Consider the following 57671-nt stretch of genomic DNA (forward strand, 5'->3'; position numbering starts at 1 on the left):
GTGATGTCCTTGTCGACCAAACCTGCGGTGTATGCATGCAGTTATCACAGTATGGAGCCTTGGTTGGGATTGCCAAAGTCAGCCATCGTTAGCCAGTTTAAACTGAGTAATGGCCAAGTGTTGGCGGCAGTGAATGTGCACGGAATCAACTTTACAGTGGAGACACTTGAGTATCAGCAGCAGTTGCAACAGCTAACCGATGGGCTTACTGGGCATACAGGCCCTATTATTTTTGCCGGTGATTTTAACACTTGGTCTGAGGAGCGCTTAGCAGCCTTGTATCAAACAGTAGATAGTTTGGGTATGCAAGAGGCCAAGTTTTCGCCGGACGGCCGCTCAAAGTTGGTGAATGGCCGAATTCTCGACCACGTTTTTTATAGAGGGTTGAATCTAAAGCATGCTAGTGCAACCTACACTGACGCATCAGATCACAACCCGATGTTATTGACTTTTCAACTGACCAATAAATAGATGGCCCATACTGTATAGGTGCCAACCCATGGCAAGCCGCTGACCACAATAGCGGCGCTGCGCGAGATGGGTGTCCAGCATGACAATGCCGTGAAGCCCAGCACAATAAACCATGGCATCAGCAGTGGGAAAGATTGAGCGTAACCAAACCAAGAATGGTTGACTGGCAACTTTAACAATCCATTTAAAGAACCCAAATCTGCGGCGTAATTCACTACCCAGCCATTGTTGAGTAACAAGCTCACATAGCTAGCAATGTCTGCCAGAATCAAGGGCAAAGTGACTAGGGTAGAAGCGGCAAACCAGTTCCAATATCCCTTGGGTTGTTGATAATTTTTTGTTGCCAACAAAAACCAAAAAGCCAACAAAGCAATGGTTGTGATTCTGCCGAGCAGATCATTAATGATCTCCGTTGCCATTAAGGTATTGCTCTCAAGCGCCGCTAAGTTGTCTGCGCTGATAAACTCAGTGAGTTGCGATTTGAGCCAAGCAAAATCCACAGTATCAAAGTACGCACCCCAAAATAAAAAAGGCGTTACTAACAATACAATAAAGCTTTGCCAACCCCACATCGGCTTTTCATGCAGTGCCCAAAATGCACTGGCTGGTGCTTTAAACACATCCAGCAGCATGGTCAAAGGGTTGGATGATGGAACGATCATACGCTTACCTTAGTCACATCAACGTACAACTTAAGCTTTTGACCGGGTTGAAGGTATTTCCTCTTGTTTAAGTCATTCCACTTAACGATGTCGGCACTGCGTACTTTAAACTTACTGGCAATTCCGCTGATGGTATCGCCACTGCGCACTTTATACACCACGGTGCGAATGATGGCGCCTTCGCTTCCGTCTTTCCAAATTACCAGCTTTTGTCCGATACGCAGTGTGTCACGAGGGCTCATGCCATTCCATTTTGCCAGTGTTGTATGAGACACCTTGTGCTTGCGAGCGATGCTCCAAAAACTATCACCAGATTTCACGGTATGAGTTTGTTTGAAGCGCCCCTTTGGCGTTTGCTGAAGGGTTTCAAGTCGATTGGCCGCACTTAGTGCGTATTCTTGCTCTGATTTAACGCTAGTCGGAATCAGTAATTGCTGTCCGAGCCTAATCATAGTACTAGACAGGTTGTTAGCGGTTTTAATAACGCCAGTTGTGGTGTGATATTTTTTAGCAAGTGTGCTCAGGGTGTCGCCTGACTTCACTTTGTGACGAACTAACTTAACCCCTTTACCACGGTTTTTCTCCAAGTTGCGACTAAAGGTATCTACAACATCAACTGGTAGCAATAATTGATGAGGACCTTCAGGAGCTGTCGACCATTGATTGTAGGCTGGGTTCAGGCTTTGCAATTGTTTAACGGAAATGCCGGCGTAATTTGCCGCGATTGCGATGTCTAATTGCTCTTTCGGGTCGACCAACTCCACAACGGGTTTATTGGCTACGGCTGGGATAGCTAACCCATACTGTTCTTGGTTGGCAACGATATCTGCCAACGCTAAGAGTTTTGGAACATAGCTACTGGTTTCTTTTGGTAAATCCAGTGAGAAAAAGTCGATGGGTTTACCGCGTTTTTCATTGGCTTTTATAGCTCGCGAAACTCGGCCTCCACCGCTGTTGTATGCTGCGATGGCGTGCAACCAGTTACCATCAAAACGACGGTTCAAGCTCTCTAAATAGTCAAGCGCCGCTTCGGTTGCAGCGGCGACATCACGTCTACCGTCGTACCAGAAGTTTTGTTCTAAGCCATACATTTTTGCGGTGCCAGAGACAAACTGCCACAGGCCAGCTGCGCTACCGTGTGAATAGGCGAACGGGTCGAAGGAGCTTTCTACCACGGGCAATAACGCCAACTCTAGTGGCAACCCACGTTTTTCCACACTTTCAGTAATCAGGAAAAGGAAAGGTTGAGCACGTTCGGCCACTACCTCTAAGTGTCTTGGATGAGTGAGGTACCAATTACGATAGTAATCGACACGTTTATGGCGTGGTACGTCCATCTCTAGCTGCATGCCAATGCGCTGCCAAACATCGTTTTGTGATTGTGGTGTGGCTTCAGGCAATTTTAGGGGCGGCTTCACTTCTGCCTTTGTTGAAGCGGCATTCACAGTGCTTTCTGTTGTTTTCGCGGAGGGTTTAGTATCAGCGGTGTTAGCGGCACTTTTTTGTGGGGCACTATCTTGAGGTGTTGGTACAGTTTGGGTGGTTTGGCATCCAACAAGCATCAAAGCGAGTGCGCCACCAATAATCAGTCGCATTAAATCAACCCTTTAGTAAAACGGCATGAGATAATACTTGCCCAGCCCTTGTAGTGACAAGTGTTGACGCCTCAAAAATCGTTTTTCCATTGACGAAGTGCACTGAAGACTGACAGCGAATCGGTACTGGACGTTAAGTGCGACACGGCTTTAACAACCTCAGGTAAATCGGTTCGCAAAAATGGGTTGATGGTTTTTTCAAGTCCAATAGTCGTGGGTAACGTCGGTTGGTTTTGAGCACGCAGGCGGTTGACTTCATCGCGATAAAAGCCAAGTTCTTGATTTTCAGGCTCTACTGCCATTGCAAATGCCACATTTGCTGATGTGTATTCGTGAGTACAGTAGACTTGGGTTTCCAGTGGTAATGCGGCCAAAAGGTTGAGAGCTTGATGCATTTGCTCCATCGTGCCTTCAAATACGCGACCACAACCCGCCGAAAACAAAGTATCTCCGCAAAAGACTTTACCATCACCGACATAGCCAATGTGATCAAGAGTATGTCCTGCAAGTCCAACGACTAAGAAGGTTTCTCCGAGAACTTTTAGTTGTTCACCATCTTCTAGAGGGTGACTAATGGATTGAAAACGGGATTCTTTCGGGCCATAGATAGGCGTGTTGGGGAAGTGCGCTAATAATTCCGCAACACCACCGGTGTGGTCCGCGTGATGATGTGTGATCAGCACACCTAACAGGTGCAAATCGTGCTGCTCAAGGTAACGCAATACTGGGTTAGCATCACCCGGATCAACAACAAAACACTGCTGTTCAGAGTTTTGAATTAGCCAGATGTAATTGTCTTGAAATGCAGGTATGCTTTTGATTGTTAGCATGGTCTTTCTCCAATAACCGCTCACTTGATGATAGATGGTTAAGCAAGCGTAAGACGCTAGGTCTGGTTAGTTTGTTCCATCACAATCTGAAAATGTGACATTGGCAATAAGGTGGCGCATGAAACCGGCACGCAACGACAAAGAGTTGCAGCAACCTCATTCTTGGACCCAATTGAAGCGCGGTCAGTGGGTACGTGAATCCATTCAAACTCGTCTGGACGAATGGTGCCCCAAGCTATTTGGCTATCATTTGCTTAAAATGGGGGGGCTAAGTTGTGAACTCAATAGTTGCTTGTGCAATATTGCTCATCAAGTCAATTTAGATATCCAAAATCCTCTTCATAACGTCATTGCCGATGGCTATGACCTGCCTTTTCTCGACAAAAGCCTTGATGTAGCGATTTTGAGTCACCAGTTAGATTACTGTAACGATCCGCATAGAATGTTGCGAGAAGTAGATCGTGTATTGATTGACGATGGTTATTTGATTTTGACCGGCTATAACCCAATAAGCTGTACCGGTTTAACCAGTTTTCTTCCTTGGCGTAAAAACAACCTGCCTTGGAGTGGGCGCATGTTTACTCCACACCGGATTAAAGATTGGCTAGGGTTGTTAAATTACCAAGTTATCGAAATGGACAGCTACGCCATTTTCCCTGGTCGTGGAGCGCTCTGTTCATGGTTAGAGAATTCCGTTGGGGAGTGGTTGTCGCCTTTCGGCAGTTTGTATTTCATCGTTGCTCGCAAGCGCACCTATCCATTAAAACCGATCAAGCCCCATTGGAAGTTAAAACGAAAACTGAGCCCTATTAGCGCGAACTATCGGGTTGGACATAGAGTCAATCACAGGCACTGATTGAGGTTAGCTTGGTTGATAGCCAGTATCTTTAAGGGTTGGGTTTTCTGCCGCGGCTCTTGCGAGATCGTCACACATTTCATTTTCGCGATGGCCCGCATGACCTTTTACCCACTTCCACTCGATTGTGTGGCGAGTGGTTTCTTGATCTAGCGCTTTCCAAAGATCAGCATTTTTTACAGGCTTTTTGTCTGCTGTTTTCCAATCGCGCTTTTTCCAGTTGTGGATCCACTGAGTAATACCTTGTCTGACATATTGGCTGTCTGTGGTCAGTACCACTTGGCAAGGCTCCTTGAGAGTTTGCAGAGCAACGATAGTCGCCATCATTTCCATTCGGTTGTTGGTGGTTAGCGTATAACCGGCCGCTAGTGTTCTTTCATTTTGCTTGTAACGCAAAACAATGCCATAGCCTCCTGGGCCTGGGTTACCGAGGCAAGAGCCATCTGTGAAAATTTCCACTAGTTTGGTCATGATTTGGTACTATGTGTCAATCGAAAGGGCCTTTTAGTCTGACACAGTTGAGCTTATGAATACCAGTAGCAATTCCTCCTCTAACTCTGCACATGATCGAATCGTAGTACTCGATACTGAAACGACCGGTATGAATCAAGACGGCGGTCCACATTACTTGGGGCACAGGATCATTGAAATTGGTGCGGTGGAAATCATTAACCGCAAGCTTACTGGTCGTCATTTTCACGTTTATCTCAAACCCGATCGTGCCATTCAGTCAGAAGCGGTGGAAGTCCACGGTATTACCGATGAATTCTTGCTAGATAAACCTACCTATGATCAAGTGCATCAAGAGTTTGTTGATTTTATCTCTGGGGCTGAATTGGTCGCGCACAATGCGCCGTTTGATGTGGGCTTTATGGATTACGAGTTTGAAAAGCTTAATCCGTCGCTCGGCAAAACAGACTCCCTTTGCAAAGTCACCGATACCTTGGCGATGGCCAAGAAGATCTTCCCAGGTAAACGAAACAACCTCGACGTGTTGTGTGACCGTTATGGTATTGATAACTCGCACCGTACCTTGCACGGCGCTTTGCTCGATGCGGAGATTCTAGCCGACGTTTACTTGCTGATGACGGGGGGACAAACGTCATTGCAGTTTAACGCCGGCAGCAATTCTGACGGCGAAGTGGGAGGTGAGTCTATAAAACGACTCGCCACAGGGCGAAAAAGCCTAAAGGTTTTGAAGGCAACCGCCGATGAAATAGAAGCGCACCAAGGGCGATTAGATATCGTAGAAAAAAGTGGTACGTGTTTGTGGCGTAACCAATAATTATTAAGTCGACAGACCCCAATATTCGGAGAGTTCAGTTGAGAGCGTTTTTAGTTGTCTTGAGCATCTTATTTTCCAGCATAGCGTTGGCTCAAAAAGAGTCGACCATTTCTTTGTTGGACAATCGCTTTCGAGTTGACCCCACCATAGAGCAAGTCACCTTTGTTATCTATCGAGAAGAGCGCTCTCGACCAGTTGTGTTAGTGCGCCCGGATGGAAAAAAGTACTACTCAACCAAAAATCCCGACAATGTACGTTGGTATCAAGAGCCAACAATGGATATTGTGTCGATTGAAAATCCAATGCCCGGCCCTTGGCAAGCGGTGGGTAAAGTTACGCCGCAGAACAAGATTCGTTTGATCTCCAATTTGCAACTAACCACCGATGCTATGCCCGAGCGCTTGTTCACCAGTGAGGTGATTAAGTTTAGCGCTAGATTGACCTCGGATGGTGAGCCTTTGGTATTACGCGACTTTCTTGACCGAGTAAAGCTCACGATTACGTTTACCAAATATTTAGAAAACGAAGCGTCCATCGCCCCTGAAGCAAGGCCCATCCCACAGAGTATGGGAGTGTTTTCCGATGACGGTCGCGAACTTGATGAAATTGCGGGAGACGGCGTGTTTACTGTGTCCGTGCCTATTGACGTTCAACCCGGAAAATATCGTGTCAGGGTGACTTCTGGGAATGGAATTTTTTTACGTGCTCAAGAGCAAGAAGTCTTGGTCTATCCGTTGCCACTACAAGCGACATTTATTCAATCACGAACTGATGGCCAGCCTCACAATATCGTTTTTACTGGCGAACAGGGCATGATTGCTCCTGGGTCTATTGCTGGCAAAGTACAACATGTTTCTCCCGGTGATAAGGCATTAACTTTAACAAGTTCATCCAGTGAGAAGTCCATGAGTGCGCAAATCGATATTCCATACGATGGTACCTTGGGTGAGTACTCGTGGAGTGGTACAGGTTACGCCACCGAACTGGGCTCACAACGTCCGCTTATATTCCCAATTACCATGCAAACCTATAGCGTGGTTGAAGAATTAGATATTGAAGAAAGTCGCCGACTGCGCGAAGAAGAGCGGATGAAGCAACAGCGAATGATGGAAGAGCTTCAGATGCTAAAAATGCGCGAAGAAGCAAGGCAATTTAACATTATGCTAATCATTGTCGGGAATGTTGTTGCGCTTGTAGTGGGCTTTCTAATTTGGTTTATTCGCCGAAAACTTCAGGCGCGCAAGGCGGCAATCCCTGAGATGCAGCTGGATATGCCAGACTCTTAACCTACCGCTTCAAAGGGGTGACGAACAGCTCGTTCTATAATCTACATGAACAAAGTTCACCCACATTTGAGCTGGTATCAGCGACTTTTCTCTGAGCTCAGCATAAAACTACTGTTCTAGTACAATTCTTTGGCTTCAAGTGTCGACAGTCTCTTTGGTTTGAGTAAACTCTACTCCGTACCCACAAAATAATGATGAGAACAGGCTATGTACCAAGAACTGATCAAAAGTGAATTGACTGAAGCGGCACAGGTGTTGAACACGTTTTTGAGTGATGACAACAACATCGCGCAAATTGAGGCAGCAGCCAAGCTGATTGCCGACTCATTTAAACAAGGTGGTAAGGTCCTATCATGTGGTAATGGCGGTTCTCATTGCGATGCAATGCACTTTGCTGAAGAGTTAACGGGGCGCTATCGAGAAAATCGACCGGGTTATCCTGGAATCGCGATTTCAGATCCAAGCCACCTATCTTGTGTGAGCAATGACTTCGGTTACGAATTCGTTTTTTCTCGTTATGTTGAAGCGGTTGGTGCGAAAGGCGATGTATTATTCGGCCTATCTACGTCAGGTAATTCAGGCAATATTCTTAATGCGATTGAAGCGGCAAAAGCGAAAGGAATGAAAACCATTGCGTTGACTGGCAAAGACGGCGGAAAGATGGCTGGACTTGCGGATATCGAAATTCGTGTTCCACACTTTGGATATGCCGATCGCATTCAAGAGATTCATATTAAGATTATTCATATTGTTATTCAGTTGATTGAAAAAGAGATGGCGGCAGCCGACTAAACTGAGAATACTGAGGCAGGATTGGTCCTGTCTCATTCTATGTAGGAGAACAGTGGTTTCATGTGTGAATTGCTCGGAATGAGCGCCAATGTGCCAACCGATATTTGCTTTAGTTTTACCGGCTTGATTCAGCGTGGTGGAAACACGGGGCCGCATCGAGACGGCTGGGGGATTACGTTTTACGAAGGCAAAGGCTTTCGCACGTTTAAAGATCCCAACCCAAGCTGCAAATCCAAAATTGCTGAGTTAGTACAAAATTACCCCATAAAAAGTTGTGCGGTCATTAGTCATATTCGACAAGCCAATCGGGGCGGGGTAAATCTTGAAAATACTCACCCTTTTACCAGAGAGCTGTGGGGCCGCTATTGGACCTTTGCTCATAATGGTCAGTTAACCGACTACAAGGAACTGGTCACCGGTCGTCATCGTCCCGTTGGGCAAACCGACAGTGAATTGGCGTTTTGCTGGTTACTCAAACAAATGGAAGATAAGTATCCTGAGCCGCCTCAAGATATGACCAGTGTTTTTCGTTTTGTAGCCAAGTGCTGTGATCAATTGAGAGAGAAAGGCGTTTTTAACATGCTGCTCTCAGATGGTGAGTATGTGATGACATACTGTACCAATCACTTGTACTGGATCACCCGCCGAGCTCCCTTTGGTAAAGCGGCTTTAATCGATGAAGATGTGGAGATCAATTTCCAAGAAGAGACCACGCCTAATGACATTGTCTCTGTAATTGCAACTCAGCCTTTAACGGGCAACGAAACTTGGCATCGGATGAAGCCAGGGGAGTTTGGTATTTTCCACTTTGGCGAGTTGACGGATGGCAATGCATCAGAGTTGGACCACGTGCCATTTGCTCCGAAAAAAGTAGAGAGTCAAGCGCCGACAGAACCACTTGAGTAGCATGTATAAGTTTCTGATTTATAAGGTTTGTGAAGTGTGTCTAAAGTTCTAATCGAAGATTAGATAGCTCTCAAAACTACACTAAAAGTTTATATAAAAGCCGTTGAATAAGTTTAATTATTCAATGGCTTTTTATTTTTTAGGTAATACGTTATGAGATTTTTTATTCTGGCAATTTTGCTAACAACCAGTTCATTATGTTATTCAGATGGTAAAGAGGAGGCGTTAGCGAATTTAGTTCCATACTATCAGTTTAAGGGGCAACCCGAGCAAACCCACCCACTTGCCGACAGAATGGAATACTTCGATGTTCCAGGCATCAACATCACTTTGTTTGACCGTGGAGAAATTCTTTGGACTCACAGCCAAGGAATTAAAAATCAACAGCAGCAGCCAGTAGAAAAGGATACGGTCTTCCAAGTGGCATCAATGAGCAAACCAGTCGTTGGTTTATTGGTCTTAAAAGCGGTAGAGGAAGGGAAAGTTACCTTAGACCAAGATATCCGTCCATTACTGATTCCTGAGCTTCAAGCCAAAACCACTTATTCAGTGACCCTGAGACAATTACTTAGTCACACTGGTGGTTTCCCAATGCAAGGTTCACCTGAGTTTGATCCTGATGAAACGCTCCCTACCTTAGGTCAGTTTGCTCAGAGTGAACAAGGGAGTACGTATTTCGCTCAAAACAAACCGGACGGAACGTTTAACTATTCCAATGCGGGATTTGCATTGGTGCAATCTGTCTTAGAAACCTTATATAAACAACCATTGCATGAATTGGCCAAGCAAAGGCTCTGGCAACCGTTGAAGTTGAAAAACATGACCTTCCAACAGGAATCAGTCGATGAGTTAGGAATGGATTTGGCACATGGTCATCGATACGGTAGCTGGCTTCCTGAACAATGGAAAAGCTACCCTACTGAGGCCTCAGCAGGATTGTGGACCAGTACTCCTGATTTTGCCGCGTTGTTACTGGCGCTTCACAAGTCGCTTAAATCCGACAGTTTCGATTTCATGCGAGCGGAAACAGTTAGATCTATGTATGAGCCCACACAACCATTTTTTGGGTTGGCCATCTACCGTTATGCTGATCAACAGGGCGAGTACCTGTTCCATGGAGGGATCAATAAAGGATTTGAATCTCATTTTGTCCTGTACCCTGAGTTAGGAAGTGGTGCGGTGATCACGACCAATGGGCAAAGTGGTGATGGATTGGCACTGGAGATCATGCGCGCGCTTTCCAGAAGTTATCAGTGGCCAAATTATCAGATTTACAAAACAGAAGTATTAGACAGTAGTGGCGAGGATCTTTCACCTTACGTTGGACGTTATCATTATAGTGATGACTTCTATGCGGACATCACGGCCAAAAATGGACATCTGTATGTTCATGGTAAAGGTCAGCTTAAGTTTCCGTTGTACAAAATAGAGACTCATCGCTTTAAGGCCATTAATTTCAATTCAGAATTTGTATTTGAATTGGATACTAAGACCGAAAACATGGTTGCCTTACGCCAGATTTCTCCCTTTTCAAACGATAGGGCGGTAAAGGAGTAGCCAATAAAAAAGGCTGGCAAATACTGCCAGCCTTTCGGTTTGTTGATATAGCGGATTGAAATTACGCGAACTGCGCTTTTAGGTGTTCAACAATATCGCCCATTGCAACTGGTGTTTTCTCTCCAGTACGACGGTTTTTGTATTCGAAGTTACCTTCGTCCATGCTACGGTCACCAATGACTACAGCATGAGGAATACCAATAAGCTCCATGTCAGAGAACATAACACCAGGGCGTTCTTTACGGTCATCAAACAATACTTCGACTCCTGCCGCAGTGAGTTCTTGATAGAGCTTCTCAGCCGCTTCTTTGACTCGCTCAGATTTATGCATGTTCATTGGCACGATAGCTACTTGGAACGGAGCAATAGCATCTGGCCAGATAATGCCGTACTTGTCGTGGTTTTGCTCAATGGCTGCCGCTACAACACGAGTGACACCAATTCCGTAGCAGCCCATTTCTAGAATGACATTTTTGCCATCAGCACCAAGCACACCACAATTCATTTTTTCTGAATAGGCGTTGCCTAGCTGGAAGATATGACCAACTTCGATACCACGCTTAAGCATGATGGTACCTTTGCCACATGGGCTTGGGTCACCTTCAACTACATTGCGCAAATCTTCCACTTGGCCAAGTGCAACGTCGCGGCCCCAGTTAATGCCAAAGTAGTGTTTGCCATCCTCATTGGCGCCTGCGCCAAAGTCGCTCATTACGGCCACAGAGCGATCAACGATAAATGGCAGTTCAAGGCCTACTGGACCAAGTGAACCCGGACCGGCACCGATAAGCTTGCGAATTTCTTCTTCAGTGGCCATTTCTAATGGAGCAGCCACTTGTGGCAAGTTTTCCGCTTTCACTTCATTAAGCTCGTGATCACCGCGTACAATTAATGCAATGATTGGCGCATCAACGGCTTCAGAAGCCTTAACAAACAAAGTTTTCACTGTCTTTTCGATAGCGATGTCAAACTGTTCTACCAACTCAGCAATGGTTTTAGCGTTTGGTGTATCAACCAATGACATGTCGTGAGTAGGCGCTTCTGACACTTGAGCAGGAGCTAGGGCTTCCGCTTTTTCAATGTTGGCAGCGTAGTCAGATTCGGTTGAGAACGCGATTAGGTCTTCACCACTTTCCGCTAATACGTGGAATTCTTGTGAGCCACTGCCGCCAATTGCACCACTGTCAGCAAGCACCGGACGGTAATCCAAACCCATGCGATCAAAAGCGCGACAGTATGCGTCGTGCATAGAGTCGTACGATTTTTGCAAGCCAGCTTTATCGATGTCGAAGCTGTAGGCATCCATCATAGAGAATTCACGTGAACGCATTACACCAAAACGCGGGCGTCGCTCATCGCGGAACTTGGTCTGAATTTGGTACAGATTCAACGGCAATTGTTTATAAGAGTTCACTTCGTTGCGAACTAATGCAGTAATCACTTCTTCTGCGGTTGGACTTAAAACAAACGGACGATCGTGGCGATCGGTAAAGCGCAGTAGCTCAGGTCCCATTTTTTCAGAGCGACCGGTCTCTTCCCAAAGCTCAAAGGGCTGTACCACGGGCATGATGGTTTCAATCGCGCCTGCATTGTCGATTTCTTGACGAACGATGTTTTCAACTTTGCGAAGAACTCGTAGTCCGTTTGGTAGCCAAGTGTACAAACCTGAAGCTAGTTTGCGGATCATGCCTGCACGCAGCATAAGCTGGTGGCTTACGATTTCTGCGTCGTTTGGAGTCTCCTTCAGCGTTGAAAGAAGATAGTTACTGGTACGCATTGAGTGTATCCGTTTGTTATCTATTAAGGCCTGTTGGCCTTAAAGTGGAGTAAAAATGTGTTAGCCGTTGATAATACCAGTCAATCTCTATTCTCTGAAGTACTCGGTAGAGATTACTTGCACTGAATTGTCGATAACTTGAAATTTGAATTCCAAGTCGAAGAGCCGAGTGGCGTATATTTTGTCGTCTGGCTTCGATTTTTTGTAAGCTGGGCGAGGGTCCATCGAGAGAACTTGACTCACAACTTTTTGAATATGGGCGCAATTTTGATGCTGAGATAATCCCAGCAAAGCTGCCTCGGTCCATTCGACGTGCTTGTGGTCTATCGATTCTTTGTCAAAGGGGGCCGTTGCATTGGTAATGCTATCGCTATAAGGGAGATAAGGTTTTATATCAACGATAGGGGTTCCGGATACAAGATCACAGCTACCGATGTCAATGTACGCATTACCATCAATCAAACTTGTTCCTTTTAGCTCAACCGCCGACATACCAATGCCATTGGGACGAAATGTTGAACGAGTCGCAAACACACCTAACCTTTGGTTGCCACCTAAACGCGGTGGTCGAACTGTTGGTTTCCAGCCTGCAGCCAAATTTTGGTCAAACAAAAACAGCAGCCAAATATGTGAGTATTGTTCCAATCCTCGAACTGAATCTGGAGTATTCGCGGTACCCGTGAGCTTGATTCTTGCTGTAGCTGATTCCACCAAGCGTGGTTGGCGAGGTACAGAAAATTTGTCTTGGTAAGGTGTCTCAATAATCCCAATGGGCTCAATGGAATACATAGTGATGGCGTTTGATTGGGTTTGAACGCAGTTTACCTCTGTTTAAACAAAATTCCATATTCCTCTTGTTACGCGTTTATTCGATCTTTAAATGCAAATAAGAAAGTGTCTCATTCAAAAATCTTCTTGCAATGAATAATTGATATCAATTATCATTTGTTATGTTATAACATTATGGAGTTACAGATATGAAATCGGGCATTCATCCTGAGTACCGTAAAGTCGTTTTTCACGATACTAGTGTTGATGAGTACTTCGTTATTGGCTCGACGCTGCAAACGGATCGCACCATTGAGTTTGAAGGTAAGACGTACCCTTATATGACAGTGGAAGTTTCTTCCAAGTCACACCCGTACTACACAGGTAAACAGCGTGTGATTCAGAAAGAAGGTCGAGTGGCTAAATTTAACAGCCGTTTTGCTGCATTCAATAAAGAAGAAGCGTAAGCCAGCGAAAGGCTAGAAAGGAAAAAAACATGAAAGTGGTTAAGTCATTAAAAAGTGCAAAATCAAGACACCCTGATTGCCAAATTGTTAAGCGCCGTGGTCGTCTTTACGTGATTTGCAAAACAAACCCAAGATTTAAAGCGGTACAGAAGTAATTGAATATTGCTAACACCTTTTGGCTAGATGAAAAAACCTGCTTTACAGCAGGTTTTTTTTCGCTTGTGCCAAATAACGGTCTAGGTGATTAGCGAATTCTCGTCGTTCAGTTTGGGAGAGTGGTGGCGGTCCTCCAGTTTCAAAACCACTGGAGCGCATGGTATCCATGAAATCACGCATCGATAACTTACTTTTGATGGTTTGCGGGTCAAACTTCTCACCGCGAGAACTCAGAGCTTGCCCACCTTTAGTGATGATCTCGTCTACCAGTGGAATATCAGAGGTGATCACCAAATCGTTCTTTTCTACCTGTTGAACAATCCAGTTATCTGCGACATCAAATCCGCTAGAAACCTGAACAAAGCGCAAATTATTTCGTTTCGGTAGAGGGATGGAATGATTAGCCACAAAGGTAATCATGATCCCGGTTCGCTCTGCGGCTTTAACCAAAACTTCGCGAATTACTTTAGGGCACGCATCGGCATCAACCCAAATTGTCATCACTTACCTTCCTTTTGGTGTTGCGCAAGTTGCAGCTCTAGAGCTTCGACTCGCTTAGCCAAGGTTAGAACGGTTTGTTCCAACTCATCGATCTTAGTGTTTTCTACCGTTGTACTTTGCGCAATTTCGACTTTAGGAACCGTATTTGAGGTCTTCCAACGTTTGATTGTTGTAATTAGCGCAGGCATAGGAACCTTAGATGAAAGGCGGGCTTTCACTAACGCCACTGTCGGCTCTTTGCCTTCTTTCGCCAGCGTTTCAAGTATCGATTGTAACTCTTCAGTCATGTCCTTGGTGAGCATAATTTGTCCAGTATCTACGGTGTCTTAGGGTATTGTAAGAGATCTGCCATTCTGGGTGTAAGTAGATTCTTTTTATAATGACGGTCGAATAAACCCTAACGTTATAACTTCATGTTATGCATAAATAAATCCGAATGGGTAAAATGTGTTCAATCGATTACATCGCTCAATAGCCGATATTTTTTATCAGGCAAGGAGTAAAGTGAAGGTGTTGTTTGGGAAGGGCAACGGAGTATCACGGATTCGATACTCGAACGCACTAAGGAAAGCGGCATAAGGATAGGTTCACTAGGATGTGAATCAAGGACACCACTCAAGGATGGGTGATGATAAAAGCTCGGATAGCTTTTCTTCAGGACGAACAAGGACACCGCTAGGACGGCGAAGATAGGATTGGTAGCAGGAATCTACCCAGTCATGGAAGAGGCAGGGAGCACCAGTCAGCAAGGAAACTGAAAAGTCGTATTTGGCCCCGATTGTTATCGGGGCTTTCTTTTATCTGAATTTGTCCAGAGCATTTATTCCACCCGGTGAGCGGGTAATGAGACATCGTACAGATAATGACCTTTCATTAAAATTTCACCGACGTAGCAGTCATCTCCCAGTGACGAGAATTCAAACTCGTAAACACTGTGCCAATTCCATTTTCCCTGTTTGTCCTTCAGACGATGACCTTTAAACGCGATACTCAGCAACTGCAAGTTGAGCTGCTGACATTTTTGTTTCGCACGATATTGAGCTAATTCGGCTTGCTTCCGATGTTGCCAAAACAAGAAGCCAGCGAATGCCAGTCCTAGTATTGCAAATAGATTTCCTATCATTGTTTATTCCCTATCACTGACTATTGAACACCACTTTTAGCCGTAGTTTGCAATTGTAATAGCGCTTGTGCCAATTCAGGGGATGGACTGGTGTGCAGTAAAGGAAGCAACACCAGTCGTAATTCTGGGAGCATCACCAGATCGGCAAACACCTGATTAAAAAGAGCTTGATTGTTGGTTTGTGCCAGTCGCAACAAAAACAGCTGTGCTGAAGACTGATCGGCCAATAAATGCCAACAACGTCCTGCAATGGCAATCAACATTTCTTGATGAGACAGAGAAGGGCTGTTTAGGATCTGTTTTAACACAGGTTGAGCGACGGCTTTTTCCGCACCAGCGAGTGCTCTCATGTAAGCAGCAAGCAAGAAAATATCACTGTCTTTTTGCTCAATGATATCGGTCGCGAGTTCGGCTAAACGAACGGCTAACTTTTCTGGCAGACCAACATGCTCTAGGGCCCCAAGAAGGGCATAAAGTGGTTCATTTGGTAGTTGGCTGACCGCCTTGCGCATCAAGGTACCGTTGTTTTCGTTTGCCAAGCGGGCACAGATATCGGTAATGCCTTGCAGTCCGACACTTTGCCAATTGTTCCAGCCGATACCACCAGAGAAATAGTGTTGAGCATGTTCATAGTAGGCACTGGCTGGTAGGTTGAGCTGACCGCGGATCAAGCTGTGTAGCATCGCCATTTTATCTTCGCTGGGTTTGAACGTGTATGGGTTGTTGGCCAGTTTTTGTTCCGTTTCTTCATCCATTTCCTTGGACAAACGTGAACCCATGGCTTCCAATACATATTTGATAAAGTTACTGGTATCAGCTGGCTTGATCAGACCGCGTTCATCTAACTCAAATTTAAGAAACCAAATCCAAGGTTGTTGGTCTTGGTTCCAATAGACTACCGCTAAGTGGGCCTTACGTTGGCTAGGAAACGGGTAGGCTTGTTTACCTTGTTCAATATTCTCAAAGTCTCGAGCCTCAATTGGGCAAATTCGACGTCCTAAATCGAATACCTGGTAATTATTTTCACTGTGAGTAAGCAGTGCGGTTAGCGTTTTAAGAGCTTCCATTTTTCCGAGTTCCGAGAGGTTTTAAAAATAAAGTGGTATTCTACCCACCTTTTTACCGCTGTGGATAACAAAAGCGTGAATAAGCGTAACTCAATGGTCATAACTCAGCTTCAAGCGTTACGAATGGCGTTGTCGGAAGCCAACCTCTGGAGCCCTACTAAACCTGAAAGTGCGGCGTTGCGTAGCGGTGTCCCTTTTGCCGCCGATGCATTACAGCCAGAGCAGTGGTTGCAATGGGTGTTCATTCCTAAGTTTAGCGAAATCATTGAATCTGATTCGCCTTTGCCACTTGGGTTTGAAATGACGCCTTATTTCGATGAGGTTTGGAAAGAGCAGCAGAATGTAAGCCAAGTTCTATCTATTATCAAAGAGATCGATACCCTGTGTCAGAAGTAGAATCCCCATCCGATTTTGAATTGGAAATAGTTTATCAAGATCAATGGCTGGTAGCGGTAAACAAACCGGCAGGCATGTTGGTTCACCGCAGTTGGTTAGACAAACATGAAACTCGCTTTGTCATGCAGACGCTGAGAGACCAAATAGGACAACACGTTTTCCCCGTTCATCGTTTAGATAGACCGACTTCAGGTGTGTTGTTATTTGCGCTTTCTAGTGAAGTTGCCTCGCAGTGCATGCCGATCTTTGCCGAACACAACATTGAAAAGACATACCACGCGATTGTACGAGGGTGGATTACGGAAGCCGCTCGCTTAGACTATGCGCTGAGTGTTGAGCATGACAAAATTGCCGACAAGTTTGCGACTCAGGAAAAAGAGGCGCAGTCTGCAATTACCGATTATCGTTCTTTGGAAAAGGTAGAAGTGCCACACTCAACCGGAAGGTACCCAACCAGCCGTTACAGTTTGATTGAACTCAAGCCACTGACGGGACGAAAACACCAACTTAGGCGGCATATGCACCACCTAAGTCACCCGATTATCGGTGATACTAGCCACGGAGATGGTCGTCATAATCGCTTGTATCGAGAGCACTACGACATTCATCGATTATTGCTGCACGCGACGAGTCTAGCGTTTAAGCATCCGGTGACCAATGACGCGATCAAGATTGAAGCGGGTTTTGATGAAAATTGGTTACGGCTTTTTGAAAGCTTTCATTGGTCAGCTCCCAAATAAACCCAATCCAGAAAAAGAAGCCCGAACCTTGGTTCGGGCTTCTTGTTTGTTGGCGTGCGCTTTTAGTGAGCGTGAACTTCTTCCCAGGCCATAGTCCAATACAAACCTACACCGGGTTCAAATTGGTTCGACCCCGCAGAGTACTGCACACAGTAGCCGTTGTTTGGCCAAGGCTTACACTGATAGTTTTTACCGTTTTTGGGTTGGAAAACCACCGTGCCTGCTTTATAGCTTGTTAGGCTGTCAGGGAAGGTGTATTCCGCACTACCTGGGTTACCTCCTGGGTTGTCACCACCACCCGGCTCCCCTGGATTGGTATCTTGGTTGAAGATGTTTAGGTGAAAGCCTTTTTGAGCTTGAGAGCCGTTCTCCGCCAAGTGACTTACTGTCAAGTTGTAGTGGCCGGCTTTGGCATTTGGATACGGCAATTCAAAAGCGGTGTGTCCCACCTCAACTTGTTTTTCCAACTTGGCAACAGTATGAGTACCTTGATTGAGCGTCACGGTTACTTTTGCTGCCATATCGGTATCAAAATTAAACGCAAAGTTAACCGCGTCATTTTCGACAAAGTATCGATGCCCAATGCCCGTGATAGAAACATTGGCGGCGGGAGGCGGCGCTATTTTATAGCCAATTTCTACGCGCTCTATGCCAGAACCTGACTGAGCGTAGATTTCATTTTTACCGGAAATCGGTTGAACCTGATTGTCTTTATCCAGTAGTCCCGCTTGCATCCAAGATTGGCTTTGATTGATTTTTTCCGCAAGTAGCTTAGGCCAGGTGTTTTTGTCTCCTTGCTGAGCCGTTTCAATCAAAAGCTCTACAGCGAGTGACGTGATTTCACCTGAGCCACTAAATACGCGAGCAATCGCTTTGTCGCCGACGGCCAAGTCATGACTGGCATGGATGTCACCCACATCATTCCATTGCACGTCCCCGGCATTGCCATTATCGATCATCACATCGATAACATTGTAAAAACTCATTGGCGTATCGCCGACATCCCACACCCCCATCACAATGTGGTAACCGCTGCGATCAGCAGGAACATTACACAAATGAGTCAAGGTACGTGGTGGCTGTCTAAAGTTGCCTGAATAGCTACAAAATGGCACAGACTCAAACTGCGCGCGAGTGAGCGGTTGGTTGGGGTTCCAATCTTTTTTGGTGATGAAATAGCGCCAATCGCGAGTTGAGTGAGCGGCAGTAAAAGTCCAAGTAAACTCGTTGGCGCCTGATTTTATAGGGCGTTTAGTCCAGCGGTTTACCGTCTGTGCATCCAGAGGCGAGAATACGCGCAACCCCGCGCTCGCTAATTGGCCGTCAGCTGGGCCCGTTTCAGGGTAGCGATCTACCCCTTCTAAACTTTGAGGTTCATAAACGACAGAACCACAACTGGTATTTTCGCCTTTGCGACACAGAAAACCACGCGATTCAGGTTTGCTGATGTAACCGTGGGCATAGGTGGTGGTTGAGAAACTTGAAAGTGTACCTGCGGCAATAATTGGTAAGCAGGTGAGAATGGCTTTTTTCATACGGGTCCTTGTTATCTTGATAATCGACAACTGTACGGACAAGACCTGAGGTGAGACATGGCAAGAGGCCCATTGTTTCTATTGCAACCCCGCTGTCATAGCTATGCCGTAGACCGGTGGCTTTGCGTCCTGCACTTTCGAACAGTTTGCCGATGTGAATTGAAATAAACACTGATACACAAGACGTTTTGAATTGTGTGAGCTGCAGTGATTCAAATCTTAAAAGCAGGGCGACTATATATGCGATTTGGTAATGAAAGAAAGGCTTTATCGGTACGTTGGGTTATAAAATGGAGCAATGTTCCAGTTTTGTTTTAAGCTATTGTAAATATTGTAAATAAATATCAATTTAGCTCGCAAAAATCGTTGGCTTAAAAGATACGTTTTGTGTCTCTAATTCAAAAAGGTTGTTTTACATTGTCCTTTTCCAGCGGCTTTAGCGTCGTACATTGCTTGATCAGCTGCTTTTTTTAACACTTCTAATCTAGTGTCTGGGTTTGTTGTGAATGCTATACCAATCGATGCGGAAACATTGAAATTATCACCGCTTAGCGAATTTAGTGATTTGATTTTAAGAATAATATTTTCAGCGGTATAAATGGATTTCTCTAGTGTCGTTTGGCAAACAGCGACAAGAAATTCATCACCACCCAATCTGCAGCTCCATCCAGTTTCTTTGCATTGCGTATGGATTACATTGGCAACCGCTTTTAAGCACTCGTCACCTATGTCGTGCCCCTTAGAGTCATTAAGCTGTTTAAATCCATCGAGGTCGATAAACAAAAGTGATACTGGTGAAGAGGGTGTGCACATTCTGCTGCGAAACGCTCTGAAGTTCATCATATTAGTTAATTCATCATGCTCAGCTTGATGCATTAACTGTTTTTTTTGTTGTTGAAGTTTCAAAAGCGATAGGCGCAAGCGTTCTCGGTAGCTAATGAGCGTGTAGCCTGTTATCCAAACACATAATGTTAGACAAAAGCCATAAACCAACCAGTGTTTGTATGAGTATAGTAAGGCATCAACATTAACCTGATAGCTTAGCTTTCCATCGATAAACAAATAGGCAATAAAAGCAATGCTGCAAGGGACTGTAGCTAGAACATAGAGGAAAACCCTAGGAGAACTGAACAGTGCCAGTATGAATATAGCTATTGGCAGAAAGTAAACAGAACCAGCCAATGGGCCTAAAGTAAGAAAACCTGCCAAGAAGATCAAAATATTAACGCTGAAAAGCGAAATTGCACAATACTTGATTGAAAGCTTGGATGAAGATATTGCTAGCGTTATCAAACAGAGAACCAACGCCAGTTGTATAGCGTCACGGTTTGACCATCCGAGTTCTTCAGTTCTTAAAACAGATAAAGCCAAAGTGATCAGAGACAACGACGCTTCGAGCCAACAAATCAGATGAATAATCTTTCTGTTTAGTAGTGAGTCAGTGTCTAAGGTCATAGATTATCCACGTTATAAGCGACCAATATTCAAAGTGGAGGTTGGTCAATGTCTTACTAATGAGAATTCGATCTTAACATTTTGTTTTGATATAGATAATGATTGAATCGTAAGTAAATGATTATAAAATTTGTGACCAGCGTCTTGTCTAGCAGTATAGCTGAAAGACCTAAGGAGATTGGCTCAAGGATTGAACTCATTGTTTTTGGAAATACTATGACTGTTAAATTCCTAGCTGTTTCATTTCTCACCGTATCTATTGTAGGTTGCACGGGCCTCAAGTATTCAAACGTTAAACTATCGGAAGCCGATAAGTTAACTTTGTGTGATATGTCTTACAATAGTGAAGAGGCATCCAACCAATATCGAGCTCGCTTGGAGTTAGAGATGCGAGGCGAAAATTGGCAATCAGGCGATTGTCAGTATTTTGCTAGAGATGAAAAAACGAGAAGAGCCCAAACCGGTATGCCAGTGCCGTTGCCAATACACGAGCCGTCTTGGGATAAACGTGCTAAGGCTTTCAATCAGGCCAAAGATTCGGCGGTGCCGAGTTCTGTAAGCGAGTCCTCAGAAGCCACTTTTGAAATTAATGCTGACACCATTAAAAAATGGCTAGACTTTTAAGTTAATAAGTCTCTGAATTAAAGAGCCATCTCTAAGAAAAGAGATGGCTTTTTTTATTGGATTGGCCGTTAGTTGGTGAGATGCCACTTCTTAATATAATCAGCAAGAGGTTTGAAAGCTGGGTTAGACCAATTAATCGCATTAGCGGTACCTTGACCTATTAACCCTGTGTTTTGAAACACTGTACCACTAGAGCCTTTAAGCTCTCCAATTTCAGCTTTGCTTGGGTCGAGCATATATTCATAGGCAAGCCCAATAATCGCCCCTGGGTTTAAATCAGAGTTCAAGCTATGAATTGGGTCTAAGCTACCTTTACCTTCGGTATCTTCCGAGCTTATTGGGCAAGTATTTGCTAGGAGTTGTCCATTGCCATAGTTACAAGGATTGTAAAGTAAATGTTCAGGGAGACCAGATGACGCTTGGACGGAGAGGATAGCTAAGAAGGCTTGATAGGCCGCCTTAAGTTCAACGCCAGCTGTCGTATTGCTATTTCCGTCAATGTAATAATCAAATAGTTGAATCAACTTTTGGTAAGTTGTTAATTTCAGCGTTTCGTCTTTCCCAGCAAGGTTGGTGTAGACCAACTCGATACCATCTAGGACTTTAGGTACGCCATTTCTTGAGTTCATGCTGTCTGCAAGTTTGAGAACAAAACTGTCGTAAGTACTCGGTGAGCTTGGGTTTGGTTCATCAGCCATCAATCCAATAACAATTCGTTTTTGATTGTAGAGAGCTCTTGTTTGGTTACTCGATTTTGAAAAGTATTGAGATACTTGGTCTTTAACGCGTTGATGTTGCTCATCGGTGATTCCGGTATCAAGTTTTAATACGTAAACTCCTGTTTTAAAATGACAATTTGGCACATCAATGTCTGAGGTACAATTTTCGACAGAGCTGTAAATGTTGACGGTGCTTTGCGGGGAATCTGTGGAAGCTTGGTCAACATTGCACGCAGTTAGAAGAAGAGAAACTGCAAAGGTGGAAAGGTTACGATAAAAGTGTAATTTCATAAGTTACTGCATATCACTCAATCTAGACTCCTTAATGATTGAGTAAATTTCGTTTGTGGCGTTGGTAAATCCCACTCCAACGACTTAGAGTTAGTTTATTATTTCAAGGTGTAAAATAAATGAGAATAATCAAAAAAATGAGTGTTTTGAGGGGGTAATAGTTCTTTTTTGGAAATAAAAACGCCCGGTGTAAAACCGAGCGTTAAGTTGAGAGCTTGGTAAAAACTACTTGTCCAAATATCGTTGAATTTGCTTTTGTATACCGGGGGCATCCAGCTCAAGTTCAGCGTACACTTGTTGCTGTGTACCTTGGGCAATAAACTTGTCAGGTAAGCCTAAGTTAAGCGTTGGTACCATGAGCTTTTCTTTCATTAAGAATTCAATAACGCCTGCACCAGCGCCACCAGCAATCGCATTTTCTTCAACCGTAACCAACACATCATGATCGGCCGCTAACTGTCGGATTAACGCTTCGTCTAGTGGTTTAGCAAATCGCATATCGGCAACAGTGGCATTGATTTCTTGCGCCGCGAGTTCGGCATCGTGTAGGAAAGTACCAAAGTTTAGAATGGCAACCTTCTCGCCTTGGCGGGTAATCCGTCCTTTTCCTATTTCAAGCTCGCTGAACTCAGCTTGAATCTCTGTGCCCGGACCAGTTCCACGTGGATAACGAACGGCGCTTGGGCCTTGGTGTTGATGGCCGGTGTAAAGCATTTGACGGCATTCATTTTCATCACTTGGCGTCATGATCACCATGTTAGGAATACATCGCATAAAGCTAATATCGAATGCACCTTGGTGAGTTTGCCCATCAGCACCGACGATACCAGCGCGATCGATGGCGAACATCACAGGTAAATCCATGATGGCCACATCGTGAATAAGCTGATCATACCCGCGCTGCAAGAAGGTCGAGTAGATCGCAACAATAGGGTGGTACCCGGAAATGGCCATACCCGTCGCTAGTGTAACAGCGTGTTGCTCGGCAATAGCGACGTCAAAGTACTGATTTGGGAATTCCTTGGAGAAACGCACCATACCAGAGCCTTCACGCATTGCCGGTGTGATTGCCATCAGCTTGTCGTCTTTAGCTGCCATATCACACAAGAAATCGCCAAAGATCTTGGAGTAAGTAGGACCTAAAGCCGGAGCCTTGGTTAGGCTCGACACTTTCGGGTCAAACTTTGGTACCGCGTGATAGCCGATTGGGTCTTTTTCCGCAGGCTCGTAGCCCTTGCCCTTTTTGGTCATAATATGTAAAAACTGCGGACCTTTTAGCTCTCGCATGTTTTTCAATGTTTTGACCAGTTCGTTAACATCATGCCCATCTACAGGGCCAATGTAGTTAAAGCCGAGCTCTTCGAATAACGTGCCTGGCACTACCATGCCTTTTAGGTGCTCTTCAGTCCGACGTACTAGCTCCTTGATCGGCGGCACGCCTGATAATACCTTTTTGCCACCTTCTCGAATCGAGGTGTATAAGCTGCCAGAAAGAACTTGCGCAAGGTGGTTATTAAGAGCGCCTACATTTTCAGAAATTGACATTTCGTTGTCGTTCAGGATAACAAGCAAGTTGTCTGGGTGAACATCACCAGCGTGATTCATGGCTTCAAATGCCATACCAGCGGTGATGGCACCATCACCAATAATACTGACTACTTTGCGATCTTTTCCTTCACGTTGAGCACCGATTGCCATGCCTAATGCCGCACTGATCGAAGTAGAGGAGTGGCCTACGGACAAGGTGTCGTACTCACTTTCTTCACGCCAAGGAAACGGGTGCAATCCACCTTTTTGTCTGATAGTGGGTAGTTGTTCTCTTCGACCGGTAAGAATTTTGTGAGGGTAAGCCTGATGGCCCACGTCCCAAACCAATTGGTCAAAAGGCGTGTTGTAGACGTAATGTAGGGCGACGGTAAGTTCCACTGCGCCCAGCCCTGAGGCTAGGTGACCGCTTGATTGACTGACTGAATTTAATAGGTAGGTACGCAATTCGTCGCAAAGGTTGGGTAGCGTCTCTTTTGGAAGGCTACGCAACTCGTCAGGGGTGTTGGCCAAAGCCAATGTCGGATATGTTGAAATATCTAAAGCCATAATAATGCGCGCTATTGAGTTTTAGTTGTTGCGCTCGACGACATATCGGGCGAATTGTTCCAGTATTGTTGTATTGTATGGTATTGCTTCGAGGGCTTGAAGCGCCTCTTGTAAAAGATTGTTAGCTTTGTGTTGCGCTCCAGTCAATCCTAGCAAAGCGGGATAAGTGCTTTTGTTGAGCGCTTGGTCTGAGCCTTGGGGCTTACCCAAAGTTTGTGTATCACCAACGATGTCCAGAATGTCATCTTGTACCTGAAACGCTAAACCGACTGCTCGAGCAAATGTATCCAACTCCGGTAGGTATTGAGTCCCTTTTTCACCCGCAGAGAGTGCACCCATCACCACGGCACACCGAATCAGAGCTCCTGTTTTATTACGGTGAATCTCTTCCAAATGTTCAAGTGACACACTTTGGTTTTCTGCGGCAAGGTCTAAGGCTTGTCCGAGGCACATGCCTTGCGCACCGGATGCTTGCGCGAGTTCCGCAATTAGCTTTACTCGATTACATTCAGCATCAGCGCTTAAAACACCCGTTGCCAAAATCGAGAAGGCTAAGGTTTGCAGGGCATCTCCCGCTAGAATTGCTGTCGCCTCGTCAAATTTGATGTGACAAGTCGCTTGCCCACGACGCAGCTCATCATCGTCCATGGCTGGTAAATCGTCGTGAATAAGAGAATAGGCGTGAATACACTCAACGGCGCAGGCCGGGGTATCTAAATCTTCTAGTGAGGCACCAAAAATTTGCCCGGTGGCGTAGACAAGAAATGGTCTGGCGCGCTTTCCGCCTAGTAACAAGCCATATTCCATAGCCTGGACTAACGATACGGATTGGTTTGGTAGGGCATTCAGCCACTTGGCCAATTGCTCTGTGTTGCGTTGTTTTAGCTCAGGCAGTAGGTCTAGCAAATTCAAGAGTTAGGCCTCATTGTCAAAAGGTGACAAAGGCGCTTCATCGTCTTGATTGAGCAAGATACTGACGCGCTGTTCAGCTTCAGTCAGTTTTTGTTGGCCAGCGCGAGCTAGTGAAATACCACGCTCAAATTTCTTGAGTGCGTCATCTAACTCTAAATCTCCGTTTTCTAAACGTTGCACTATGTCATCGAGCTCTTCAATTGCCGCTTCGAATGACATGTTTTCTGGTTTTTTGCTCGCCATAACATTACGTACTTGTTAAAGATGGACGAACGTTACCCCAGCGCTGGTAATGGGTCAAATCAATGCTCGATAAAATGTCACAAAATTCGACTCAATTTCGGGTAATTTCCATAGCTTGAAACGAAATTTTATTGTGATTGACGTATGCTTTACTTAGTAAATATAGAATAAACACGGTTTTTAATTAGAAATACGACTTTGAGAGCTTCGGACTGGTTGCAAAGTGTGGCATTACACAGCAATCCGACGCGCAATCATCCAGAAAAAACTAAAGATTCTAAGATGTTGCCGATATACTTTTCGAGGGCAAGAAATAGCATGAGGAGTGCTTTGTGGATTTAGCAACGCTGTTGGGGATATTAGGCGGTTTTGCATTCGTCATCATGGCGATGGTATTGGGCGGCAGTATCATGATGTTTGTCGACACCGTATCGGTACTTATCGTTGTGGGTGGCTCAGCTTTTGTTGTTCTTGCCAAATTTACCTTGGGGCAATTCTTTGGTGCATTCAAAATTGCCGGTAAAGCCTTTATGTTTAAGGCTGACGAACCTGAAGATCTCATAGCTAAAGTGGTTGAAATGGCCGACGCGGCCCGTAAAGGTGGTTTTCTGGCGTTGGAAGAAATGGAAATCACGAACAGCTTTATGCAAAAAGGTATCGATCTCTTGGTCGATGGTCACGATGCCGACGTGGTTCGCGCGGCCTTACAGAAAGACATAGCGTTGACCGATGAGCGACATGAGTTTGGTACTGCGGTATTCAAACAGTTTGGTGACGTAGCACCTGCGATGGGAATGATCGGTACCTTGGTTGGTTTGGTTGCCATGCTTTCAAATATGGATGACCCTAAGGCGATCGGCCCTGCAATGGCCGTTGCGCTTTTGACGACCTTATACGGCGCAATTCTAGCAAACATGTTGTTCTTCCCCATTGCCGATAAACTGAATCTTCGCCGCGACCAAGAAACACTAAATCGCCGTCTTATTATGGATGGCGTCTTGGCAATCCAAGATGGTCAAAATCCACGAGTCATCGACAGTTACCTCAAAAACTACTTGAACGAAAGCAAGCGTGCTTTAGACGTAGATAACGAGTAGGAGAGCGCGATGGAAGAGCAAAAGTGTAAATGTCCCCCTCCCGGTCTACCAGCTTGGATGGGTACTTTTGCGGATTTGATGGCACTGCTTATGTGCTTCTTCGTACTGTTGCTTTCGTTCTCAGAGATGGACGTACTTAAGTTCAAACAAATAGCTGGCTCAATGAAGTTTGCCTTTGGTGTACAAAATCGATTGGAAGTAAAAGACATTCCCAAAGGCACCAGTATCATTGCGCAAGAGTTTCGACCTGGCCGTCCTGAGCCGACACCGATTGATGTCATCATGCAGCAAACCATGGACATTACTCAGCAAACCTTAGAATTTCATGAAGGCGAGTCCGATCGCGCTGGTGGTGCTCAGAAAGAAGAAGGCGAGCAAAGCGGTGGTCAGTCTCCCGATACCGCGACACAAAACAACCAAAACACTGAAGCCGAACAGCAAGAACAACAGTCGGAATCCATGTCAGAAGAAGTGGAAACCTTGTTGGAAACGGTGAAGAAAGCGTTGGAGCGCGAAATCGAGCAGGGCGCAATTGAAGTCGAAAACTTAGGGCAGCAGATTGTGATTCGTATTCGAGAGAAGGGTGCCTTTCCTGAAGGTTCGGCATTTCTGCAACCTAAGTTCCGCCCACTTGTTCGCCAGGTTGCCGAATTAGTGAAAGATGTCCCCGGTATTATTCGCATTTCTGGTCATACAGACAACCAACGACTAGATTCAGAGCTTTACCGTTCCAACTGGGACTTATCTGCTCAACGAGCGGTGTCGGTGGCTCACGAAATGGAAAAAGTGAACGGCTTCAATTCACAGCGACTGCGAGTGAGAGGTCTAGCCGACACCATGCCTTTAGGTCCTAACGATACGGAAGTGCAGCGGTCTCGAAATCGCCGAGTTGAAATCAGCATAATGCAAGGTGAGCCGATATTTAGCGAAGAAGTGCCAAGCATCCCGGCTCCCCAGTAATAGAGTGGAGTAAACAGGTCAAAGGCGAGCGGCGAGCTCGCCTTTTTTATGTGCGACGCTTCGGGTATAATCTGCCGCCTTTAATGTGGCTATTCTATAATCTAATCAGTAGAACGCCTTGATGATAGCGATTAAATTGCGAAGAAGTTATGAAGTTCATTGTTAAACCACACCCAGAAATATTTGTAAAAAGCGATTCGGTTCGCAAGCGTTTCACTCGAATTCTTGAATGTAACATTCGCAATATCATCAAGCGTCGTACCAAAGGTGTCGCGGTATTTAACCGTCGTGATCACATCGAGTTATCCGCCCCAAGCCACGATTTCTATAATGAGGTCATTGAGATCCTAACTACAACGCCGGGTATTCACCACGTACTTGAAGTGGAACAATCAACGTTTGAAGACTTGCATGACATTTACGAGCAAGTCGCTAAACGTGTGGCAACAGATTTGGAAGGCAAAACCTTCGTGGTTCGCGCCAAGCGCAAAGGCAAACACGACTTCACCTCCATTGAATTGGAACGCTATGTTGGAGGCGGTCTAAACCAATTGGTGGAGAGTGCCAGCGTCCGCTTGAAAAAGCCCGATGTTACGGTCAGCTTTGAAGTGAGCAGCGAAACACTTAACCAAGTGATTGCCCGTTATGAAGGTCTAGGTGGTTTCCCTCTGGGTACCCAAGAAGATGTTCTAAGCCTTATTTCTGGAGGTTTCGACTCTGGGGTGTCGAGTTACCTGCACATTAAACGCGGTTCTAAAGTACATTACTGCTTCTTCAACTTAGGCGGCCCGGCACACGAAATTGGCGTTAAGCAAGTTGCACATTACTTATGGGATAAGTACGGCTCATCGGCGAAAGTTAAGTTTATTAGCATCAACTTTGAACCTGTGGTCGCGCAAATTCTTGAGAATATCGACGATGGACAAATGGGCGTCATCCTCAAGCGTATGTTTATGCGTGCTGCAGGAATGGTTGCTGAAAAGTTTGGTATTCAAGCACTGGTAACTGGCGAAGCACTTGGTCAAGTATCAAGCCAAACGTTGACCAACTTACGCCATATCGACAACGTGACAGACAGTTTGATTTTGCGCCCACTGATTAACTGGGACAAAAATGACATCATCAATCTGGCGCGTCAGATCGGTACCGAAGATTTCGCCAAAACCATGCCAGAATATTGTGGTGTGATTTCTAAGAACCCAACCGTAAAAGCGGTCAAGGGCAAGCTGGAAGCGGAAGAGCAGAAGTTCGACTTTTCAGTACTGGATCAAGTTGTCTATGATGCCGAAGTGTTGGATATCCGTGTCATTGCTGAGCAGTCATTAGAACAAGCGCCGGAAGTTGAGCCGGTTAATCTTATCGGTGAAAACGATGTTATTCTCGATATTCGTAGTCCGGAAGAAGAAGATGACAATCCGTTGGAAATTGAAGGGGTGATGGTTACTCATATTCCGTTCTTCAAGTTAAGTACTAAGTTTGGCGACTTAGACCAATCTAAACAATACCTGTTGTACTGTGACCGCGGGGTAATGAGCCGCCTACAAGCTTTGTATTTGCAAGAGCAGGGCTTCCACAACGTCAAAGTATATAAAAAGGCATAACCACCAGATACAAACGAAGCGACCTGATTTCAAGGTCGCTTTTTTATGATCTCACCAGTAGACCTTAGTTGTCCAAAATCAAAACGTTGTGCTTATCGAACTGAGCTCGGATATCATCGGGTAAGCGCTGTTCAGCAACCACAATATCAATATCTTTCAGCTCGCCAAAAGAGACCAGATGTTTTCGATGTAGTTTGCCGCTGTCGATGAGCAAGACGACCTGCTCGGCGCTGTCCATTAGCCGGCGTTTTAACGAAGCATTATTCTCATTCGAATCCCAAATCACGCCGTTTGTATCTAACGCACTGCACGAAATAAAGGCGATATCCATTTGAATTCGCGCCAGCATATTTTCGGCTATCGAGCCAAAGAAGGTTCGGTACTTGTGACAATAGCTTCCGCCCGTGGCAATCACTTCAATCATTTTGTTGTTTGCCAAAGCTTCGATCACGGGTAAGGCTGAGGTCACGACTGTGCATCGAGTATTAGTCAGCACTTTTGCAAACTGTAATGTGGTAGAGCTGGCATCAATCGCAATCACCATGTCGTCCTGAATTAGCTTCAGTGCCCGACTGGCAATAGCGCGTTTTTCCTTTATTTGGTGTTTCTGACGAATATTTAGCGGGGCGCCAACATCAGACACCGTATTTCGTTTTGCGCCTCCGTGTACTCGGCACAGCAACCCTTGCCTATCTAGATATTTGAGATCTCGACGAATGGTTTCGACAGAGCTTTGCAACTGATGGGCAAGCGCACTAACAGAGACAAAATCCTGTTGATTAAGTCGGTCAATAATCAACTGATGGCGCGACTTCATACTGTATTCCTAACAAGGGTCTAACCCCCCTAGAGTCGGCGACTTCACTTTTTTGGTAAAGGGGCCGTGTGAACTATATTTCTTAGCTGTGATAACTATCAATAAAGCTCGGTCAAAATGTGCCCGTTTGGGTGCAAAGTGGGATTATTCGGTCATATAGGCCAACTTGAATCGCTGTAAATTTGGCCTAAATTACGGCTTTTTTGTGCTGGCTGACTCGGTTTTGACTGCTTTTTATGTGGGTTTTGAACCGGGTCAATTTCAATATCCGAGTTGATGTGCTCAGGTCGCAATAAAGGATAAATGAAATGAAGGTGCACCTTAGACAGAGCCTTATTCTGTCTGAATTGAAAAAGTTTGGTCAGGTTGCGGTGATGGATCTGGTACAAACCCTCAATGTCAGCCCAGAGACGATTCGTCGCGATCTGAGTGAGATGGAAAAGCGTGGCGAGTTGACTCGAATTCACGGTGGCGCCATTAATCGCGATATGCAGGATGAAGGACGTTCATTTAACGCCAGAGCCAACGTGAACAGCAAAGAAAAGAAACTGCTGGTTGAGCAAGTGGTTAGCCATATTTATCAGGATATGGTGATTGGATTGGATGCCAGTAGCAGCAGTTGGTGGGTGGCGCAAACCATGCCAGATATTCGCTGCACTGTGGTCACCAACTCGCTAAACAACGTCACTGCTTTAACAAGTAAAAGAAACGTCACTTGCATCATGTTAGGTGGCGTGTATTCAGACAAATATAAAGCCTTTTACGGCATGTTGACGCGCAACAATTTGCAAAACCTTTCCATCGATCTCGCTATTATTTCTTGCGAAGGCTTTGATGAGCAAAGTGGCTTATGGGATTCCAATGAGCAAAATCGAGATATCAAATCCGCGTTAATCCAAACGGCCAACAAAACCATTTTGCTTGCTGACACCAGCAAACAGAAAAAGCGCAGTGTGATTAAGATCTGCGAGTACGACGACATAGATATTGTCATCAGCCATCAAAGTTTATCTCAAGCGCCCGTTTTTTAAGGGGTAAACAATCAAGAAATGTGGGAACTCGATGGCTTTGACTGATTTGCCACATCGAATGACCGAATATTTGTGCCCGATTTCAACTTTCACTTCATCAGCTCATGGTTGGTTAAAAACCATGATTTGTATCACACATAGGAAAACAGGCTTTATTGATACCCTTGTTAGCAATGGACATTGGCCTGGTTGTTTTTTGTTAAAGAAGCCAGCTTGGATGCGAACACGATTTGAATTTTTTGTGGATTTGGAATTTTCTCTATCAAGATCTTGTGATTAGTGAGTCGGTCACAAGCGGATATGCCAAGTTGAACACCACACCGGATTTTTGAGAGATGTAACTATGAGTAATTTAGTAAAAATTGGTATTCGCCCAACCATCGACGGACGTCAAATGGGGGTTCGTGAATCACTGGAAGATCAAACGATGAACATGGCCAAACGCGCGGCCCAATTCATAGAAGACAACATTCGTCATACTTGTGGGTCATCGGTTGAATGTGTCATTGCCGATACGACTATTGGTGGCGTATCTGAGTCAGCCGCGACCGCGGACAAGTTCAAGCGAGAGAATGTTGGTTTGGTATTAACGGTTACGCCTTGCTGGTGTTACGGCACCGAAACCATTGATATGGATCCACATACACCCAAAGCCATTTGGGGCTTTAACGGTACAGAACGTCCGGGTGCGGTTTACCTTGCGGCGGCAATGGCAGGGCATTCTCAAGTCGGCCTACCTGCATTTTCGATTTATGGTCAAGAAGTGCAAGATGCAGGTGATGAAAGTATCCCATCAGATGTGCAAGACAAAATTCTGCGCTTCTGCCGAGCGGGTCTTGCTGTCGCAACGATGCGCGGTAAGTCTTACCTATCAATGGGCTCAGTATCGATGGGGATCGCGGGTTCAGTGGTTAACCCTGAGTTTTTCCAAAAGTATTTGGGCATGCGCAATGAATACGTCGACATGATGGAGATTAAGCGCCGCATCGATCGCGAAGTGTATGACAAAGAGGAATTTGAGCTTGCGATGTCTTGGGTGAAGCAGTTCTGTCAAGAAGGCAAAGACTACAACGCCACGCCATTTAGCGAAGAGCGCAAAGCGCAAGATTGGGAAACGGTGGTCAAGATGACAATGATCATGCGTGACCTAATGCAAGGTAACCCCAAGCTGGCTGAACTGGGTTTCGGTGAAGAAGCCATGGGCCGCAATGCAATTTTGGGTGGTTTCCAAGGTCAGCGTCATTGGACCGATCACCTGCCTAACGGCGACTTTTCAGAAGCCATTTTAAATTCATCATTCGACTGGAACGGCATCCGCGAACCAATTTGTGTCGCAACAGAAAACGACGCGTTGAATGGTGTAAATATGATGTTTGGCAAATTACTCACTGGCGAAGCGCAAGTATTCCACGATGTGCGTACTTACTGGTCACAAGATGCGGTTGAGCGCGTAACGGGTACTCGCCCTGACACTGGCTTCCTTCACTTAGTGAACTCTGGTTCTGCGGCATTGGACGGTGCGGGTAAGGCACGCGATGCGCAAGGTAAACCCGCAATTAAGCCGCATTGGGAATTGACTCAAGATGAGGTAGAAGCCTCACTCAACGCAACTAAGTGGTGCCCAGCGATTGAAGAATACTTCCGGGGGGGCGGCTTCTCTTCTCAGTTTTTAACCGAAGGTGGCATGAAGTTCACCATGCATCGAGTCAATATGATTGCAGGGTTAGGGCCAGTACTGCAAATTGCAGAAGGTCATTCCATCGAACTGCCTGAAGAGGTGCACCACATTTTAAATGAACGCACTAACGCCACATGGCCAACGACTTGGTTTGTGCCACGCTTGACTGGTGAAGGTGCGTTTAAGTCAGTGTATGACGTGATGGCGAACTGGGGCGCTAACCACTGTGTGATTACCTCGGGTCATATCGGTGCTGACCTGATTTCACTCGCATCCATGCTGCGTATTCCGGTATCGATGCACAACGTGGACAGCAAAGACGTATTCCGCCCTCATACTTGGTCTGCATTTGGTCAAGACGTCGAAGGTCAAGACTACCGAGCATGTCAAAACTTTGGTCCAGTGTACAACTAACACATATCAGTTTGTTGATGAATTCAAATCAAACAAAACAGTAAGACAAATTGCCCACTCTGCGGAGTGGGCATAGAGAGGAGTTCCCCATGTCTCTTGTCATCATCCTCGATTGTGGTGCGACCAATGTACGAGCGATCGCCGTCGATCATAAAGGTGCTATTAAGGCATCGCACTACATCGCGAATGAAACACTACAAACCGGAACACAACACGTTTGGGACTATCAGCAGATTTGGCGCAAGCTTGTGGAGTGTTGCCACAAGGTAACCGCGCAAATCAATGCGCAAGATATTGTTGCGGTCTCGGTCACTACCTTTGGTGTTGATGGTGCGCCTTTTGACAAAAATGGCCAACAAATTTATCCGATTATTTCTTGGAAGTGTTCTCGAACTGCGCCAGTCATGGAGCAAGTGGCGAGTGAGTTAGACCGTCATACGCTCTACCAAGATAACGGTATAGGTGACTATTCATTCAATACACTGTTTAAGTTGAAGTGGCTGAAAGATAACGAGCCAGACGTATACCAACGCATGGATAAATGGGTGTTTATTTCATCCATGATCACCAATCAATTGACGGGCGAGTTAACCACCGATCGCACCATGGCTGGGACGTCTATGATGACGGATCTGAAAACCGGTGATTGGCATCAAGCAACCCTAGATTACTTGGGATTAGGCCATGCCCACTTCCCACCTATGATTGATGCTGGCGAAGTCGTAGGTACTACTCGTCAAGATGTGGCCTATTTGTTGGGAATACCCGATCGCACGCCAGTGATTTCCGCAGGTCATGATACCCAGTTTGCGTTGTTCGGTTCGGGTGTAAAAGAGAATCAGCCGTTCCTGAGCTCCGGTACTTGGGAGATCTTAATGGCTCGCGCAGCGCGTCCAGCACTAAAAGCAGAGTATTTGCAGCTGGGCCTGACGACCGAATTTGATGCCAAGAATGGTCTTTATAATCCGGCAATTCAATGGTTGTCTAGTGCGGTAATGGAATGGGTTGCCAACACGTACTTTGCTGAGCTAGAGCAGGACGCGAATAAGTATGCCGTAATGATTTCCGAAGGTAGCACAGTACCAGTTGGCTGTAATGGTACCCGTTTTAACCCCGACTTTTTGCTCGATGCCAACAATCGCGGCAATGGCAGCTTAAATGGTCTTTCCATTAACACCACTCGCGGTGAAATCTACCGCTCAGCGCTTGAAGGCTTAGCACTTCAGTTAGATAGAAGCTTGTCTACCTTGGCGGAGATTAGCCAGTTTAAGGCGGATGGACTCATGGTGGTTGGTGGTGGTTCAAGAAACACTCTGTGGAATCAAATTCGTGCTGATGTACTTGGCATCCCCATTTGCATTGTTGACCAACCTGAATCCACAGTTACCGGGGCAGCCATGTACGCATTTGCGGGCGCCGGCGTGTATGAAAATGCCAATCACGCTCAGCAGGCAATGAAACCATCATTCACACTGGTCCACCCAGGCGTGCAAAGCGCTATTTATCAAGATATTAAACAGGAGCAGTCTGATGCTTAAAGGTATACATCCAGCAATTAGCCCAGATCTATTGGCGGCTTTAAGCAGAATGGGGCACGGAGACGAGATTTTGTTCGCCGACGCGCATTTCCCTGCCGATACCTTCGGCAAGAAATTGGTCCTGCGTGCCGATGGCGTAAAGATAGATACCTTGCTATCTGGGGTTCTACCGCTGTTTGAGCTTGATCAGTACAGCCAATGCCCTGTGGTGATGATGGCGGCGGTGCCCGGCGATCAACTTGATCCGGCAGTGGAGGCTCGCTACATGAGTGCTATCTGCCAAACCACAGGTAAACCACCAGCCATCGAACACATGGAGCGATTCCAGTTTTATCAGCGAGTTGAATCTTGCTTTGCTGTGGTTTTAACCGGTGAAACAGCAAAGTATGGAAACATTATTTTGAAAAAAGGCGTGACGCCAGTTTTAGGAACAGAAAGATGTCAGTAGAAAGAGCGCAATTATCGCAAGAAATTATTGAAACGTGCCTTGAGATGAACCGATTGGGCCTGAACCAAGGTACAGCGGGTAATGTTTCAGTTCGCTACCAAAACGGTATGTTGATCACGCCAACAGGTATCGAGTACGACAAGTTAACACCAAACCATATCGTGTTTGTCAGTGCAGACGGTGAATTTGAAGAAGGAAAAATCCCGTCGAGTGAGTGGGCATTTCACATGACTTGCTATTTGGCGAGAGAAGACTGCCAAGCTGTGGTGCACAATCATGCAATCAACAGTGCGGCGGTGTCTATTCTCAATCGTCCAATTCCAGCCATTCACTATATGGTGGCAGCATCGGGCACCAATGAAATCCCTTGTGTCCCTTACGCCACCTTTGGAAGCCCAGAGTTGGCAAAATATGTCGAGCAGGGCATCAAGCAAAGCAAGTCTATTTTGTTGCAACACCACGGCATGATCACCGTAGGCGAAAACTTGAAGAAAGCGCTGTGGTTGGCACATGAAACGGAAGTGTTGGCGGATTTATACCTCAAGTGCTTGTCTGTGCAAGCTGAGGTAACTGTCTTGCCGAAAGCCGAAATGGACCATGTGTTAGAAAAATTCAAAACCTACGGTTTGCGTGTAGAGAGATAGTTTTGTCGTGAAAGCGGTATTGAAGAGCGAGCCTTGAGGCTCGCTTAATTACTGCAAAATTTGCATTGCAACGGTTTGGCCTAGCAAATTTTTTTCATCGGGAGTTTGGCCAATAAATGTCGTGATTCGCTTATTAGAATCAACACGAACAGTCACGGTTTTGCCACCTTGTCCGGGAGTGCTAAACCACATCTGATTGGTGGTTTGGTCATACTGAATAAAACCGGCACCATCGAGGTGAAGTGCTAGTGTCTCGTTTATCACAAACTGCTGTGGGTGTTGACAAACCAAGAGTAAACGACGCGTCTGCTTGTCCCACAACCACTGACCATTTTCTGAATTGCTCATAGAAAACCGTTGGTTATTGATAAGCTGTTTTGCCGTGGTGGCATCAAAGCTTATCGCATAGGCGTATCGGCTCTGGTTGGGGAGCGATAAGGTCATCACACTCGCTTCTATGACGTCCTGAGTATCATTGCCATTAATGTCTCGCCAAGTACCCGATTGCCGAGCAAGGCTAAGCTCACCAAGGCTACCGTCGAGCAATACATAATGAACCCCATCGTGCTGTACATGTTGATGAACAGGGTGCTGAACTATTGGCGCGTTCAGTGACTGACCATCCACCTCACAATGTTGCAAACCGTGACATTGATTGATGGTCGTGGTCAGCGGCTCTGGATGACTCAGATTACAACCAAGCGCAATCATCACCTCATCGAGTACAAACCATGTTTTTTGCCCCGTGAGCTTAGTCCCGTCTGGCAATGTCACGTCGAGTCGCATGGTCGCGCCACCGCCAAATGGAGCACTTAACCCGCCAACCCAGTGGCTATTGGGCTGTTCTATTCGTCCCCATTGCGCTGGTTGCCAGGTTTTGCTTGGTGCGGTCACGCCAGGGATTTTGCTCCAATCCCAGGCCGGATAGATGGCTTGGTATTCACCGCCATGTCTAGCAATGTGGTGACTGCCAAATCCTAACCAGAATCCTTGAAGATTCTCTAAATTACCTGACTCCGTTGGTTTTATCCGACTTGAGTTCATTTTAATGCCAACAAAACCGTGCGGATTTTGCCAGCTTGAATAGTCGCTGCGCCAAAAGTGCTTAAAGCCTTTGAGTGGTGACATTGTGCCAGTTAGGTGATGGATGTGTTGCTTAAGTTGGAGTTGATACTCAGGCAAGATGGCATTTAACCATTCAAGGTGTTGTTTTGTGTTGTGATGGGCGCGCTGGCGGCGAGTTAAACCGCGTCCTAGTACGTTAAAATCAATGGTGTCTCGATAATTCATCCAGCAAAAACCTTCAGTCATCAAGCGATACAACAAGACCACTTTGTCAGAGCAGAACTGCCAAGGCGATTGATGGGCGAGAAATGCGACCAAAAGAGTCTTGCTTAAAAATGCCTCGGCATACCCGCCCATGTAGAGCTGCGCCCCGTGTTGGTGAAACGAAAAATCGGCTTGTATGCCTTCATCAACACTGACAAAGATACTGTTTTCAATGTCCTTTAGGGCGCTAGCAATGATGTGCTCGTTTTGACTCGACAAACCAGACAGCAGGAATGCATAGGCAATATCGACGCGGTTGGCCCCAGTTTTGTAGGTTTGCGCTAAACCTTGGCTTAGAGCCGGAGCCAACACTTTTGCATCGAGCTCAGGCAAATAGCGAGATAGCAAGCACGTAATATGGCCAGCAGTTTGCGGGAGACCGACATCGGTCCACCACCAACTTTCATTTGGCTTGTCGATTTGAGAGCAATAAGCGAGCGCTTTGGCAATTGCACACTCAATCTCGTGAGTTGGTGCTAGAGCGTGATGTTTTATCAGTTGCAATAGCCGCGAGTAATGGTCAAAGGCAGGCCACAAAGCGCCTGTTACGGGGAGGTAGTCAATGTCTTGCCACTGTCCCTGCTCATTTAGATTGGCAAGACAATCACTCAATGAAAAGTCACTCTCTGGCTGCGACAACAACTCTTGGCACAGCTTGTCAGTCATAGTGTCGATGGCATTACATTGAGATGAGTTAGTGGTAGGTAACATCATTTGCCTCCGATTTTTGTTCATCAACAAGCAGATAGCTATTGCCTTGCTCCAAATTCAGTCGAATCGGTTCGGATTGGTTTTCTTTTAGACCGCGAATGGTGAAGACACCACTGTGTTTACAGTGCGCGATTACCTTGGTTAAACGGCTATCACACCACTTCAAATCAAACACCACGCCACCTTTGGCGTGTAATCCATAGACTTCGCCTTCCGTTAGTGTTGACGGGAGTGCCGGAAGTAATGTGATGTCTCCTTGTCTCGATTGCAACAACATTTCGACAATGGCGGCTGCTCCTCCAAAATTGCCATCAATTTGGAAATAATGAGGTGGGTGGAGATCGAGTAGACTGCTGGTGGAGAAGTCTTTGATTAAGTGATTAAGGTGCTGGAGAGCTCGGTCTCCCTGACCTAAATGCGCCCATAGGCAGGCAGTCCATGCTCGGCTCCAACCCGTATGGCCACCACCTTGTGATAGGCGCTGTTTAAGCGAGTTCTTGGCGGCAGTCCACAGTTCTGGTGTCTGATCAGGACTCAAGTTATCAAACGGGTAGATACCAATTAGATGTGATAAGTGACGATGACCGGGTTCGGCTTCTTCGACCTCGATACCCCATTCGAGTAACGCACCACTTTCTCCAATTTGCAAAGTTGGCAGCTTGCCTTTGATTTGGCTCCATTGCTGCTGCTCATCACTATCGATATTTAGAATCGTGGCAGCTTCAATTGCAAACGTCAGCGCTTGGTGAGCCAGTTGTACATCCATTGCGGCTGAAACGCACAAAGATGAAGGCACATTATCGGCTCCGACAAATGCATTTTCAGGCGACTGAGACGGCAAAATTTGCCAAGTTCCGCTGCTGTCTTGTTGCAAATAGTCTTGATAAAATAGGGCCACCTGCTTAAAGAAGGGATAGGCACGTTGGGCAAGAAAATCGCGATCTTGAGTGTATTGATAATGCCATTGGAAATGCTGCGCAGCCCAAGCCGCAGAGCCAACCCAAGCGGCCCACCCCCAAGATTCAGGCGTGGCTTTCGCCCACACATCGGTTTGCAGTGGAAACCAGATCCCGTTGCAATTGTATAGTCGCTTTGCAGCGACCTTTCCGGATGGCACCATTCGCTCAAAGTAATCGAGTAATTTGAGATTTGCATCAAACAGTCCGGTACTAAGCGCAGGCCAATAGTTCATTTGCAAATTGATATCGAGGTGATAGTCGCTCTGCCAAGGCGGTGACACTTCAACGTTCCACTTTCCTTGTAAGTTGGCTGGAAGTTCTGCGGTTGCCGAACAAGCATCGAGTAAATAGCGAGCATAATGAAAGTAAATCGCTAATAATCCTGTGTCTTGCTGGCCCTTCTTTACCCTTTCGATGCGTTTATCCGTTGGCAGGTGGTCATATTCGTCGGGTAGATTCAATTGAGTGTTGCTCAATCGAGATTTCGCTCTGTTTTGGTGCCGCGCTAATTGCGCACTCCAATCGCGGTCACTGAGGGTGGTTGGGTCACTATCTGACGTTGTCAGTTCAGTGAAACTTGAAGTGTGGCGAGCATTACACCCGACATCCACCGCAATGAGTACATATTTGGCTTGGTCAATTCGCAAGGATGCTTCATGAGGTGCGCAATCCCCATCCGTCGCCAAAATCTGAGCTTGGCTCGTGAATTCGACGCCTTCAGGGAATCTGCCGCGCAATTGAAGAGAGTGAGACTGGATGTGGTCAGTTAACTGACATTCGGGGTCATCGGCTCGGCTAAATGATAAATCCAAGTCAAAGGTATGATTGCAAGCGATATGAATCAACAGCTGATCTCGCTCGGTGTCCGCGATAACCGTTTGGCTAAATGCATGTTGCTGATGTTGCCACTTTTGGGTAACCGTAGCGCTTTCAACGTCCAGTTCTCGATACAATGACTCGAAGGTGGCGGCAGTACCATTAATGAGTACGGCCACATTCAAATCACCCGCGGGTTGGTACGGGTCTACTTGCCTGGGTTGAATGGCTTGTTTTAAGCCCCCACCGCCAGCAAACGCATCATTGCCTAAAATATTGGCAGCGTGATAGTTGCCTTGCCATAGAAGTTCACGAACCGCAGCTAAGTGCTGCGATTGCTGGCCGGCTTCGCGATGTTTGTGTTGCCCGCGCCATAGCCACTCGTGATTTAAGCTCAAGCATTGTCGTTCGGGCGTGCCATAAAATAGTCCGGCAATGCGCCCTGTGCCAATTGGTAGTGCGTCGAACCAAGTTACGGCGGGTTTGTTGTACCAAAGCTTCACTGAGTTTCTCATAGTATGTTCAACCTAAATTACTCAACCTTAATGACCCACTCGTTTGGGGCTGATTAACAGGTAATCTAGATTGACAATTTGATCACCGTATTTGGCAAAATGATCAATGCCGAGCGTAAAGCCCGATAGCGTTATCTGATATTCGCCGGCTTCAGGAAATTCCAACTCACCCAGTTCGCTCACCACGGTTTTCCAAGGAATCTGGGTATCATTGTGCAAGATCGCATCGGGGTTGAGTGAAAACGCCAGAACTTGCTCTCGACAAGTTAGTGTGCCGGTTTTTCCATAGTGCTCCCATGCGGGAGTTTTGTGATGTCGTGACTCTAAACTGGCCAAATCAATCTGGTAGCGGCCAGGATGGTTAATGGTGAAAGTCCACTGATACACAGGAGATTCGTCCTGATGTGTGGTGACGTTTAACGCATCCAAGCGCACTTTGTGAAAACGGTCTTGCATAACTCGGTGATTGGCACTTAGCTCACCTTGGTATTCGACAGCCAGTACCGTTGGGCCTTGGTCGATATCGCACTCGCGATGCATGGTGATAGTGGTGGTGACACCGTTTTGGTCGTCGTTTCGCTGCAAAACGGCAAGATGTTCAGGATTGATAGTCCCAGAAAGTTCTCGAATAGCCACTATTGGATTATTGAGCTGATGCAGTTGAATTTGTCGATGCTCTGGCGAGCGTTGCAATATCAGGTACAAGGTTTTTTGCTCGGGAGCGTGAGTGACCACACCCCAGTTAAACCCAGTTGAAAACGGTGACGCATCGGTGTTGATTACCGCAGATGCATGGGTGTCCATCCATTGGCCCATCTCTCGCAATATCGCTGCCATATCAGCAGGAACTTGTCCTTGCGGATTAAGGGTCACATTAAGCAGAAAGTTACCACCGCGACTGACACTGCAACACAGTTGGTTGATTAATGCGTTTGCCGATTTTGGGTTGAGATCGGAACGGCTATACCCCCAGTTGTCATTCGTGGTCGAGATCCCTTCCCAGTAATAAGGTTTGATCGGCAATGGCTCCATGTAATTGTCATGGCCCGTTTTGATGTCCCAGTCGACCTTGTGCTCAAGTTGATCGCCGGTGACTCGGCTGTTGACCACGGTATTGGGTTGAAGTTCGCGAATGGTCGCCATTAACTCGGTGATTTGTTCCAGATGGTTGGTGTCTGGCGCAATATCAAAGCCACCCATATCGAACCAAAGTGAGCACAACTCGCCAAAACCCGTCAGCAGTTCTTTGACTTGTGGCAGACACTTGTTTTGCCAATACTCTTGATAGCCTTTTTGTTCCCATTGGTCTTGCTGATAGTCCCAATTGTTTGGGGCCAAACTATGGGCGGTAGGGTGATGCCAGTCAATCGCATGGGAGTAGTACACGCCAAAGTCCAGCTCTTTTTGACGGCACGCTTGCTCAATTTCTTTTAATGGGTCGCGAGCAAAAGGGGTTTGCTCGGTAATGTTAAATTGATCGACTTGGCTGTGATACATGGCGAAACCATCGTGGTGTTTCGCGGTGATCACCATGTAATTCATACCGGCGCATTTAGCTAAATCCACTAACTGGTTAGCATCGAACTCAGCGGGGTTAAATGAGTCAGCGTATTCGTTGTACTCTGCCATTGGAATCTTCGCCGAGTAGGGCAACCACTCGCTGATGATGTCGTAATACTTGCCTTGATAAAACCCCGCAAGATCTTGATGGCAATACAGCCCCCAGTGCACAAACATGCCAAAGGTGTTTTTTTTCCATCGCTCTAATCCTTGCGCGGAAACACCCGTAAAAGCGTTTCTGTCATTGTTACCCGTTTGTGTTGTGTTACCTGCTAATTCACCTACCGTCATTACTACTGCTCTCTTTAAAATAAAACGATGGTTCATTTTAATAATCGAAATAGAGTTGCGATTTGGTCTTTCCCCCCTCTGTGAATTGATTCACGAAAATCATCCCCATTTTTTAGAACAGAGTTTTAGGAGGGTGACCGTTTTGTCCATGCGCAGGAGAAAACAGTCATATTGAGCACAGGTATAAGTGTGATCCAGTTAAAGGTTGAATGGTTTCTGTGAGAATTCAATCACATTTCCCAGTCGGAAACTACGATATTTGGGTCAATAAAAACAAAATGAAACCGCTTTTTGAATTAAAAGAAAAATATATTTATTTCTAGTTTGAACGTGAAACACCTGGAGAGTTTTATGCATAGTTTAAAAATTCTTGGCCAACTTTCTGCTGTTGCAATGGGTATCTCATTGTCACTTTCAGCAAATGCTGCTGTTTACAACGAAGCGCCAATGTTGGCGGACTTAGTTGAAAAAGGGCAGCTTCCTTCAGTTGAGCAGCGCTTACCGTCTGAGCCTTTGGTGATTGAGCCAATCGAGAGCATTGGTCAATATGGTGATCAATTGAAGTTATTGGGCTTGAAAAAAGATAACGGTCATCGTATGCGCATGCTTAAGTACGACAACCTGTTTAACTTCAACCGTTCTTACACGGGTATTGAGCCCAATTTGGCGACGGGGTACGAGGTAAACGATGATTTGACCGAATACACCATCTCACTTCGCAAAGGCGTAAAATGGTCTGACGGTCATGCGTTTGGTGCGCACGATATTAAGTTTTACATTGATTTGATGAACCGCGAAGACTGGTCGGGGAATCGTCCGTTTTTTGCTCGTAGTGCCGGTGACGCGGTTGCTGAAGTTGTCGACGAACACACAGTAAAAATTAAGCTCGCGAAACCCGATGGCATGTTGCTTCGTAAACTAGCAAATACTGATGGCTCGAATATTGTTCAGTTCCCGAAACATTATTGTGAACAGTTTATTCCGGAATACAACGATAAGGCAGTTGCCAATGCGAAAGCGGCCGGATTTGAGAACTGGCAGCAGTATTTCCAAACTAAGTGTCGCGCTATCTACTTTATGGAAAGTTACACAAACGTTGATAAACCGACAATCAACGCTTGGAAAGTGAAAGTCGCGCCGGGTCCGGCAAATCAATATGCGATTTGGGAGCGTAACCCTTACTACTGGATGGTAGACACTGAGGGCAATCAGCTTCCTTACCTTGATCAAGTTTACTTCTCATACTCTGAGAACTTAGAGGAATTGGTTTTGCGCGCGGCAGCGGGGGAGACAGATTTCCAAACTCGTTATGTAGGTAAAGCGGTATATCGTCCTACTCTGATGGAAAATGAAGAAAAAAGCGGCTACCGCTACGACTTCCGTCCTACGACGAGTATGAATGCGATGATTATGAACCTTAACCAAACACACAAAGATCCGGTTAAGCGCGAGTTATTCCAAAACAAAGATTTCCGTATTGCCCTTTCGCATGCGATTGATCGCGAAGCGATATCAGAGACTGTTTTTGCTGGTGTTGTGGAACCACATCAGTCCGCTCCGGCAGAAAAGTCGAATTTCTGGGATGAAGAATTTGCCAAACAATACACGGAATACGATGTTGCTAAGGCAAACTCGTTGCTAGACAAAGTTGGTCTCAAAAAGCGCGACAAACAAGGATTCCGTCTCGATAAAACGGGTCAACGCTTGCGTATTGAAGCATCCATGCCACAACGATTCGTCAGCGAATATGGCGATATTTTAGAGTTGGTAAAAGGTGACTTCCAAGAAGTTGGCGTATTCCTTGATATTAAAGTCGTGGAAAATTCTTACCTAGGTACTTTGATGTTATCGAATGAATATGACGTGCTACCAGCAGCCGGTGACGGCGGTATCGGTGTGTTAGATACTTTCCGTAACTATGGTGTGCAAAACCCATCGTCAACTTGGGGTATCGGTTACTACTACTGGATGACCGATCCAAATCACGCCGATGCTGTTGAGCCGCCGGCACATGTGAAAAAGCAGATCGAGCTATACCGAGAAATGGGTAAAACTGCCTCTCTGGAAGAACATAACCGCTTGATGAAAGAGATCGTCAATATCGCCAAAGAAAACTTCTATGGTATTGGAACGGTTTCTGCGTTGGATGAAGGTGTGATCATTAAACACAATGTTCATAACGCTGATGTTTCCGTACCAAACTCATACGGCATTGCTTCTCCAGGGCCAATGCGCACTGCGCAGCTTTGGAAGTCCACCAAGTAAGTTGTTTCCTCGTTTTTATTGAGGTTGCCCTAACTACATCTGTAGTTAGGGCTTTTTTGCTAGTAGTAAGTGGTTAATATGACAATCGAGACAAAGTTGGATGATTTCCTGATTGATGAGCGACACTGTATTAATTGGCAATGTGGTGACGCACAAGTCAACAACATTGAAGTTGGAAGGTTGCGCTATCAAGGAGGGGAGCGTCGTTGGCAAAAAAACGTGTGTACCGATCGTTACAGTTTTAGCGTAGTGACGGCGGGACACCTTTGGTACCAAGATTCAACGGGAGTCATTACCATGCTAAAAGCTGGCGACCGGTTTCAGCGACATCCGAGCTGTTGTCACTCAACGTGTGCCGTTGAAGGTGAGCTGTATGAAGAGTGGTTTGTGTCTCTGCCGGATTCGGTGTATCTGCCGCTTACTCAATTGGAGATCATTCCCAGTTGGCAGTGGTGCCGCGCTTTGCCAAATATGGAGGTGTTAGGGCAGTTTCATCACCTCAAGCAATACGCCAACCTTGCCCCTAATGCCGTTCCCGAATTTCTAATCGCCCTGCAACGTTGTTTTTTAACTTGGTTGCACCAAGAATCTCAATCACAACACCGAAATGATTGGTTAAACGTTGCGAAAACTCAATTGAGTGAGAACTGGTTGACGCCCATTCATGATATCGCAGCAGAATTGAAAATGAGTGAGGTTCACTTCCGGCGTCAGTTTAAGTACGCAACAGGCACGCCTCCGCATCAGTATCGAATGTTGCAGCGATTGAGTTTGGCGAAATCGTTGCTTGAACAAGCCAACATTCGAGTGATCGATGTTGCGGATTGTCTAGCCTATCCAGATGTGAGTAGTTTCAGTAAACAATTTAAGCGTCACTACGGTATTGCGCCGTCACAAATCACGCCCCCAAGAATAAGCTTTTGATTTTTATTCGCTTAGATATCGTTCTTTTTAACTTAGATTGCGTTTTAGCGCGATTAACATAGTAAACCAATAATAATGTATACCGACTTAAAAAAAATTCCCAAACTAAACATCGATTCTAACCGACCATTAGATCAGATAGTCCAAGTATTAGACGAGGGTTTATGCCTTGCCATAGATAAGGTTAACTGGCTTGGTTTTGAGACCTCAGTTCGCTCAATGGCTTATCTTGCTTATAGCGAAAATGCATTGTACATCCGCTTTGATGTTTCTGAGCCAGCGGTGGTCGCCAATAAAACCCAAACTAACGAAATGGTTTGCTTAGATAGTTGCGTTGAGTGCTTTTTGCTGTCTTCAACGGGAGACTATTACAACATTGAAATGAACGCCATTGGCACCGTTTTGGTAGGCCTTGGTCCTGATCGCCACTCCAGAAATCTATTACCTAATTGCGAAGCAGAAAGAATTCGCACTTGGTCCAGTTTGGGTAAAAAGGCGTTTGGGTTATTAAATCAAGCAACCGATTGGCAACTGGTATGCGAAATTCCGAAAGATTGGTTGCTTGATGCACAATCTGCAACGCTTGAGAGTGAGCGAGTTCTTAAGCTGAATTTGTACAAGTGTGGTGAAGAGTTACCCGATAAACACTACTTAACCTGGGCACCAATCCCGACGCCGCAGCCCGATTTTCATCGGCCTGAGTTTTTTCAAGAGCTGGTTTTGGCTTAGTTTTCAAGATTAGAGATAGGAAAGGTTTATCCCCTATCATTTTTTTGGGATTTTATCCGAAACAATGAGCCAGCCTAATCGCGGGTGTTGCTGAGAATTGGCTGAATACCACTTTGATGCCCTGACATTGGGTGAGAGGTAACTCTAGGATTCTGTGAGCACCGATACTTTGAACGGTTTTTAGTTTCACCCACTGGTTGTTGAGTTTGACGTGGATTTCAAACTCATCAACGCGTTGACCTAAAGGTAGGTACTCACTCAACTTAATTAAGCCTATTTGTGTGGGAGATTCAAATTCCCATTGTAAGTAGGGCGTCGTATCTTGTTCACTAGGTGACCAAAAGCACTCATCATCGCGCTGAGTATGGCCACTCAGGTGTTGTGCGCTAAACTCACTGCTTGATTGAACGATGCCGGTCTTGGCATTGCCCAGTTTACTGTCTAGTAGCGTTTTGAATTCGAGTAGCGACGTTTGGTCATTAGGGTGAATTTGCCCACGTTGGTCTAACGGTAAGTTCAGAAGGAGCGATGCACTACGGCCAACAGATTTTAAGTACAGTTGCCATAAGTTTTCAGGTGAACGAACCTGGTCGTCTTCTTTTTCGTCATAAAACCAGTTAGGGCGAATAGACACATCACACTCAGCTGGGCGCCAAATATCGCCATGACGTTCACCTGAACCCAGTAATTCAAAATGTTCATCCCATGCTTTAACCATATCGTCTTCTTTGACTGTTTTTTCTTGTAAGCGGTCGATTTTGCTCACGGACGAGACGGTATGCCAACACGGCTCATTGGCAAAGCCTTCTTCATTCCCTACCCAGCGAATATCGCAGTTGGTAAAAATGACCGCATTAGGCTGATTGCGACGCACAATCTGATAGGTATTTTGCCAATCGTAATAGGTTTTTCTATCGATACTTCGCATTTCATTCGCGCCGCCATAATAGCCATCGCCTCCATTTGCTCCGTCAAACCACACTTCAAACAGCTCTCCATACTGGCTGGTGAGCTCTTCTAACTGTTTTTGGAAGTAATCTAGATAGTCAGCACGACCATATTCACTGTGGTTGCGATCCCATGGCGAGAGATAAACACCGAATTTTATCTTATGTCGAAGACAGGCCTCGCTGATCTCTTTAACCATGTCTCCTTGACCGTTTTTCCACGGACTGTTTTTGATTGAATGTTCGGTATAGGGGGACGGCCATAAACAAAAACCATCGTGGTGTTTACAGGTCAGGATTAATCCCGCCATACCACTTTGTTTCGCGGTTTTGACTATCTGGTCGGCGTCAAAATCTGAGGGGTTAAATAAATGAGGTGATTCATCGCCATAACCCCATTGCTTACCCGTAAAGGTGTTGATTCCAAAATGCAAAAAACCATAAAACTCGTGTTTATGCCATGCCAATTGTCGAGCGTTTGGAGTGGGACCAAAAGGAGATAAAACGGACATACTGCTTCCTAACAAATAGTGTTCGCCACGCGGCGTGTAGTTCGACGTAAGAATAAGGGGTTAGGCGGGATTTAGAATGTCAAAAACAATCGCACGGGTTGGAAAAAACAATCATTTACTACCCAGCTAAAAGTAACTGGCCAAAAAGTAATTGGTTGAAAGGTGATCAACTAAACGGGTGCAAGCAGTGTCCCGTCCTGATATAGGTTGACACTTTTGGTTAAAACGCTCGGTGAACTTCATCGGGCGTTTTGTAATTTAAAGCTGTATGTGGTCTCTGTTCATTATAGAGTTTTACCGACTCGGCAACCATTTTCTTTGCTTCATTCAAGTCATTCGGCTTACTCAGTAAGTACTCCATCTTTAAGATGCCGTTCACTCTTTCTGCTAGAGCGTTTTGATAACAATCATATCCATCTGTCATAGAGCACCTCACATGATATTTTCTGTGTAATGACTGATATTCCTCAGCGCAGTATTGAATACCTCTATCAGAGTGATGAATAAGCTCACCCTCGTAGCGTCGATTTTTCAAGGCCTTCAGGAACGCGCGCTTCACTGTTTGTGTCTTCATATTGTCATCGAGATGATACCCAACTATCTTCCTTGAGTAGGCATCGGTGATTAAACTGAGATAGGTATTTCCTGTTTGCGTTGCCAAGTAAGTAATATCAGCGACCCACAGCTGCTCCGGTTTCGTTGGAACCATGCCTTCTTTGATGCAGTTTGGATGGCAGTGAAACCGATGATGGCTGTTGGTTGTTCGATGATAAGCCCTACGATTGGGGACCAATAGACGGTGTTGTTTTAGCAAACAGAACAAATGGTCCCGTCCTACATCAATGTTATGTTGACTGAGTAAGTGTTTGAGCTTGCGAGTTCCCAAGCGAGGATGTTGAATCCGTTGCTCTTTGACGAACCCAATGACAGACTGCTCTTTCCGAATTCGCTGACGCTCTGACGTACAACGTTTATAAAATGCCTGCCGAGTAATGCCAATAAACTGACAAGCTTTCGTCACTGTGAGTCTTTTGAGCGTTTTTTCCTTAATAACTCGGCTTTGCGCTTCTTTGAGATTCGAACTCCAAAATCTCTATCCATGACTTTTACGACCGCTTCAAAGAAGTCCGCTTTCAGTTGAGTTTCCTCAAGTTGTTGTTCGAGTTCTTTTATTCGTTGTTCAGGAGTATGAGCAGAAGGAGAATCAGACATATCATTACCTACTGTGTTTGGTTTCTCTATTCCTTTAGACCAATTTAGACGACCGTGCTTACGAAGCCAAACCAAGACCGTGGACCGACCTTGGATTCCATATCGCTCTTGGGCTTGTATATAGGTCATTTCTCCTTTTTCTACTTGGTCAACAACCGCCAATTTAAAGGCAAGAGAATAATCTCGCTGGGTTCGTTTACTTGTTGATTTCATGACACTCTCCAATTTCATGTTGGGAATGTGTCAACCTTATTTAGGACGGTACACAGAAAAGAAAAAAGCACCGCAATGCGGTGCTAAAAAATCTTTGACAACAGGTCAAAAAAATAAATACAGGAAGTATGTTTTGTCTCAGGGATACGAGATACAAAACGTTTCGGTAGTAACCTACCTAACTCGAAAACCGAGTTTGCAAACACAACATCGCAACAACTAAGCCAATTGGTCATAACAACCAAGCCGTTCAGGTTAGCGTTGCGGGATGAAATATAGAATTTCTCTAGCCGCTCAGCAATCGACAATTTATAATGCTTCGCATAAGAAAATCTAATTGATGTGTAGTCAAACCATGTCGAGACGTCTACCACCACTCAACTCGTTAAAAGTGTTTGAAGCGGCTGCGAGAAACTTAAGTTTTACTCGTGCAGCGGAAGAGCTATTTGTTACACAGGCGGCGGTAAGCCATCAAATCAAGTCGCTCGAAGAATACTTGGGATTAAAACTGTTTCGTCGTCGCAATCGATCCTTACTTCTCACCGAAGAAGGGCAAAGTTATTTCAACGATTTGCGCGATATTTTTTCCGCGATTGCGGAGGCAACAGACAAGGTTTTAGAGCGCAGTGAAAAAGGTGCTTTGACCATAAGCCTGCCGCCGAGTTTTGCTATTCAATGGCTGGTGCCTCGTTTGGCGGACTTTAATCAACAAGAGCCAGATATCGATGTTCGAATCAAGGCGGTGGATCTTGAAGAAGGCTCACTGACCGAAGATGTCGATGTGGCGATTTATTATGGACGCGGTAATTGGCCCGGGTTGAGAGCCGATAAGTTGTATCAAGAATTTCTGATACCTGTTTGTTCTCCTAACTTGTTATTGGGGAATAAGCCACTCGCAACCATTGCCGATCTTTCTCATCATACCTTGTTGCACGATACCTCTAGAAAAGAGTGGAAGCTTTTTGTAAAAGAAAATCAGCTGGCTAATGTTAACGTCAACCACGGGCCTATTTTCAGCCACTCTACTATGGTGTTACAAGCGGCAGCCCATGGGCAGGGAGTGGCGCTGGCCAATAGTGTACTAGCTCAACCTGAACTTGCTTCCGGAAGGTTGGTTGCGCCGTTTGATCAAGTTCTAGAAACCAAAAATGCGTTTTATGTGGTGTGTCATGACAAGCAAGCTGACCTCGGTCGAGTGTCAACTTTTAGAGATTGGATGTTAGCAACCGCGCAAGCAGAACAGCAGGAGTTACTTAATGGCTGATTGGATTCTTGAAGGCCCAAGCGATGGGCCTCTATTTATTTTTGCTCATGGAGCTGGTGCTGGCATGGAGCATGACTTCATGCAGCAGATGTCCAACGAGTTGGTATCGCTCGGCATTAGAGTATTGCGATTCAATTTCCCCTACATGATCAAACGTGCTCAGGACGGGAAAAAGCGCCCGCCAGACCGCGCACCTAAATTATTAGAAGCATTTGAAGCTGTGATTGCAGAGCACGGTGCGGAAAGCGTTGTAATTGGCGGCAAGTCCATGGGTGGGCGTATGGCCAGCCTACTAGACCAACACCAAAGTGTCGCAGGCATTGTCTGTTTAGGTTTTCCTTTCCACCCACCGGGAAAGCCAGAGAACTTTAAGGGGGAGCACTTGGCAGCGATGAGTACACCAACCTTGATTGTTCAAGGGGAACGCGACACGTTTGGCAACCAATTGGAATGTCAGGATTTTACATTTTCTAACCGCGTTGAGCTTCACTTCTTGCCGGACGGTGATCACAGCTTTAAACCTAGGAAAGCGTCGGGCTTTACTCAAGAGCAACATATATTGAGCGCTGCAGAACGTGTAGCCTCATTTATCGAAGGAATCTAATCCATGACCCCTAAGTGGCTGTTAGTGGTTGGCGGCGCATTCGCAGCCACTGCTGTTGCATTCGGCGCCTTTGCCGCGCATGGGCTTAAAGCACAACTCTCCCCTTATCTATTGGGCGTGTTTGAAACGGGTGTGCAATACCAGTTTTACCATGCGTTTGCAGTCATCATCATGGCGCTGGCCAGTTATACAAACTTACCAGCACAATCCAAAAAGCGTTTCTTACAAGCTGCGTTATGCTTTATTATCGGCGTCTTTTGTTTTAGCGGTAGTCTTTACGCACTAGCGCTAACCGGAATTAAATGGTTTGGGCCTATCACGCCTATTGGTGGAGTGAGCTTCATTATTGGCTGGCTTGTGATGATCTCAGGTACCTTAGCAATTAACAGGAACTCGCAGTGAAACAACTTATGCTGTACTGCAGACCAGGTTTTGAACCTGAGTGTGCAGCGGAAATTCAAGACAAAGCGACACAACTCGAAGTATTTGGATTTGCTCGAGTCAAAAAAAATGCAGGGTATGTGCTTTTTGAGTGTTACCAAGACGGTGATGTGGAAAAGCTGATAAAAGATATTGATTTTCAAACGCTGATTTTTGCCCGTCAAATGTTTGCTGTTTTGGCGGTGTGCCAAGATTTGCCAAAAGACGACCGCATATCTCCAATTTTGACTGAGTTATCTCAGTTAGAAGAAGTGCCAGTTTGTGGCGATTTACGAGTTGAAACCCCAGACACGAATGAAGCGAAAGAATTACTTAAGTTCTGCCGAAAATTTACAGTCCCGATGCGACAAGCGCTGCGCGCGAAAAATTGGCTTTGGCAAAAAGAGCACAAATTTAAGCCCGTAATGCACATTTGCTTTGTCGAACCGGGGCATTGTTTCGTAGGTTACTCCTACACTAATAACAATTCAGCGTTTTACATGGGTATTCCACGACTCAAGTTTCCAAGTGATGCTCCAAGTCGTTCTACATTGAAGTTGGAAGAAGCGTTTCACGTCTTTATCCCTAAGAATGAGTGGGACGAACGTTTGGCGTCCGGTATGTGGGCGGTGGACTTAGGCGCTTGTCCAGGAGGCTGGACTTACCAACTGGTTAAGCGATCCATGTTTGTGCACGCCGTCGACAATGGCATGATGGCCGACAGTCTGATGGAAACTGGGCAGGTGAAACACCATCAAGAAGACGGGTTTAAGTTTGAGCCACAACGTAAAAATGTCACTTGGCTTGTGTGTGACATGATCGAAAAGCCAGCGCGAGTGGCGCAATTGATGGGTGAATGGATTATCAGTGGTTGGGCTAAAGAGGCGATCTTTAACCTCAAGCTACCGATGAAAGGTCGCTATGAAGAAGCGTCTGAAGACATTGAAAACCTGAAACTGTTTTTAATTGAAAATGGTGTGAAGTTCAAAATGCAGGCCAAGCACCTTTATCACGACCGTGAAGAGATCACGGTTCACCTGCAGTGTTTGTCCAATATATCGCCGCGCTAAACTCTGATTACTTGGGCTGATTGAAACGGATATCTTGCAGGTTAAAGCCAAGCTCGATATCCGTTTTTAGTTGCGAGACATCGCGACTGGCCCGCGCAGGTTCGATATGTTCATCCAGCTTCTTGCGGTATTTATCAGCCAATTCTGATGACGCAAATGCCGCCTCTATCGAGGGAAATTGGCCAAGTATTTCCTTGGCAGCCTTTGGCCCTATACCAGCCACACCAGGCACCTGACTAGAGCTGACGCCCACCAATCCCCAATAATCGGCAAGTTGCTCTGGGTTTACCCCAAATTCTCGTTCAATAAAGTCCGTATCTAGCCAACGATGCTGGAAGTAATCGCGAATCTGTAAAGTTGGGGAGAGCAGTTGGCAATAACCTTTGTCAGTGGAAACAATCGTCACTTTTTCTTGGCGGCTGGCAACTTTAACAGCGAGTGTCGCGACTAGGTCGTCCGCTTCATCACCTTCTGAAAGCAATGAATCAATCCCCATTTCCCACCAAGCTTGTTGAATTTGATCGAGCCCTTGTGCCAGTTCAGGAGGCATGGGTTTTCGGCCTTGTTTATATTGGGGCAGCCGTTTGGCACGCCATCCTCTGTCGTCGTCTAAATGATCAAATACTGCCAAAATATGGGTAGGTTTCGCTTCATTAATAATGCGTCGCAATGTTCGACAGGTAGTTTGGCTGGTGGCACTGATATCGCCAGCATCCCCTTGAACGGCATGGACACGGCGAATGAGGTTGAGTGCATCAATGATCACTAAGTGAATAGACATAAACGATTAGGCCCTTGAAAACCAAGGGCCTATTGTAACGCTTAATCCGTCGCTTTTCAGCTTAGGTCGCGATTTTGTAACAAGGTTGGTAAGCAGTACCGCCGGGAAGTTTCATTCGGTCTTGAGCGACAAAATCGGCTAATAGTTTATCCATTCGCTGCATGAGCTCTGCATCGCCATTGATCATAAATGGGCCATGTTTTTCAATTTCCTGAATCCCTTCGGATTTTACGTTACCTGCAACGATACCGGAAAACGCTTGGCGCAGATTTGCTGCTAGTTTTTCGGTAGGTTGGTTCAGATGTAAATCCAAGTTCGCCATGTTGTCGTGTGTGGGTTCAAATGGGTGTTGGAAATCACCAGAGATGGTCAACGACCAATTGTAGCTGTATGCATCACCGGTGGATTTGCGGTGTTCACGAACGTCACTCATTCCTTGTTTCATAATGCGAGCCACTTTAGCCGGATCGTCAACGACAATTTGGTAGTGTTTCTGTGCTTGTTTACCTAGTGTTGCACCAACAAATTCATCAATCGATTTGAAGTAATCTGCGCTCTCTTTTGGCCCAGTTAATACAATCGGCAGTGGTTGCTCAACATTGTCTGGGTGCATCATGATCCCCAAGATATACAGCAGCTCTTCTGCAGTACCTGGGCCACCCGGGAAAATGACAATACCGTGCGCCATGCGAACAAAGGCTTCCAATCGCTTTTCAATGTCTGGCATGATTACCAGCTCATTGACGATTGGGTTAGGTGGCTCTGCTGCAATAATCGATGGTTCTGTAAGCCCTAAATAGCGTTGTCCGGTGTACCTTTGTTTGGCGTGACCAATGGCAGCGCCTTTCATCGGCCCTTCCATCGCACCTGGGCCACACCCAGTACAGATGTTGAGCTCTCGTAGGCCGAGTTCATTGCCTACTTCTCGCGTGTATTGATATTCAATGGCGTTGATTGAGTGACCACCCCAACAGACGACTAAGTTGGGATCGGCACCTGGTGTTAATGTTCCGGCATTACGCAAAATGCCAAATACCAAGTTGGTAATATGGCTTGCGTCTTCTAAATCTAGTCTTTGGTTGTCTGCCAGGTGCATGTTGACGTAAACAATATCTCGCAACACAGAGAATAAATGCTCTTGGATACCTTTGATGATCTCTCCATCGACAAAAGCGTGCTCAGGAGGCTCGATAAGCTCGAGTTTGATACCGCGTTCACGACGAAGTACGTTGACGTCAAATGAACGGTATTTGTCGAGTAGCTCTTTGGAGTTATCAGTGTGGCTGCCGGAATTGAGAACCGCTAAGGTGCAATTGCGGTACAGTTGGTAAAGCTCACTTGTGGCCGTTTTTTTTAGACGTTCGACTTCTAGTTGAGACAGCAAATCCATGCTGCCTGCTGGACTAATATGGGTAATCATACAACCTCCTCATGCCTACCAGAAACTCGCTATCACCTTATACGTATGAGAATCTTGTTCTGTGGTGATGGATAGACGTTCGATTTAATTTTTTGGCGCGTATTAGGTTGTGGATCAAGAGCAATACGCGTCAAACCGCAACAGTTAACCGAGTTTAAACAAACTATTTGAATGAAGTTGGTGGTTAATTGCTCTATCAGTAAGATTAGCAGAGCACGGAGGAAAGTGAAATCTAACTGTTTGATAAATAATCAATTCAGTTATTTGGGCATATATGGAGATGTTTTTAAAAAATCTACCAAATAAGTTGCTGTGGGCCTTGTTTTTTAGCTTGAGTGATAAGGCGATTGACCCTATCTAAGACTTCCTCCGGAGTGTCGGAATCTTTAAACAGAGTACTGGAGATGGAAATAGTAATTTTGAGTTGCTTGTCGCGGAACTTGAACGGCAACTTAGCAACTTGCTGCTGTACTCGTTGAACCAAATCGAAACAAGCTTGGTCGTCCCGTTCTGGTAATAACAAAATAAACTCTTCCCCAGAGAAACGCGCCAAGGTGTCGTGTTCGGAGATTTCATTTTTAATCGTACGGGCAATAATTTTTAATGCTTTATCACCAGCGGTGTAGCCAAAACTGTCATTGATCGATTTGAAGTTATCAATATCTAGAAATACCAAACGTAATGAGTGCTGATTACGAATCCAGCGTCGGTATTCAATTTCTAGTTTGTCATTAAAAGCAGGGCGATTGAAAACACCGGTCAGTGGATCGCGAAGCATCCGCTCGCTTTGAGCTTCCAAACGACGCCTTTGGTCTTGAGTGATTTCAAATAGTGCTTGCAGCTGATTTTTGGAATGCAACATGCGATCTATCAGTGCTTGTTCCCGTTCTTCAGCATGTGCGACACGTTCTGAAAGCTGAGTCAATTGGTCAAACAAAGGCTGCAAACCTGATTTTACATTTTCCAAAGAACTGGCGTTGTTGAGTTTGTCTTGAGATTGGCCCAACAAAGATGACAATTCTTTATTGGTGGTTTGGCGCTGCTCAAAATAGCTTTCACTTTGCTCAACGTTTTTAACACTGCTGTTTAGTGTATTGGACAACGAATCATTAACTTGAGTTAGAAACTTCTCAGAGGTTTTTCGTTCAAATTTGGTGCCATCGACCACGAGCTTGAGCGTTTGCAACGTCAGTTCTAGCAGAGCGTGAGTACCAGTGCCCATCAGCAGCTTAGCGCGGATATCAGACAGTAAATCACCTGATTCACCGTCGAAATCCAACTCGTTGATCAATCCCTGCAACTCTTCGCTCAATCGAGTGAGTAGTTCTCGGTCAGCACTGTTATTGAGTTCACTGATCGCAGTATCAGGATTGGCGGTAATGATTTTTACCGAACGTTCGTAAATGTTGAGTAGTTTTAGAGCGGGTTCGGATTTAACAACAGATGCGTCACCGGAATAACTGAGAATGTCACGAAGGTCGCGCTTGATACGAGCAGGAAGGCCCGGAATGCGCAGCAAAGTTTCACCAGAGTGCCGTACTTGGTGATCAAGATTCGTTGAATGTTTGTCCATAGCCATCGTCTGTTGTTTTAGCATGCGATCCAAAACCGCTAAACGAGGTATGAGCTCTGAAATGTCTCTTTTTTGTTCTATTGCTTGTCTAAGATCGTCCAAGCCCTCGTTTAATCTTGGATTGTCTCGAGAGCAGGCAAAGCTCAATGACGTGATTAAACGAGAAAGCGCTTGCAGCTCTCTATTAAATTTGAACGAGCTGTCTCTCTGTGTCAAACGCAACTCTTGCAGTTGTGCTTTGAGATCAATAATTTGAGAGTGAAAGTCTTTTTCAGGGGCGCTCATGCAAACCTAGGGGTCGCCAAAACGAACGTAGCTATTAAATAATCTATCGATAATAACAAATAAAATTACCGCGTCACGGTGAGCGTGCTTTGTTTGATGATATTTTACTCACCTTGTAATGTTTTTTTGATGCACTCCTCATTATCTGCTGAACACTGTACTTTTATTAAGCCTTTTTCTATCGCTTGAGAGCAAGAATGGCGAATATTTCCATTGGCTAAACTTGCAGCCGGTGCATTATCAATCGCTTTTAAATACACCCAGTGACTTTGGTTTTCCGCCAAGCTTAATTCACGAGCTGCATGAGTAGCCAGCAGCAAAATATCCATCATTTCTTTGTCATTAATAGCGGTATAGGCTTTGGGTAAAAAAGGGTAATCGGCAATACCTAAGCGCACCACAGGTGAAAGGTTTTGCTCCTCTGCAAATTCGCGAATCCACTGTTGGATTTTTTCAATGAGTTGTTGAGGCTCAGTATCCCTATCTTCATTGGGCTCAACATAAATTAGAGTGGCATCGGAAAAGTGAAATAAACGCGCAGGCTCAGCAACTTTTTGTTTAAGGAAATCGCCCAATACTCGCTCTAACTTTAATCCTTGATGATAACCACTGTGCAAAAACAAACTGCGCAGCATAGGGAGATCAATCATGGCAAATCTTAACTTGTCATGAAGTGGTTCATGGATTAAATCGCTAATCGACCATTTGTCGACTGAATAGCTCGACTCTTCGGTATTACTCGGCAATTTGGCGTGCAGCATTCGCAAATTTGCTAGCCCAGATCGTGAGTGCGTAAATAGCCGGTCGCTCAACGCATCAATGTCTTCTTGGTTATTTTTTAGGATCTGACCTCGTCGCAAATACAAGACCAGTAATACAAAGCTTAAAATAAATAGGCCGTAAGAAAAGTTTCGAAATTTTTCAAACTGCTCAGTTTGATGACTCAATAACGATTGCTGAGCCTGTAAATGCAAACCTTGTTCAATAAATTCTTTTTGTCTGCGGAACGCTTGTTCACTGAGATTATTTAATTCAATTTGTTCGAGTCGATTTAACTTGTTCAGCTTTTCAAGTGCCTCGAGCGCTAAATCAAAGCGGCCGTCTTGTTGATAGCTCATATAGAGCAGCTGATAGCCTTCTCGTTGCACTGATGATAAGGCCTGAGATTTGGCGATCTGCAATGCCTGGTTTGCACGACTGATCGCGAGTTTAGATTGCTTTTGATTGTAGGCAATGCCTGATTTCAATAATAAAGCGTTGGCTTGCAGGTGAGGGATGGATACATATTCCAGCAGAGACAAAGCGCGATCTAGGTATTGCTCAGCAAGCGGGATGTTATAGAGCTGCAGGTAGGTTTTTGCCAGCGACAGACGTACGTCAATCACACTGTGAATATCGTGACGGATGTTCTCCTGATCAATTACATTGAAAAAGTGAACTAACGCTAGGTTGTACTTACCTTGCTGATAATAAATATCCCCCATGAGTTTTAAAACGGGTGGCAATATAGGAGATTCTTCATAGTTATCGTAGAAGTCTGCCGCTTGCAGTAAATGCTCAATCGCTTTGTCTAAAACATTGCGATCAAAAAACAGTTCAGCCAGCAGTCTATTGGCCTTGGCCAGATAAAGGCTTTGGTCACTGTCGATTGACTGCCAATAAGCAATCAATAATGCGCTTAACGCATTCTCATAGGATTTGTGGCGCAGATAATGCGCACCAACGGTTATGTGATATTCCAGTTCCGTTTGAATATCCTGATTAGTCAGTCGTTCCTGTTGGTCGCTGTATAGCGTATTCGCTTGTTCAAATTCGCCCGTTTGCGACGCGATATCGGCCCGAAACATACCCAAATGGTAGCTCAGGATATTTTTGTCACTCGCAGACAATTCGATTTGCTCTAGTTTATCCAATAGACGCTGCGAGCTGTTTAAA

General features: G+C 45.6%; 53 protein-coding genes and 1 riboswitch (2 of these 54 only partly in view). Of the genes, 27 read left to right on the top strand and 26 right to left on the bottom strand.

Translation table 11 applies throughout. The features are described 5' to 3' along the window. Positions 1-471, top strand: the 3' portion of a protein-coding gene (locus ACXAFJ_RS02400) for an endonuclease/exonuclease/phosphatase family protein (protein WP_475321161.1). The gene continues 429 nt to the left of window position 1, outside the view; only the last 471 of its 900 coding nucleotides appear in the window; the start codon falls outside the window, past its left edge; it ends in the stop codon at positions 469-471. On the opposite strand, the gene ACXAFJ_RS02405 is transcribed toward ACXAFJ_RS02400, so the two are convergent. From ACXAFJ_RS02405 to gloB, 3 genes are all read right to left on the bottom strand, one after another. Then, on the bottom strand, positions 453-1130 hold the full coding sequence (locus tag ACXAFJ_RS02405; RefSeq protein ID WP_475324043.1) for a YIP1 family protein: 678 nt from the start codon (positions 1128-1130) through the stop codon (positions 453-455). The genes ACXAFJ_RS02400 and ACXAFJ_RS02405 overlap by 19 nt on opposite strands. Then, positions 1130-2728: a LysM peptidoglycan-binding domain-containing protein gene (locus tag ACXAFJ_RS02410; RefSeq protein WP_475321162.1), complete on the bottom strand. Its 1599-nt coding sequence runs from the start codon at positions 2726-2728 to the stop codon at positions 1130-1132. The genes ACXAFJ_RS02405 and ACXAFJ_RS02410 overlap by 1 nt, the downstream gene beginning before the upstream one ends. Before the next feature lie 71 nt (positions 2729-2799). Continuing rightward, on the bottom strand, positions 2800-3558 hold the full coding sequence (gene gloB, locus ACXAFJ_RS02415; RefSeq protein WP_475321164.1) for a hydroxyacylglutathione hydrolase: 759 nt from the start codon (positions 3556-3558) through the stop codon (positions 2800-2802). A 118-nt stretch (positions 3559-3676) separates the two neighbouring features. Between gloB and ACXAFJ_RS02420 the strand changes: the two genes are divergently transcribed. Then, entirely contained in the window at positions 3677-4414 is a 738-nt protein-coding gene (locus tag ACXAFJ_RS02420) for a class I SAM-dependent methyltransferase (RefSeq protein WP_475321165.1), read from the top strand. Positions 4415-4420: 6 nt separating this feature from the next. On the opposite strand, the gene rnhA is transcribed toward ACXAFJ_RS02420, so the two are convergent. Beyond that, complete coding sequence (gene rnhA, locus ACXAFJ_RS02425; RefSeq protein ID WP_475321166.1) at positions 4421-4885, bottom strand: ribonuclease HI; 465 nt, start codon at positions 4883-4885, stop codon at positions 4421-4423. Between the two features lie 55 nt (positions 4886-4940). On the opposite strand from rnhA, the gene dnaQ reads away from it, so the two are divergent. The 5 genes from dnaQ (at position 4941) to ACXAFJ_RS02450 (ending at position 10240) form a co-directional block, all read left to right on the top strand. After that, complete coding sequence (gene dnaQ / locus ACXAFJ_RS02430; RefSeq protein WP_475321167.1) at positions 4941-5699, top strand: DNA polymerase III subunit epsilon; 759 nt, start codon at positions 4941-4943, stop codon at positions 5697-5699. Positions 5700-5737: 38 nt separating this feature from the next. Continuing rightward, the gene (locus ACXAFJ_RS02435; RefSeq protein WP_475321169.1) at positions 5738-6985 is read left to right on the top strand and encodes a TIGR03503 family protein; all 1248 of its coding nucleotides are present in this window, start codon (positions 5738-5740) and stop codon (positions 6983-6985) included. Positions 6986-7192: 207 nt separating this feature from the next. Next, positions 7193-7777: a D-sedoheptulose 7-phosphate isomerase gene (lpcA, locus tag ACXAFJ_RS02440; protein WP_475321170.1), complete on the top strand. Its 585-nt coding sequence runs from the start codon at positions 7193-7195 to the stop codon at positions 7775-7777. Positions 7778-7837: 60 nt separating this feature from the next. Next, on the top strand, positions 7838-8683 hold the full coding sequence (locus ACXAFJ_RS02445) for a class II glutamine amidotransferase (protein WP_475321171.1): 846 nt from the start codon (positions 7838-7840) through the stop codon (positions 8681-8683). Positions 8684-8836: 153 nt separating this feature from the next. Next, a complete protein-coding gene (locus ACXAFJ_RS02450; protein WP_475321173.1) occupies positions 8837-10240 on the top strand; it encodes a serine hydrolase domain-containing protein in 1404 nt (467 codons plus the stop codon). Between the two features lie 61 nt (positions 10241-10301). On the opposite strand, the gene ACXAFJ_RS02455 is transcribed toward ACXAFJ_RS02450, so the two are convergent. Both ACXAFJ_RS02455 and tsaA read right to left on the bottom strand, forming a co-directional pair. Beyond that, positions 10302-12017 (bottom strand): proline--tRNA ligase, encoded by a 1716-nt coding sequence (locus ACXAFJ_RS02455; protein ID WP_475321174.1) that lies wholly within the window; start codon positions 12015-12017, stop codon positions 10302-10304. Between the two features lie 87 nt (positions 12018-12104). Continuing rightward, the gene (gene tsaA / locus ACXAFJ_RS02460; RefSeq protein ID WP_475321176.1) at positions 12105-12806 is read right to left on the bottom strand and encodes a tRNA (N6-threonylcarbamoyladenosine(37)-N6)-methyltransferase TrmO; all 702 of its coding nucleotides are present in this window, start codon (positions 12804-12806) and stop codon (positions 12105-12107) included. A gap of 188 nt (positions 12807-12994) precedes the next feature. Here tsaA and ACXAFJ_RS02465 point away from each other — a divergent pair, with 188 nt between their 5' ends. Both ACXAFJ_RS02465 and ykgO read left to right on the top strand, forming a co-directional pair. Further along, on the top strand, positions 12995-13252 hold the full coding sequence (locus ACXAFJ_RS02465; protein ID WP_475321177.1) for a type B 50S ribosomal protein L31: 258 nt from the start codon (positions 12995-12997) through the stop codon (positions 13250-13252). Between the two features lie 29 nt (positions 13253-13281). Next, on the top strand, positions 13282-13407 hold the full coding sequence (gene ykgO / locus ACXAFJ_RS02470; RefSeq protein ID WP_005380299.1) for a type B 50S ribosomal protein L36: 126 nt from the start codon (positions 13282-13284) through the stop codon (positions 13405-13407). A 43-nt stretch (positions 13408-13450) separates the two neighbouring features. On the opposite strand, the gene ACXAFJ_RS02475 is transcribed toward ykgO, so the two are convergent. From ACXAFJ_RS02475 to ACXAFJ_RS02490, 4 genes are all read right to left on the bottom strand, one after another. After that, positions 13451-13909 carry a YaiI/YqxD family protein gene (locus tag ACXAFJ_RS02475; protein WP_475321179.1) on the bottom strand — a complete coding sequence of 153 codons (459 nt, stop codon included), beginning with the start codon at positions 13907-13909 and terminating at the stop codon, positions 13451-13453. After that, the gene (locus tag ACXAFJ_RS02480; RefSeq protein WP_475321181.1) at positions 13909-14211 is read right to left on the bottom strand and encodes a hypothetical protein; all 303 of its coding nucleotides are present in this window, start codon (positions 14209-14211) and stop codon (positions 13909-13911) included. The genes ACXAFJ_RS02475 and ACXAFJ_RS02480 overlap by 1 nt, the downstream gene beginning before the upstream one ends. A 518-nt stretch (positions 14212-14729) precedes the next feature. Next, complete coding sequence (locus ACXAFJ_RS02485) at positions 14730-15032, bottom strand: DUF3301 domain-containing protein (protein WP_475321182.1); 303 nt, start codon at positions 15030-15032, stop codon at positions 14730-14732. A gap of 20 nt (positions 15033-15052) precedes the next feature. Beyond that, on the bottom strand, positions 15053-16099 hold the full coding sequence (locus ACXAFJ_RS02490; protein WP_475321183.1) for a DUF3549 family protein: 1047 nt from the start codon (positions 16097-16099) through the stop codon (positions 15053-15055). A 75-nt stretch (positions 16100-16174) separates the two neighbouring features. Here ACXAFJ_RS02490 and ACXAFJ_RS02495 point away from each other — a divergent pair, with 75 nt between their 5' ends. Both ACXAFJ_RS02495 and truC read left to right on the top strand, forming a co-directional pair. After that, positions 16175-16495: a YqcC family protein gene (locus tag ACXAFJ_RS02495; protein ID WP_475321185.1), complete on the top strand. Its 321-nt coding sequence runs from the start codon at positions 16175-16177 to the stop codon at positions 16493-16495. Continuing rightward, entirely contained in the window at positions 16483-17235 is a 753-nt protein-coding gene (gene truC / locus ACXAFJ_RS02500) for a tRNA pseudouridine(65) synthase TruC (RefSeq protein WP_475321187.1), read from the top strand. Before ACXAFJ_RS02495 ends, truC begins: the two co-directional genes overlap by 13 nt. A 62-nt stretch (positions 17236-17297) precedes the next feature. Here the strand turns inward: truC and gbpA are convergent, their stop codons facing one another. Together gbpA and ACXAFJ_RS02510 are read right to left on the bottom strand one after the other, a co-directional pair. Then, the gene (gene gbpA / locus ACXAFJ_RS02505; RefSeq protein WP_475321188.1) at positions 17298-18770 is read right to left on the bottom strand and encodes an N-acetylglucosamine-binding protein GbpA; all 1473 of its coding nucleotides are present in this window, start codon (positions 18768-18770) and stop codon (positions 17298-17300) included. Between the two features lie 79 nt (positions 18771-18849). Next, positions 18850-18931, bottom strand: a riboswitch (cyclic di-GMP riboswitch). Positions 18932-19163: 232 nt separating this feature from the next. Then, positions 19164-20225, bottom strand: coding sequence for a GGDEF domain-containing protein (locus ACXAFJ_RS02510; RefSeq protein ID WP_475321189.1), 1062 nt, complete (start codon positions 20223-20225; stop codon positions 19164-19166). A gap of 216 nt (positions 20226-20441) precedes the next feature. On the opposite strand from ACXAFJ_RS02510, the gene ACXAFJ_RS02515 reads away from it, so the two are divergent. Then, the gene (locus ACXAFJ_RS02515; protein WP_475321191.1) at positions 20442-20849 is read left to right on the top strand and encodes a hypothetical protein; all 408 of its coding nucleotides are present in this window, start codon (positions 20442-20444) and stop codon (positions 20847-20849) included. A gap of 68 nt (positions 20850-20917) precedes the next feature. On the opposite strand, the gene ACXAFJ_RS02520 is transcribed toward ACXAFJ_RS02515, so the two are convergent. The 4 genes from ACXAFJ_RS02520 to xseB form a co-directional block, all read right to left on the bottom strand. After that, the gene (locus ACXAFJ_RS02520) at positions 20918-21859 is read right to left on the bottom strand and encodes a histidine ammonia-lyase (RefSeq protein ID WP_475321192.1); all 942 of its coding nucleotides are present in this window, start codon (positions 21857-21859) and stop codon (positions 20918-20920) included. A 225-nt stretch (positions 21860-22084) separates the two neighbouring features. After that, positions 22085-23953, bottom strand: a complete 1869-nt coding sequence (gene dxs, locus ACXAFJ_RS02525; protein ID WP_475321193.1) for a 1-deoxy-D-xylulose-5-phosphate synthase — start codon at positions 23951-23953, stop codon at positions 22085-22087. A 21-nt stretch (positions 23954-23974) separates the two neighbouring features. Then, positions 23975-24859: a (2E,6E)-farnesyl diphosphate synthase gene (gene ispA, locus ACXAFJ_RS02530; RefSeq protein ID WP_475324045.1), complete on the bottom strand. Its 885-nt coding sequence runs from the start codon at positions 24857-24859 to the stop codon at positions 23975-23977. 9 nt (positions 24860-24868) lie between these two features. Beyond that, positions 24869-25108, bottom strand: coding sequence for an exodeoxyribonuclease VII small subunit (xseB, locus tag ACXAFJ_RS02535; protein WP_475321195.1), 240 nt, complete (start codon positions 25106-25108; stop codon positions 24869-24871). 332 nt (positions 25109-25440) lie between these two features. On the opposite strand from xseB, the gene pomA reads away from it, so the two are divergent. The 3 genes from pomA to thiI all read left to right on the top strand — a co-directional run bounded on the left by pomA (position 25441) and on the right by thiI (position 28766). After that, positions 25441-26205, top strand: a complete 765-nt coding sequence (gene pomA, locus ACXAFJ_RS02540; protein WP_475321196.1) for a flagellar motor protein PomA — start codon at positions 25441-25443, stop codon at positions 26203-26205. A 9-nt stretch (positions 26206-26214) separates the two neighbouring features. Continuing rightward, the gene (locus tag ACXAFJ_RS02545; RefSeq protein ID WP_475321197.1) at positions 26215-27165 is read left to right on the top strand and encodes a flagellar motor protein MotB; all 951 of its coding nucleotides are present in this window, start codon (positions 26215-26217) and stop codon (positions 27163-27165) included. Positions 27166-27314: 149 nt separating this feature from the next. Further along, positions 27315-28766, top strand: a complete 1452-nt coding sequence (gene thiI / locus ACXAFJ_RS02550; RefSeq protein ID WP_475321199.1) for a tRNA uracil 4-sulfurtransferase ThiI — start codon at positions 27315-27317, stop codon at positions 28764-28766. A gap of 64 nt (positions 28767-28830) precedes the next feature. Here the strand turns inward: thiI and ACXAFJ_RS02555 are convergent, their stop codons facing one another. Continuing rightward, a complete protein-coding gene (locus tag ACXAFJ_RS02555) occupies positions 28831-29583 on the bottom strand; it encodes a DeoR/GlpR family DNA-binding transcription regulator (RefSeq protein ID WP_475321200.1) in 753 nt (250 codons plus the stop codon). A 308-nt stretch (positions 29584-29891) separates the two neighbouring features. Here ACXAFJ_RS02555 and ACXAFJ_RS02560 point away from each other — a divergent pair, with 308 nt between their 5' ends. The 5 genes from ACXAFJ_RS02560 (at position 29892) to ACXAFJ_RS02580 (ending at position 35336) form a co-directional block, all read left to right on the top strand. Next, complete coding sequence (locus ACXAFJ_RS02560) at positions 29892-30614, top strand: DeoR/GlpR family DNA-binding transcription regulator (protein ID WP_475321201.1); 723 nt, start codon at positions 29892-29894, stop codon at positions 30612-30614. A 343-nt stretch (positions 30615-30957) separates the two neighbouring features. Continuing rightward, positions 30958-32706, top strand: a complete 1749-nt coding sequence (gene fucI, locus ACXAFJ_RS02565) for an L-fucose isomerase (RefSeq protein WP_475321203.1) — start codon at positions 30958-30960, stop codon at positions 32704-32706. Positions 32707-32795: 89 nt separating this feature from the next. Further along, positions 32796-34244, top strand: a complete 1449-nt coding sequence (gene fucK, locus ACXAFJ_RS02570) for an L-fuculokinase (protein ID WP_475321204.1) — start codon at positions 32796-32798, stop codon at positions 34242-34244. Then, the gene (gene fucU, locus ACXAFJ_RS02575; RefSeq protein WP_475321205.1) at positions 34237-34692 is read left to right on the top strand and encodes an L-fucose mutarotase; all 456 of its coding nucleotides are present in this window, start codon (positions 34237-34239) and stop codon (positions 34690-34692) included. The genes fucK and fucU overlap by 8 nt, the downstream gene beginning before the upstream one ends. Beyond that, entirely contained in the window at positions 34683-35336 is a 654-nt protein-coding gene (locus ACXAFJ_RS02580) for an L-fuculose-phosphate aldolase (RefSeq protein WP_475321207.1), read from the top strand. The genes fucU and ACXAFJ_RS02580 overlap by 10 nt, the downstream gene beginning before the upstream one ends. Positions 35337-35384: 48 nt before the next feature. On the opposite strand, the gene ACXAFJ_RS02585 is transcribed toward ACXAFJ_RS02580, so the two are convergent. The 3 genes from ACXAFJ_RS02585 to ACXAFJ_RS02595 are packed head-to-tail and all read right to left on the bottom strand — an operon-like array spanning position 35385 to position 41517. Then, positions 35385-37379: a polysaccharide lyase family 8 super-sandwich domain-containing protein gene (locus tag ACXAFJ_RS02585; protein ID WP_475321208.1), complete on the bottom strand. Its 1995-nt coding sequence runs from the start codon at positions 37377-37379 to the stop codon at positions 35385-35387. After that, the gene (locus ACXAFJ_RS02590; protein WP_475321209.1) at positions 37360-39666 is read right to left on the bottom strand and encodes a glycosyl hydrolase family 95 catalytic domain-containing protein; all 2307 of its coding nucleotides are present in this window, start codon (positions 39664-39666) and stop codon (positions 37360-37362) included. Before ACXAFJ_RS02590 ends, ACXAFJ_RS02585 begins: the two co-directional genes overlap by 20 nt. Positions 39667-39693: 27 nt before the next feature. Next, entirely contained in the window at positions 39694-41517 is a 1824-nt protein-coding gene (locus tag ACXAFJ_RS02595) for an alpha-L-fucosidase (RefSeq protein WP_475321211.1), read from the bottom strand. 351 nt (positions 41518-41868) lie between these two features. Between ACXAFJ_RS02595 and ACXAFJ_RS02600 the strand changes: the two genes are divergently transcribed. The 3 genes from ACXAFJ_RS02600 (at position 41869) to ACXAFJ_RS02610 (ending at position 45435) form a co-directional block, all read left to right on the top strand. After that, positions 41869-43782: an ABC transporter substrate-binding protein gene (locus tag ACXAFJ_RS02600; RefSeq protein WP_475321212.1), complete on the top strand. Its 1914-nt coding sequence runs from the start codon at positions 41869-41871 to the stop codon at positions 43780-43782. A gap of 78 nt (positions 43783-43860) precedes the next feature. Further along, positions 43861-44706, top strand: coding sequence for a helix-turn-helix transcriptional regulator (locus tag ACXAFJ_RS02605; RefSeq protein WP_475321214.1), 846 nt, complete (start codon positions 43861-43863; stop codon positions 44704-44706). 75 nt (positions 44707-44781) lie between these two features. Continuing rightward, positions 44782-45435 carry a carbohydrate-binding family 9-like protein gene (locus tag ACXAFJ_RS02610; RefSeq protein ID WP_475321215.1) on the top strand — a complete coding sequence of 218 codons (654 nt, stop codon included), beginning with the start codon at positions 44782-44784 and terminating at the stop codon, positions 45433-45435. A gap of 52 nt (positions 45436-45487) precedes the next feature. Here the strand turns inward: ACXAFJ_RS02610 and ACXAFJ_RS02615 are convergent, their stop codons facing one another. Next, complete coding sequence (locus ACXAFJ_RS02615; RefSeq protein WP_475321216.1) at positions 45488-46894, bottom strand: alpha-L-fucosidase; 1407 nt, start codon at positions 46892-46894, stop codon at positions 45488-45490. Positions 46895-47114: 220 nt separating this feature from the next. Continuing rightward, positions 47115-48319, bottom strand: a protein-coding gene (locus tag ACXAFJ_RS02620; RefSeq protein ID WP_475321218.1) for an IS3 family transposase whose coding sequence is annotated in 2 segments (ribosomal slippage) — positions 47115-47932 and positions 47932-48319 — 1206 coding nt in all. Because the reading frame shifts where the segments join, the coding sequence is not laid out codon by codon here. 355 nt (positions 48320-48674) lie between these two features. Here ACXAFJ_RS02620 and ACXAFJ_RS02625 point away from each other — a divergent pair. The 4 genes from ACXAFJ_RS02625 to rlmM are packed head-to-tail and all read left to right on the top strand — an operon-like array spanning position 48675 to position 51677. Then, positions 48675-49583: a transcriptional regulator GcvA gene (locus ACXAFJ_RS02625; RefSeq protein ID WP_475321219.1), complete on the top strand. Its 909-nt coding sequence runs from the start codon at positions 48675-48677 to the stop codon at positions 49581-49583. Beyond that, the gene (locus ACXAFJ_RS02630) at positions 49576-50187 is read left to right on the top strand and encodes an alpha/beta family hydrolase (RefSeq protein WP_475321220.1); all 612 of its coding nucleotides are present in this window, start codon (positions 49576-49578) and stop codon (positions 50185-50187) included. Before ACXAFJ_RS02625 ends, ACXAFJ_RS02630 begins: the two co-directional genes overlap by 8 nt. 3 nt (positions 50188-50190) lie before the next feature. Beyond that, complete coding sequence (locus ACXAFJ_RS02635; RefSeq protein WP_475321221.1) at positions 50191-50589, top strand: DUF423 domain-containing protein; 399 nt, start codon at positions 50191-50193, stop codon at positions 50587-50589. Further along, positions 50586-51677: a 23S rRNA (cytidine(2498)-2'-O)-methyltransferase RlmM gene (rlmM, locus tag ACXAFJ_RS02640; RefSeq protein WP_475321223.1), complete on the top strand. Its 1092-nt coding sequence runs from the start codon at positions 50586-50588 to the stop codon at positions 51675-51677. Before ACXAFJ_RS02635 ends, rlmM begins: the two co-directional genes overlap by 4 nt. 7 nt (positions 51678-51684) lie before the next feature. Here the strand turns inward: rlmM and xni are convergent, their stop codons facing one another. The 4 genes from xni to ACXAFJ_RS02660 form a co-directional block, all read right to left on the bottom strand. Beyond that, positions 51685-52458 carry a flap endonuclease Xni gene (xni, locus tag ACXAFJ_RS02645; protein WP_475321224.1) on the bottom strand — a complete coding sequence of 258 codons (774 nt, stop codon included), beginning with the start codon at positions 52456-52458 and terminating at the stop codon, positions 51685-51687. Between the two features lie 61 nt (positions 52459-52519). Further along, a complete protein-coding gene (ppnN, locus tag ACXAFJ_RS02650) occupies positions 52520-53878 on the bottom strand; it encodes a nucleotide 5'-monophosphate nucleosidase PpnN (RefSeq protein WP_475321225.1) in 1359 nt (452 codons plus the stop codon). A gap of 295 nt (positions 53879-54173) precedes the next feature. Beyond that, the gene (locus ACXAFJ_RS02655; RefSeq protein ID WP_475321227.1) at positions 54174-55736 is read right to left on the bottom strand and encodes a GGDEF domain-containing protein; all 1563 of its coding nucleotides are present in this window, start codon (positions 55734-55736) and stop codon (positions 54174-54176) included. Between the two features lie 104 nt (positions 55737-55840). Next, positions 55841-57671: the 3' portion of a tetratricopeptide repeat protein gene (locus ACXAFJ_RS02660; RefSeq protein ID WP_475321228.1), read on the bottom strand. 458 nt of this gene lie beyond the right edge of the window; the window shows 1831 of its 2289 coding nt (coding positions 459-2289); its start codon lies off the right edge, out of view; its stop codon occupies positions 55841-55843.

This window comes from Vibrio sp. ABH4_348 (assembly GCF_056159765.1).

What these genes read in the sequence shown, in the direction of transcription:
- ACXAFJ_RS02410 (WP_475321162.1), bottom strand. Translation starts at nt 2,728, where the DNA reads ATGCGACTGATTATTGGTGGCGCACTCGCTTTGATGCTTGTTGGATGC.
- gloB (WP_475321164.1), bottom strand. Translation starts at nt 3,558, where the DNA reads ATGCTAACAATCAAAAGCATACCTGCATTTCAAGACAATTACATCTGG.
- ACXAFJ_RS02420 (WP_475321165.1), top strand. Translation starts at nt 3,677, where the DNA reads ATGAAACCGGCACGCAACGACAAAGAGTTGCAGCAACCTCATTCTTGG.
- rnhA (WP_475321166.1), bottom strand. Translation starts at nt 4,885, where the DNA reads ATGACCAAACTAGTGGAAATTTTCACAGATGGCTCTTGCCTCGGTAAC.
- dnaQ (WP_475321167.1), top strand. Translation starts at nt 4,941, where the DNA reads ATGAATACCAGTAGCAATTCCTCCTCTAACTCTGCACATGATCGAATC.
- lpcA (WP_475321170.1), top strand. Translation starts at nt 7,193, where the DNA reads ATGTACCAAGAACTGATCAAAAGTGAATTGACTGAAGCGGCACAGGTG.
- ACXAFJ_RS02445 (WP_475321171.1), top strand. Translation starts at nt 7,838, where the DNA reads ATGTGTGAATTGCTCGGAATGAGCGCCAATGTGCCAACCGATATTTGC.
- ACXAFJ_RS02450 (WP_475321173.1), top strand. Translation starts at nt 8,837, where the DNA reads ATGAGATTTTTTATTCTGGCAATTTTGCTAACAACCAGTTCATTATGT.
- ACXAFJ_RS02455 (WP_475321174.1), bottom strand. Translation starts at nt 12,017, where the DNA reads ATGCGTACCAGTAACTATCTTCTTTCAACGCTGAAGGAGACTCCAAAC.
- tsaA (WP_475321176.1), bottom strand. Translation starts at nt 12,806, where the DNA reads ATGTATTCCATTGAGCCCATTGGGATTATTGAGACACCTTACCAAGAC.
- ACXAFJ_RS02465 (WP_475321177.1), top strand. Translation starts at nt 12,995, where the DNA reads ATGAAATCGGGCATTCATCCTGAGTACCGTAAAGTCGTTTTTCACGAT.
- ykgO (WP_005380299.1), top strand. Translation starts at nt 13,282, where the DNA reads ATGAAAGTGGTTAAGTCATTAAAAAGTGCAAAATCAAGACACCCTGAT.
- ACXAFJ_RS02475 (WP_475321179.1), bottom strand. Translation starts at nt 13,909, where the DNA reads ATGACAATTTGGGTTGATGCCGATGCGTGCCCTAAAGTAATTCGCGAA.
- ACXAFJ_RS02480 (WP_475321181.1), bottom strand. Translation starts at nt 14,211, where the DNA reads ATGCTCACCAAGGACATGACTGAAGAGTTACAATCGATACTTGAAACG.
- ACXAFJ_RS02485 (WP_475321182.1), bottom strand. Translation starts at nt 15,032, where the DNA reads ATGATAGGAAATCTATTTGCAATACTAGGACTGGCATTCGCTGGCTTC.
- ACXAFJ_RS02490 (WP_475321183.1), bottom strand. Translation starts at nt 16,099, where the DNA reads ATGGAAGCTCTTAAAACGCTAACCGCACTGCTTACTCACAGTGAAAAT.
- gbpA (WP_475321188.1), bottom strand. Translation starts at nt 18,770, where the DNA reads ATGAAAAAAGCCATTCTCACCTGCTTACCAATTATTGCCGCAGGTACA.
- ACXAFJ_RS02510 (WP_475321189.1), bottom strand. Translation starts at nt 20,225, where the DNA reads ATGACCTTAGACACTGACTCACTACTAAACAGAAAGATTATTCATCTG.
- ACXAFJ_RS02515 (WP_475321191.1), top strand. Translation starts at nt 20,442, where the DNA reads ATGACTGTTAAATTCCTAGCTGTTTCATTTCTCACCGTATCTATTGTA.
- ACXAFJ_RS02520 (WP_475321192.1), bottom strand. Translation starts at nt 21,859, where the DNA reads ATGAAATTACACTTTTATCGTAACCTTTCCACCTTTGCAGTTTCTCTT.
- dxs (WP_475321193.1), bottom strand. Translation starts at nt 23,953, where the DNA reads ATGGCTTTAGATATTTCAACATATCCGACATTGGCTTTGGCCAACACC.
- xseB (WP_475321195.1), bottom strand. Translation starts at nt 25,108, where the DNA reads ATGGCGAGCAAAAAACCAGAAAACATGTCATTCGAAGCGGCAATTGAA.
- ACXAFJ_RS02545 (WP_475321197.1), top strand. Translation starts at nt 26,215, where the DNA reads ATGGAAGAGCAAAAGTGTAAATGTCCCCCTCCCGGTCTACCAGCTTGG.
- thiI (WP_475321199.1), top strand. Translation starts at nt 27,315, where the DNA reads ATGAAGTTCATTGTTAAACCACACCCAGAAATATTTGTAAAAAGCGAT.
- ACXAFJ_RS02555 (WP_475321200.1), bottom strand. Translation starts at nt 29,583, where the DNA reads ATGAAGTCGCGCCATCAGTTGATTATTGACCGACTTAATCAACAGGAT.
- ACXAFJ_RS02560 (WP_475321201.1), top strand. Translation starts at nt 29,892, where the DNA reads ATGAAGGTGCACCTTAGACAGAGCCTTATTCTGTCTGAATTGAAAAAG.
- fucI (WP_475321203.1), top strand. Translation starts at nt 30,958, where the DNA reads ATGAGTAATTTAGTAAAAATTGGTATTCGCCCAACCATCGACGGACGT.
- fucK (WP_475321204.1), top strand. Translation starts at nt 32,796, where the DNA reads ATGTCTCTTGTCATCATCCTCGATTGTGGTGCGACCAATGTACGAGCG.
- fucU (WP_475321205.1), top strand. Translation starts at nt 34,237, where the DNA reads ATGCTTAAAGGTATACATCCAGCAATTAGCCCAGATCTATTGGCGGCT.
- ACXAFJ_RS02580 (WP_475321207.1), top strand. Translation starts at nt 34,683, where the DNA reads ATGTCAGTAGAAAGAGCGCAATTATCGCAAGAAATTATTGAAACGTGC.
- ACXAFJ_RS02585 (WP_475321208.1), bottom strand. Translation starts at nt 37,379, where the DNA reads ATGATGTTACCTACCACTAACTCATCTCAATGTAATGCCATCGACACT.
- ACXAFJ_RS02590 (WP_475321209.1), bottom strand. Translation starts at nt 39,666, where the DNA reads ATGAGAAACTCAGTGAAGCTTTGGTACAACAAACCCGCCGTAACTTGG.
- ACXAFJ_RS02595 (WP_475321211.1), bottom strand. Translation starts at nt 41,517, where the DNA reads ATGACGGTAGGTGAATTAGCAGGTAACACAACACAAACGGGTAACAAT.
- ACXAFJ_RS02600 (WP_475321212.1), top strand. Translation starts at nt 41,869, where the DNA reads ATGCATAGTTTAAAAATTCTTGGCCAACTTTCTGCTGTTGCAATGGGT.
- ACXAFJ_RS02605 (WP_475321214.1), top strand. Translation starts at nt 43,861, where the DNA reads ATGACAATCGAGACAAAGTTGGATGATTTCCTGATTGATGAGCGACAC.
- ACXAFJ_RS02610 (WP_475321215.1), top strand. Translation starts at nt 44,782, where the DNA reads ATGTATACCGACTTAAAAAAAATTCCCAAACTAAACATCGATTCTAAC.
- ACXAFJ_RS02615 (WP_475321216.1), bottom strand. Translation starts at nt 46,894, where the DNA reads ATGTCCGTTTTATCTCCTTTTGGTCCCACTCCAAACGCTCGACAATTG.
- ACXAFJ_RS02625 (WP_475321219.1), top strand. Translation starts at nt 48,675, where the DNA reads ATGTCGAGACGTCTACCACCACTCAACTCGTTAAAAGTGTTTGAAGCG.
- ACXAFJ_RS02630 (WP_475321220.1), top strand. Translation starts at nt 49,576, where the DNA reads ATGGCTGATTGGATTCTTGAAGGCCCAAGCGATGGGCCTCTATTTATT.
- ACXAFJ_RS02635 (WP_475321221.1), top strand. Translation starts at nt 50,191, where the DNA reads ATGACCCCTAAGTGGCTGTTAGTGGTTGGCGGCGCATTCGCAGCCACT.
- xni (WP_475321224.1), bottom strand. Translation starts at nt 52,458, where the DNA reads ATGTCTATTCACTTAGTGATCATTGATGCACTCAACCTCATTCGCCGT.
- ppnN (WP_475321225.1), bottom strand. Translation starts at nt 53,878, where the DNA reads ATGATTACCCATATTAGTCCAGCAGGCAGCATGGATTTGCTGTCTCAA.
- ACXAFJ_RS02655 (WP_475321227.1), bottom strand. Translation starts at nt 55,736, where the DNA reads ATGAGCGCCCCTGAAAAAGACTTTCACTCTCAAATTATTGATCTCAAA.